The organism is Halomonas sp. ABH4_019 (assembly GCF_056159885.1).
This window is the reverse complement of sequence record NZ_JBSWWC010000001.1, coordinates 448781-505620: the sequence shown is the minus strand read 5'-3', so window position 1 is coordinate 505620 and position 56840 is coordinate 448781. Positions and strand designations below refer to the sequence as shown.

The following is a 56840-nucleotide window of genomic DNA, read 5'->3' as shown; positions in this document are numbered from 1 at the left end:
AGCATGTAAGGGTCGATCTTGAGCGAGGAGAAGGTGCCGGCATCGCCCATCACCTTCAGGCCGTCGAGGAAGGTATTGCTCACGCTGCCGTCGGTGAAGCCGCGCAGCACGATGTAGTCGTAACGGTTGGACGAGCCGATCTGATCGGTGAAGACACCGGGGGTTTAGTCCAGCGCCCGTTGAACCGTCTCGGCTCCCTTCTGCTCCCACTCGTCGCGCTCCACGCGGGAGGTGGCCTGGGGCGTCTCGTTGAATGGCGTCTCGGTCTTGGTGGCCGCCTGGCCGGTGACGGTCAGGGTGTCCAGCTGCTCCGATGGCTGGGCGAACGCGTTGAGGCTGGTACCGGCGGCGAGCGCTACCGCCAGCGCCAATGGGCGAGGGGTCGACATGGGGATGTTCCTTGGTGTGAATGGCTAACGCTGAGTAATGAGAATTATTGCTTTTCAAGGGGCGGGGCGAGGTATGCGCAGCGCTCACTCATCTATGCGCGGTGCTCAGCCGGCGTGGAGCAGGGAACTCGGCGCCACACCGTAGCGGCGGCGGAAGGCGGTGGCGAAGTTGGAGGCGTGGCGATAGCCGCAGAAGTGGGCGGCCTGCTGCACGCTGTAGCCGCGGCTCAGGTAGTCGTGGGCGAGGCGCAATCGGCAGTCGCGCAGGTAGTCGAAGACGCTGCGGCCGAAGGCGGCCTGGAACTTGCGCCGCAGGCTGGCGGGACTCATGGCGGCGAGCTTCGCCAGAGCCTCCAGGCGGTGCTCGGCGGCCGGTGTCTCCTCCAACGCGGCGCGGACCCGCTCCAGGCGTTGGTGTTCCCCGGGAGGCAGGGGGATCGCAGGGCCGGATGCCGGGGCCATCGTCGGCGGCAGGCCGTGGGCCAGCAGCTGCAGGCCGAGGCCTTCCAGCAGCAGGCCCTGGGCGCGGTCGGGCAGCGGCGAGGCCAGGGCCTGCTCGAGCCCCTGGCGCAGCGGGGTGGGCAGCCGCCAGGCATGCATGTGCGACCCCTCTTGGCCCGCAGGCGCCGCGCCCAGCTCGGCCAGGCGTGATGCCTCGAGCCCCAGGGTCAGGGCGCGGATGCGCTGCCCGGCGGGCTGGGTGGCCTGCAGGCCATGGCGGCGGTCGAGCCGCACGCTCAGCGCCGTGCCCGGCGTCAGGACCAGGCGGCGGTCCGCCAGGCGAACCTCGGCCCGGCCCTCCAGCATGACCACGATCGACAGCGGCGAGGGCGCCCGGGAGCGGGAGTCGTAGCGATGCAGCACCTCCACGTCGGAGGCCACCAGCTCCATGCCCTGGCCCAGGGCCATCTCGCGGACCTCGCCGCGCACCACCGGCTCCTCGGCCCTGGCGTGCAGCGCCGGCACCCGGTAATCGATGCCGTAACGCCGCCCGTAGGCCTGCAGGTCGCGGGCGGTATGCTGGCGTACCTGGGAAGCGATCGCGCTCAAGAGGCCGCCTTTGCCGCTCGGGCATCGCGTCGGCATTCGAGCGGGCAGTTGCCGCAGTAGCCGAGCTCGTCGATCAGGTAGCGGATGCAGCACAGCCGGCGCACCCGACGCGGCGCCTCGGCGTCGTCGGGTTCGACGTAGCGCACCGGACGATACAGCGGGTTGCGGCGCCCGTCGGCCAGTTGGCGGCTGGCCATCAGGCGATGGGCCTCGTCGGCGCCGTGGGGCGAGGCCATGGGGTGGCTCGGCAGGGCGCTGGCGAAGTACTCGAAGTAGTTGCCGGCGTTGCTCCAGAACACCTTGGGCGAGGCCCCGGTGAGGGAGGCCAGGGCCTCGATCAGCGGCGTGAGGTGGCCGTCGAGCAGGGTGGCGAAGCGGGACAGGCCGTCGAGCTCGCCGAGCGGCCGGCCGGCGTGCAGTAGATGAAGTCCGGTGGTCTGGCCTTCCGGCGACTGCGCGAGGTGCAGCTCGTCCAGCCCCAGCGGCAGGTCGCGCTCCAGCAGCAGGTTGGCGGCCAGGCCGTGGGCGCAGAGCGCGCTGAAATGCCACTTGGACCACAGCGAGGCCACTGCCCGGCGATCGCCGTTGCCGTACTGGACGCCGAAGCGCTCGAGCAGCGCGGCCAGATAGGCCGGGTCGAGCAGCCGGCGAGCGGGCACGCTGTCGGCCGCGGGCGTCGCCGCGACCTGCGGGGGTGGCAGGTGCTGCAGGGGGCCGATATAGAGCTGCGACAGCGCGAGAGTCATGGCACATCCACCGCCGAGGGAAACGTCGGCATCTTATATCAAATGGTAATCGTTATCAAAATGGCGGGCGACGGAACGACAGCGCCCACCGAGGGGGTGGGCGCGGGGTGGGGCAATCGCAGCAATGAAGCAGCGTTTCCCTAGGTTTTGTGCGAAAAGTCGGCGAGCGATGGCCAGACAAGGCAAAAATCGGCGAAAAGACGGAGTTTACGTGGTGTAAATGAGTACTTTAAGCCGATTTTTAACGCCGTATGGGCGAGCGCAGACAATTTTCGTACAGAACCTAATAGTCCATGGACCAGGTCAGGGTATAGGTCCGACCGCGGCCCTGATAGTCGTAGAGGTATTCCGGGCCGTAGTAGGGGGAGTAGAACATCGCGGCGCGCTGCCCCCAGACGGTGGAATACTGCTTGTCCAGCAGGTTGGCCACGCCGAGGCTGACTTCCCCGACCGGCAGGTCCTGGCGGAGGTTCAGGTCCAGGGTGGTGAAGCCGTCGATCTTGCGGTCGTTGTCGTCTTCCAGATCGAAGGCGTGGTTGGCCTGCAGGCGCGCCGAGCGCTCGCTCTGGAAATCCTGCCAGCCGAGGAAGGCGGTGGCGGAGGACAGCGAGGCGTAGCGGGCGTCGCGCTTCTCCCATTCGCCGTCGGCGTTTTCCTGCTCGGAGCGCACCAGATGCAGGGTCGCGCCGGCCTCGAGGCCGCTGTCGAAGTAGCGGGTCACGGCGCCCTCGAAGCCGTAGTCGCGTTTCTTCTCCTCGACCACGCTGACGCTGAGGTCCTCGGCATTCTCCACGGCCTTGTCGGACCAGGCGTAGTAGAGCGCCGCCTGGGTCATCCAGGCGCCGCTGTTGTAGCGCCAGCCCAGCTCGACCTGGTCGGTCTTGATGGCGGACAGCGGGTTCTGGTCGACGCTGACCTCGGCGCTCTTGCCATAGTACTTGGCCGGGTCGGGCAGCTCGAAGCCCTGGCTGAACTGCAGCCAGTTCTGGTGGCCGTTGCCGTAGTCGTAGAGGGCGCCGGCGTTGATCAGGGTGGCGTCATAGTCGTTCTCGCCGCCGGGGATGCCCTGGAAGTCCCCGACCTCGACGTCCATGTGCTGGCGACGCACGCCGGCGGAGAGCTGCAGCCCCTCGGTGGCCTGCCATTCCCCCTGGGCGAAGGCCGAGATGCCGTCGACCCGGTAGCTGGGGTAGCGCGGCGTCACGCCGGCCTCTTCCTGCACCAGGCCGCCGGTGGCATCCGAGACGGCCTTGTCGAAGGTCATCTGGCTGGCGTCGAAGGACTCGCGGTCCAGGTCCAGGCCGTAGGTCAGCGACAGGGAATCGGTGAGGTCGGCATCGAACAGCGCCTTGAGGCCCGAGAGGTCGGTGTTCTGCTTCGACGCCCGGAACTCCGAGCCGCCGGCCACCGGATAGGGGAAGGCCTGGAAGCTGGCTTCCTCCTCGCGGTGGAAGGCCTGCAGGTAGAAGTCCTGGCCGAGCAGGTCGGCATGGTGGTACTGCAGGTTGAGCATCTTGCGGTCGGTGGCCGGGTCGCGGTCGGAGGCATAGCCGTCGCGGATCTCGGCGTCGTTCAGGTCGGGGCTGGCGGCGTCCAGGTTCGGGAAGTAGACCCCGCGATCCCCTTCGTAGCCGGAGCGGTACAGCTGGGCGCCGAACTGCAGGCTCTGCTGCTCGGTCAGCTGCACGTCCAGGTTGCCCATGACGTCGATGCTGCGATTGTCCTGCAGGTCGGTCTGGGCGATGTCGGGGAAGATCTCGTTGCCGCCGGCATCGAAGTGGCGGCCGTTGTCCTGGTAGGCCACGGCGAGGCGGCCGCGGACGGTCTCGTTGCCGCCGCTCATCGACTGGGCGAGGCGGTAGTCCAGGTCGTCGGCGTCGTTGAAGCCGGAGGTCATGCCGGCCTCGGTGGCCAGGTGGATGCCCTCTCGATCTCCCTTCCTGGTGATGATGTTGATCAGGCCGCCGGTGGCGCCGCCGCCGTACAGGCTGCTGGCCCCCGAGAGCACCTCGACGCGCTCGATGTTGAAGGGGTCGATGCTATCGAACTGGCGCGACAGGCCTCGAGAGCTGTTCAGCGACACGCCATCGATCAGCACCTGCACGCTGCGCCCGCGCATGTTCTGGCCGTAGTTGGTGCGCCCCTGGGGCGCGAGGTCCAGGCCGGGCACCAGCTTACCCAGGGCCGACTTCAGGTCGGCACCGGTGCGCAGCTGCGTCTGCAGCTGCTGCTGGTCGACGACCCACACCGCCCCGGGAATGCGGCTGATCTCGGTGGGGGTGCGCGAGCCGACCACCACCATGGTGTCCTGAAGGTCGGTCTCATGGGTGGCTTGGGCAGCGGCCTGGGCGAAGGTCGGGCCGGCTAGGGCGCTGCTCAGGGCCGCGAGGCTGGCGGCCAGATGACGTGGGTTCATGGAGTCCCTGAATCGTTCTGATAATGGATGTCAATTGCATGAAGCGCGGGCGAGTATAGCCAAATTGGCAAATAATAAGAAAGGTTCTGATTCGTATCCTTTGGTGGCGGTGCCGCGTGGGGATGACGTCGCGCGATGACCGCCGGCTGTACTAGGCTGGGCGGGCTTCGCCATTTCCCCACGGAGGTTGCCCCATGGCCCACGCCCGGATCCTTCAGCAAGGCACCATCCACTGCTTCCCCGCCGGCCTGCGCGACGAGGCCGGCAAGATCGTCAACGCCGAGATCTCGGCCGTGCTCTACGACGGCGAGCGGCTGCTGCTGGCCAGCGACAAGCCGGTGCCCGGCGAGTCCCGCTCCGCGGTGTTCGCCCTGCCGCTGACGCCCGAGGGCCCCGACGATACGCGGCTGGAATATCTCATCGCCGCGCGCCTCAAGCAGGCGGTGAAGTACGAGGACTTCGCGCTGACCACCGACGGTCGCCACGTGCTGGCGGTGACCGGCTTCGACCGCATCGACGACCAGAGCCACGCGCTGAACGACTACAACCACCTGCTGATCTGGCCGCTGGGCGAGCCCGAGGGCGTGCAGGTGGTGGATCCCGATCCGCGCGACGGCGTGGAAGGCTCGCTGGAGCTGCGCCGCAAGCTCGACGCGGCCATCGGCTTTCCCTATTACAAGATCGAGGGGCTGGCCGCGGTGCCCGGCGACCGTGGCGACGGCCTGCTGCTGTTCGGGGTGCGCGAGCAGGGCAACGACCACGACGACTTCGACTATGTGAGCCGCGTGGTGGGGGCGCACTACCAGACCACCGACAACGGCAACATCGAGTTCATCGACGCCCTGCGCGAACACTTCCGCTTCGTGCCCCACGACCAGGCTGGCGTGCGCTTCGAGTGCGGGCTCTCCAGCCTGGAATACGACCCCTACCACGCCCGGCTGTACCTGCTGACCAGCTTCGAGGTCGAAGAGGGCGGCGAGGAACGTATCGGCGGCTACCTGTGGGAGATGAGCCTGGAAGAGTTCCGCGACGGCGAGATTCCGCGGCTGGTGACCACCCCCGAGGGCGCGCCGCTGGAGTTCGAGCACAAGGCCGAAGGCCTGGCGGTGCTCGACCGGGAGCGGCTGTTCGTGGCCTACGACAACGACCGCAACCTCAAGCTCGGCAGCGTCGACGAACGCGACGAGCGCCACGCCTGCGAAGCGCCCTACACCATTCTGGGGCTGGGCTGAGTTAGCCCGCATGCCGCTGGCCTCGGCCAGCGGCTTTCGCTATCATACGCAACCGCTGATACGGGCCTATAGCTCAGTTGGTTAGAGCAGGGGACTCATAATCCCTTGGTCGCTGGTTCGAGTCCAGCTGGGCCCACCAATTAAATCAATGTGTTACGAAGAGATTCTCCAATCTCGGCCCCATATGAGCCATCATGGATGTGGCCTGTAACTCGTTGATTTACGTTGTGGTACGTAGCACGACTCCCCCTGAACTCCCCCTCAACTGCTCATAAATACCTTCGAACCAAAGGAGGTTATGAATGAGTAGTCTCAATGCAACTCGTACTGTCTTCAGCAAGACCAAAAAGGCTGATCTGCGCGTGGGTAAAGAGCTGACCGACGGGCAGATCATATGGCGCAAGCTCAGCGACGGAAGTGGCAGTTGGCGGTACGACTTCCAACTGAACGGCAGACGTCACAAGGGAACCCTGGGCAAGGAAAAGGACGGCATGACACTCAGTCAGGCCCGTCGCGAGTACGAGAAGGTTCGTGGCAAAGCACTGATGCAGCCTTCTGGCACTGGCATGAGTCAGGGAGTCGACTATGGAAGGCTACCGTTCGAACAAGCTGCCGAGCGGTTTCTGAGCTGGAGCCAGGCTCACCATCTCGATTATTCCAGCAATGATGGGCGGATGAAGCTGCACTTGCTTCCCAGGTTCCAAGGCAAAGAAGTGGGAGCTATCACTGCTGGGCAAGTCGAAGAGATGCGCACCGAGTTGCGCTCGGCGGGCCTGTCCCCCAATACCATCAAGCGGATCGTCAGCCTGCTCTCGAACGTGTTCGAGCACCTTCGGCAACATGATGCGACGATTCGCAATCCCACCCGAGAGCTTCGTGGTCTGCGTGCGACGCCTCATGAGATCGAAGTCTTCTCGGAAGAGCAACTCGAGACCCTCCTGGATGAAGGCGTGAACCCGTGTCCCAGGAGCCGAGCCATGGTCGCGCTCGGCTGCTTTGCTGGCCTGCGTGCCTCCGAAGTCTTGGGGCTGACATGGCAGGACGTGGAGATGAGTCAGGGGATGCTCCACATCCATAGGTCGGCACTCGAGGGCAAGGTGAGAGCCACCACCAAGAGTGGGCGCGGGCGTCATGTGCCCATATCAGCCAGCTTGCGGCCTCATCTGGAGGAGCTGCAGGCGAGTGCTGTAGGGATCCCCTGGCTGTTTCCTGGCCGTGATGCCACGAAGCCCATCTATCAGTTGCAGCATGTCTTCAACCGTATGAAGCAACGGGCCGGGATAGGTGATGCTCCGGGGTTTCATGCCCTGCGGCATACGTTTGCCACACGTGCGCTGGAGAGCGGGGTGAGCCTCCACGCTCTCAAGGAGTGGCTGGGACACAGCACGATCCAGATGACGGAGCGCTATGTCCACGCCACGCGCAGTCATACTCATGACATGGCCAGCAGGCTTCCATGAGGCTGCTGATTTGACACCCTTCGAGGGTGCCGCTGCTTGCTCCTCCACAAAACTTCTCTTTTTGGGACGGATAAATACCGGAGAGAAAAGACGTGGAGGATGTGATGCAGAAGCATAATCAAGATGGTGAGCCCATTCGCTATTATCCGGATGACATGATCAGTGTGGAGCAGGCGGTCCCCCTGCTGGGGTTGTCCAAGCGGACGATTCAAGACATGGCGGCGAGACGAGAGCTGCCACTCTACAAGATTGGAAAGAGTGTCCGCTTTCGTGTCAGAGAACTCGAGGAATGGCTGAAGACGAAGAGGTGCCATGCAAGTTGAGGCGTCCGATGGTTATAAATTGGGTGAGTTGCTCGCTTCAGAAAATGGGGCCTACGATATCGCGCTTGTAAGCCCCTTCGATTCATATCGGCCAGTAGCCTTAGGGCTCAGCCACCGGAGTGCGTCTCAGTCACAAGAGCTGATCGACATTCTTCGGTGAGATCTGGCAGGCAGTGGTCCTGCTGCAGGAGCTGAAGGGCCTCGCAGACGACCACATACATGGCTTCCCGCTGGTCCTCCATGGTCTGGGTACCCCGCAACACTTCCAGCAATGGGGTTTCCAGATGGATAGGATGGTAGGCATTGAAGCGGGACTCCTCTCGCTGGTGATAAAACGTCCAGCGGGTGCTAGGAGCTCTCTCCCTTAGAGACTCCACCAGCGCCAGGTAACTTGGCTGGTGACTGTAGATTCGATGCAGGGCTTGCGAGAAATCTAGAATCACTCGCAGCATGACCTGATCGGGGTGGCGATGCTGTACCAGATGATCGCCCCCATCTAGGATCACTCCTACGAAGATCCCAGGCATCCACTTCACGGGGCCAACGGCTGGCACCAGCTCAAATCCAAGGCGTCCCCAGCGATACCCCTTCATTGCCCCCTCGTACTGTCCTTCAAGCGGCCAGTGCCGGCCGGCTAGAGGCGAGAGTGCCTGCGAAATCTGGGTCGGCAACTTTCCTGCAATGGGGTAGTAGCGAATGGCCTGATGGTCGATGGGGGCAGCGGGATGTAGGCCTTCATGGCGCAACAGGGCCAGGAAGCTGCCGATGTGAAATTGCTCGGTTGCGTCATCGCATTGGCCGAGATGCTCCTCCACGGCGGTGTAGATGTGATGCCAACAGAGGCATCCATCGGCTTCGGGGTGATGCTGAGCGGGGGTCGCACTGATTATGACAACCCTCGCCTCTTGGTCTATGAAGTGGCTATGAGCGAGTTCTTGGTAACGGAAGAGCTGCTCCCGATGCAGGGCAGCATGCACCTTGTGCTCGAATAGGATCGCCCCGCCGGCCCATTGCGCCAGCATGTCCAGACGCACCCCGGGATAGGACACCTGGGTATCCCAGGTCACGTCGCACTTGGGAACATCGATCCGGCGCTCCTCTCTCATGTGCATGACGGTGGTGGTGAGCACCTTCTCCGCCACGCCTCCAGCATTGCGAAGCAGCCAGGCAAAGACCTCGGTGATGAAATCCTCCAGGGAGTCCCGCCCTTCCCGGGGACGATACTGTCGGAGGCTGACCAAGAGAGAGTCATCCATACGGCATCCTTGTCGATGATGGGTAAACTTTCGGCTCATGGTCGGGTAGAGGCCAGACCAGGCCCTAATAGGGCCGACTACATTAACATGGCCTGCACCGTAGGGGCCTGACGCCTCTCATCATGGACGGTGACCGCGGTGGTAAGGATGGGCTGCACGTACTTCCCTGCTCCTCTCTGCCTGTCACTGTGTGTGATGTCCAGTAGTTTTTCTCATCAGAACCAAGCACACGGGGTAGCATTGTGAACACGGAGAGTCACTCCCAGACGGCGGCTTTCATCTGGGCGGCCGCCGACTTGCTGCGCGGCGATTTCAAGCAGTCCCAGTACGGGCGTATCATCCTGTCCTTCACCCTACTGCGGCGCCTGGAGTGCGTGCTGGAGCCGTCCAAGGGCGCTGTCCTGGCCGCTGCCCACGAGCACCAGGCCAAGCCCGACGCCGTCCGCGAGAAGCTGCTGCTGCGCGCTGCTGACCGGCCCTTCTTCCACGCCTCGCCGCTGACCCTCGGCATGCTCTACGACGATCAGCTGTCTGGCGAGCGCTTCGACTTCATGCTCTCCAACCCTCCGTTCGGGGTGGAGTGAAAGAAGGTAAAGAAGGCGATCACCGGCGAGCATAAGCACTGTGGCTACGACAGCTGCCTCGGTCCTGGTCTGCCGCGGGTCTCCGACGTCTCGCTGCTGTTCACCGGTGGGGCCGCCTGACATCGAAGACGTCTGATGCCAGGCATTAAACCTACCGTTTTCTACCTTTCTATCGTCACTGTCTCGAGTTTAATTGACTTGCTCGCTAATTGTTCGTCGAATGAAGTCTCTAACGGCGATAATATTGCGCGGAAGTTCATCTCTCTTCTTCCATACGCAGCCGATATCCATCGTCGGGAGGCTTTCATTTAGTTCGCGCCGAATGATGCGTCGTCCTTCTAGAGAGAATGGTCGATACACCAAGTCTGATAGGATCGTGACTCCTTTTCCGAGAGCCACGAGGCTGCGAACAGCCTCTAGCGAACTGCTTTTGAATGCGACCTTGGGGGCGAGGCCATGCTCCCCCCAGTAGTGGTTCACCGTTTCTACGTGTTCATCCATGTCCAGAAGAATGAAATCGCTCTCGGCAATCTCATCAAGAGTAAGACTTTCCGGATGCTGAAGAGGACTCTCGCTGTCGAGCCATAACCGCCTGGGAGACCGCAGCATTGTCTCGTGCTCTAGTTCGTCATGGACCTGCATGTTGGAGACAAGAATGAACGCTAGATCGAAGCAGTCTTCCAGAAGCCCCTTTTCGATACTGGCCCTGTCGCGCTCTTCCATTATGATATTCAGGTTAGGGAATTGCCCAGTAAGCGATACTAACAACAATGGGATCAAGTAAGCGGATATCGTCTCAGTGACACCGATCCGGATCTGTCCATGCAGGTCGTCAGGGGAGCGTTGGATTTCCTTTATGGCGTCTTCGACCCCCAACAGCGTGTCTTGCGCCCGGCGCGCGAATCGTTCCCCAGCTTGCGTCAGGCGGACGCCCTTGGCATGTCGCTGGAACAGTTGAGCTCCGAGGCTCTGCTCCAGGTTCTTTAGTGCAATTGTCATCGACGATTGAGAGACGTGACAGCGCAAGGCGGCGCGGGTCACCTGGCCCGTTTCCGCCAGTGCCACTAGGTACTCCAATTGTCGGAGGGTTATGCCCGTGTTCATATTGAAAAAATCAATATTGATGAATTCATAATCTATATTAGCAATGAGGTCATGCGGAGTCTAGGTTCGTTGATAAGAAGATCAACGTTGTGGCCGGAGATTTCCCCATGCCAGTCGAAGAGAAGCGAGGTTACTGCACCTTATGCCGATCGCGGTGCGGGACCATTAATCATGTAAATGGCGATAGCCTTATCAAGGTGGAGCCGGACACTGACCACCCCACTGGCGCAGCCATGTGTATGAAGGGCCGGGCTGCTCCCGAGCTGGTTCATAGCCCCAACCGCCTGCTCTACCCGATGCGTCGAACAAAGCCAAAGACCGCAGAAGACCCTGGCTGGGAAAGAATTTCCTGGTACGAAGCAATCACCACTATCGCGGCGAGACTATCGGAGATTAAAGACGAATCAGGGGCGGAATCAGTTGCGTTTGGTGTGACCACACCCAGTGGTACGCCCATATCGGATAGCATCGATTGGGTTGAGCGATTTGTCCGAGCCTTTCAAAGCCCCAATATTTGCTATGGCACTGAGGTCTGCAATTGGCACAAAGATTATGCCCATGCCTTTACATTCGGCTGCGGTATGCCTACGGCTGACTATGCTAACGCTGATCTCATTATGCTGTGGGGCCATAATCCTACGAGCACGTGGCTCAGCCAAGCAAATGCAATCGGCAAAGGGAGAGATAAAGGGGCACGGATGATAGTGGTCGATCCGCGTAAGACGCCACTGGCGGCCAGTGCGGATGTCTGGCTTCGAGTACGCCCCGGCACCGATATGGTGGTTGCGTTGGGCCTGGTGCGGCAGATGTTACTGCACCAAAGCTTTGATTATCATTTCGTTCGCAGCTGGACGAATGCTCCTTTTCTGGTCCGCTCTGATGATGGGACGCTGTTGCGGGCAGAAGACTGTGAGTTTGCGCGGACGCAAGGGGATGACCCAATTCCCGATAGCTTCGTCGTGTGGGACAGTGAGGTCAATGCACCGGTTTGTTATACCCCGCACAGCGGATCGTCACTTTCTCATGGAGTCCGTGCAGCACTGGCTGGGCGCTATCGTGTGTCGCTGGTCAATGGTGAAGTAGTCACATGCGAGCCTGTCTTAGCTTTGCTTGAGCGTACTTGTGCTCCTTATACGCCCGATGTCGTCGAGCGAATCTCTGGCGTTGACGCCGATTCGATGATCCAGGCTGCGGAATTGCTAAGCGCCAGTAAACGCGTTGCATATCATTCATGGACGGGCATCGGGCAGCATAGCAACGCGACACAGACCGAGCGTGCCGTTTCCATTCTCTACGCTCTGACGGGCAGCTTCGATGTTCTTGGTGGCAACCGCGTATACGCACAAGTTCCTGTTCGTCCCATCAAAGGATTGGAGCTTATTGAACCGGCGCAATTACACAAAGCTCTGGGCATTGGCCAACGCCCACTTGGACCTCCTGCCCAAGGTTGGGTTACTGCTCGGGACCTATATCGAGCCATCGTTTTCGGCCAGCCTTATCGTGTTCGAGCACTCATAGGGTTCGGCACTAACATGATGGCCAGCCAAGGAGATGTAGAGCTGGGAAAAGCAGCCTTGCAGCAGCTCGAATTCCATGTGCATTGCGACCTGTTTGAAACTCCATCTTCTCGCTTTGCCGACATTATATTGCCGGTTAATACGCCTTGGGAGAGAGAAGCACTGCGTGCCGGATTCGAGATCAACAACGTTGCGGTGGAGCATGTTCAGCTCCGTCAGCGGGCAGTCTCACCTCGGGGAGAATCAAAATCCGACATCGAGATTGTATTCGCTTTGGCAAAAGCGTTGGGAATGGACGAGCTCTTTTTTAACGGTAGTCTCGAGGCTGGCTGGAACTGGATGCTGGAACCGCTTGATTTGACCGTATCCCAGCTGCGCCAGAAGCCGGAAGGTGTGCGTTACAGTTTGACACAGGAGCCGAAGAAGTACAGCTGTATCGGCAATGGTAAGATCAAAGGCTTCGAAACACTCACCGGGAGGGTCGAGCTCTACTCAGAAATGCTGCTGCGTTATGGTTATGACCCGCTGCCCAAAGCCGAAGGCGTGCTCACGGACCACAAAGCTTCTTCAAAATACCCTTATACGCTCACTTCAATAAAAAACGGATTTTTCTGCCATAGCCAGCACCGTTCTATTGTGTCGCTGCGCAAGAGGTCGCCTTTGCCTGTTGCCCAACTCAGCCTTGAATTGGCGGCTAAAAAAGGTATAACGAAGGGTGATTGGGTGGTGATCAATACTACAGAAGGGCAGGCTCGTTTCTGCGCCAGCTTGAGCCCGGATTTAGATGCTGGAGTAATTGTCGCGGAATTCGGGTGGTGGCAAAGCTGTAACGAACTTGGGCGAGGCGGATATGCTGTCATAGGTGATGGTAATAGCAACTACAATGCTCTGATCAGCGCGCGTGATTCGGATCCAATCAGTGGCTCCGTGCCGATGCGTTCGTTCCACTGTGATATTCAGAGAGACCCTGCTCAAGATATCAGACGACGCACATGGGAAGGTTTTAGGCCATTCCGAGTTCGTACCATAAAGCGTGAGACGGCTGATGTCTTAGCTATCGAACTAGCGTCCTCAGATGGCTCCCTGCTTCCTGATTACCTGCCCGGCCAGCACATTACGATGCGCGTTGGCAAGGACGGCTCAAGCGAGCAACTCGTCCGTGCATACTCCCTGACCGGCTCTGCACAAGAACAAGACAGGACTAGCTACCGCATAGCTGTTCGCCACTTACGGGGAGCGGACGAGAAAGGTAATGCTTTTGAGGGCCGGATGTCAGGTTATCTTCACAGGCATCTTCTGACTGGGCAGGAAGTGCACCTTGGCTCGCCCGGTGGAAACTTTGTTTTGCCTACCACAATGCATCAACCCGTCGTTATCTTCGCCGGGGGAATCGGAATAACGCCTTTTATCAGTTACCTGGAGACTCTGGCACAGTCTGACGACATGCCTGAGGTATGGCTGCACTATGCGAACAGAAACAGTCAGAGCCATGCCTTTGCATCGCGTATCAACGAGTTGAAAACCCGTCTGGCCGGATTGACAGTGATCAACTATTACAACGATCCGCTAGCGACCGAGATCAAGGGGGTTGACTACGACTCCAATGAACTAGTGTCGGCTGACGTTGTCCCGAACTCTCTGATCAAACGTCGGGCACGGTTTTATCTGTGTGGTCCGAACCCGATGATGACAGCTATTACCAATCAGCTAGTTGAGAGGGGAGTTCCCAGATTCGATATTTTTAGTGAGGTGTTTCGGTCTCCTGCGACTCTCACTGTCGATAATGACAAGCAATACAGTGTCTCCTTCCGACGCTCAAATCCTCGAAGTTACAAGTGGAACTCAGCGGAAGGGGTGCTCCTTAATTTTGCGGAGGCTCAGGGTATAAACCTACCCAGCGGCTGTCGGGTAGGGCAGTGCGAAAGTTGCGCAGTTCGCATTATTTCCGGGCAAGTCTATCACCTGAATGGCCAGGAGCCGGAAGACCCGGCCATTTGCTTGACTTGCCAGGCTGTTCCTGTGAGCAATTTGGAACTTGATGTGTGAATTATTTAAGAAGGAGTTGAGTGTGAGAATCTATGCCAGTGAAGAGACGAGAGAGGCACTTCCGTTTTCCCGTTTAATCCCAGTGCTTGAAAGTATGTTCAAGCATGGCTGTACAACGCCCCGTAGGCACATTCACGACATCGGAACGCCGGAAACACCCTTGACAACACTGATAATGCCTGCCTGGAGTGATGTCGGGTTTATGGGAATTAAAACCGTCAACATTGCCCCTAACAATGCTAGCAAATCGCTACCCGGATTGTTCTCGACTTACACATTGTATAACCGTGATACGGGAGAACCCGTAGCTCAAGTCGACGGTAACGAGATCACTTCAAGGCGCACAGCTGCCGCTTCGGCACTAGCAGCCAAATTTCTGGCATCCCCTTCCTCCTCGCGCTTGACGCTACTGGGGGCAGGACGTGTGGGTAGCCTGATTCCCTACGCTTATCGGGAAGTATTGCCAATCGAAGAAGTCGCGGTCTGGGATATCAATCCCGTCGCATCGGAACGACTGGTGATGCAGCTTAATCAAGATGGTTTCAAGGCCCGCGCCGTCGAGGATCTTCAGATGGCAGTGAGCTGGGCAGATGCTATCACCTGCGCGACCTTGTCGACACAGTCATTAGTCAAAGGAGCCTGGCTGTCCCCTGGCAGTCATCTCGATCTGATCGGCAGCTTTACGCCGAGTATGCGCGAGGCGGATACCGATGCAGTGGTTGCTAATGCTCTCTTCATTGATACCGAAGAAGCTCTGGAAAAGTCAGGGGATCTGACTCAACCGATACATTCGGGTGCCCTGAGCCCCGATGCCGTCATCGGGACTTTGGAAGACCTCTGCCTACGTCGATGCCCTACGCGAAGCTCGCAACAGGAATGCACGGTATTCAAGGCAGTTGGTACCGCACTGGAGGACTTGGCAGCAGCAATACTTGTCCATCAAGGTTAAAATAATATTCAGGAGAACAATAATGTCAAACAATACTATAAATGCCAGTGAGAACAACAGGTTCTTCGGTGGAATCACCAATGGGTTGACACGTATTTTCGACCGATACCTTCCTGATCCATTAGTCATCGTGATCGTGCTTACAATTATGATTATGCTGGCTTGCGTGTCATTCAGGGGTGACGCTCCTGCCGATATTCTCGGCTATTGGATGGATGGGTTCTGGAGTCTGCATGGGTTTGCTATGCAGATGGTTCTCATCTTGGTTGCAGGTTTCGTAGTGGCCACTACGCCAATGTTCAAGTCTCTGACGTTACGCATCGCTAGTTCAGCCAGAACTCCTGGGCGTGCGGTTATCATCGTGACCGTGGTGTCACTTCTGGCTAGCTGGTTGAATTGGGGTATAGGGCTTGTGGTTGGGGCAGTACTAGCCAAAGAGTTGGCCAGGCGCGTACCATTCGTCGACTATCGGCTGCTGATTGCGAGTGCCTATTCTGGTTTCCTTGTCTGGCATGCTGGGTTGTCTGGATCGATACCTCTTAGCCTAGCGACTCCTGGTCACTTTCTAGAGGGTAGTGTTGGCCTGATTTCTACCAGCGAAACATTGTTCAGTCCTTTGAATATTGGTCTTGTCGTGGTAATTTTTGTCGCGCTTCCTCTCACCAATTACCTGATGCTGAAAAACAGCAAGTCGGTGTCTTTTACCGACTTTAAAGATGAGCCGAAACCATCGAATGATGACGTGTCACGTCCAGCAGAACGCCTCGAGCACTCAATCTGGCCTGCACTGCTCATCTCTTCGGCAGGTATAGCCGCGGTGGTTCTTTACGCAGTCAAAGGAGGAGGCCTCAACCTCAATGTCATTATCTTCTCGCTGATTTTTGTTGGTATCGGCTTGCACAAGAATCTCAGTCAGTTTCTGGCGCAAATCAATGAAGCGGTGAAAGGCGCCAGCGGCATCATCATTCAGTTCCCTTTCTATGCTGGCCTCATGGGTATCATGTCTCAATCTGGCTTGGCCGGTGACCTCGCACAAATGTTCGTTAACATCTCAACGGCAGACACACTACCCGTTTGGAGTTTTCTCTCTGCTGGCGTAATCAATATGTTTGTGCCATCGGGTGGTGGCCAGTGGGCAGTGCAGGGGCCGATTGTCATGGAGGCTGCCCAGGCACTGAATGCCGACATCTCAACTGTGGCAATGGCATTTGCCTGGGGAGATAGCTGGACCAACATGCTGCAGCCGTTCTGGGCTTTACCTGCCCTTGCGATTGCAGGTCTCAAGGCTAGAGATATCATGGGGTTCTGTGCAGTTGTGTTGGCGGTGAGCGGCATTATCATTAGTCTGGCACTGTTGCTGTTCTGAGAGTAAAAGTCGTCAATGCAATATCATCAACCTGACTTTTCTATATAAATAATGTCTGGTGTCCAAGTGCCACTCTTGATGAGTGGCACTTGTATCATATCTATATTTGATCTCAGAGGTGGTATCTAGCAACGATGTAGGAGCTGGAACCGGGATAACCCCATTTTCAGAAGCGGCGGGATTTTCCGATACTGGCTTCTAACATCATGGGAGCCATTGACCAGCGATAGCTCAGGCGGCCAATGGCCGCCTTTCAGCCAGGAGGAGGACATGGACGAACAGACACGCCGACAACGGCGGAAAGAGCTGGAAACCAAGACCGTCGAGCAGGTCGGCGAGACGCACCCAGAAGGCGGGGAGCCGGCGGTTCGGTGGCTGACTTCCGAGGAGATCGACGAATTGCGGCGGGATATGAAAGAAGCATCCGCTTGGGCGCGGGCTGAGTTGAAACGGCGAAAAGCAGATAGCTAAGGCTGGTCGCTGAATCCAGTGCGCAAGGACCCTGGCCCTCTCAGCCTTTTTGGCTCTGATGTGTGATGTTGCTTCCCCGAGCGTGCATAATTGTCGGATGCAACCGTGTGTAAATTCTATAAGCACATGAAATAAAAGGGAACTTTTTAGGGTATGCTGGTCTACAACGCCACCAAGCAGCAGTTCATCGACGATGTACGAGCCAACGTCATCACCGATGCCATCGAGAACGAGGTGGCACGCAAGCTGAACCGCAACTCTCCGCGCAGTGAGGTGACGTCCTGGGAGAACTCTCTGCGCTTCATGATGAGCGCGCTGCTGGACGAGGCGATTCCCGCGTCGGCCGGGGTGGCCATCGAGTACAATATCCCGCTGACCAATCGCCGCGTGGACTTCATCCTGACCGGCAAGAACCACCAGCGGGACGATGCGGCGGTCATCGTGGAACTGAAACAGTGGCAGTCCGTCGAGGTGACGAAGAAGGACGCCATCGTGCGCACCCAACTGGGCGGCGGTGTTCGCGAAACCAACCATCCGTCGTATCAGGCGTGGTCCTATGGCGCGCTGATCGAGGACTACAACGAGACGGTACGCTCCGAGTCGATCCGCCTGGTGCCCTGCGCCTACCTGCACAACATGAAGCAGGGGAACGCCATCAATGATCCCTTCTACGAGCACCACACGCGCCGTGCGCCGGTCTTCATCTCGCAGGATGCCTTGAAGCTATCGGCGTTTCTGAGCCAGCATATCAAGTACGGCGACAGCAACGACATCATGTATCGCATCGAGCACGGTGTGATCAAGCCGAGCAAGAACCTGGCGGATGCCCTGGCCTCGATGATGCAAGGCAACGCCGAGTTCCTGATGATCGACGACCAGAAGCTGGTCTATGAAACCGCGCTTGACCTCGCTCACCGTGCAGGTAGCGACAACAAGCAGTGCCTGATCGTCAAGGGCGGGCCGGGCACCGGCAAGTCGGTGGTGGCCATCAACCTGCTGGTGGAGCTGACTAAGCGCGAGATGATGACGCAGTACGTCTCGCGCAACTCGGCCCCTCGTGAGGTCTTCAAGAAGAAGCTGACCGGTACTCGAAAGAAGACCCACATCGACAACCTGTTCAAGGGCTCGGGCAGCTACGTCAACGCCGAGCCGGATACCTTCCATGCGCTGATCGTCGACGAGGCGCACCGCCTGAACGAAAAGTCGGGCATGTACCAGAACCTGGGCGAGAGCCAGATCAAGGAGGTGATCGCCGCGTCACGCTTCTCGATCTTCTTCATCGATGAAGCGCAGCGCGTGACGCTGAAAGACGTGGGCACGGTCGAGGAGATCCGGCGGCGGGCAGCCGAGTGCGGCGCCAATGTCCAGGAATTCGAGCTGGCATCGCAGTTTCGCTGCAACGGCTCGGATGGCTATCTGGCCTGGCTCGATCACGCCCTTCAGATTCGCACCACGGCCAATACTGACCTGGAGGACATCGACTACGACTTCCAAGTGTTCGATGACCCGAGTGCCATGCGCCTTGCGATTTTCGAAAAGAACCGCAAGGCCAACAAGGCCCGCATGGTGGCGGGCTACTGCTGGCCTTGGGCCAGCAAGAAGGACAAGCAGGCCATGGACATCGTGTTTCCCGAGTATGGCTTCGCGGCCCAGTGGAACCTCGATGACGACGGCATGCTGTGGGCCATCGCCGATGGATCAGCAGAGCAGGTCGGCTGCATCCACACCTGCCAGGGGCTCGAATTCGACTACGTCGGCGTCATCATCGGCGACGACTTCGTGATTCGTGACGGACGCGTGGTGACGGACGCGGCCAAGCGGGCGGGGCAGGATCGCTCCGTGCATGGCTACAAGAAGATGCTCAAGGAGCAGCCCGAGCATGCCCGTGCCCTGGCGGACCAGATCATCAAGAACACCTATCGCACGCTGATGACGCGGGGCCAGAAGGGTTGTTACGTCTATGCCACGGACCCCGAGACCCGTGAGTACTTCGCGGCCTTCGCTCGTGCGCAGGTAGCCACCGAGCATACCGGTCTGGCTGAAGAGGCCGAGACGCTGGATGGTTTGCACCTTCCCATCGTGGCGCGTGATCAGGCCGCGCCGTTCGAGCGCCATGTGCCCGTGTACGACCTGAGCATCGCCGCCGGTGAGTTCAGCGAGATGCAAATCGCCGACGCCGAGCACTGGGTCGAGCTGCCGGACTTCATGCGTGCGAGCCCCGACCTGTTCGTCAGCCGGGTAGTGGGGGAGTCGATGAACCGGCGCATCCCCAATGGCGCCTGGTGTCTGTTCCGTGCCAACCCCGGCGGCACGCGGCAGGGCAAGGTCGTCGTGGTGCAGCATCGCGCCATCGAGGACCCGGACCACGGCGGCAGCTTCACGGTGAAGCAGTATCAGAGCGAGAAGATCGAGGAATACGGCGAGTTCGTGAACCAGCGCATCGTGCTCAAGCCCCAGACCAATGCCTTCGGCTACAAGGACATCGTGCTCGAGGACGAGCTCGAGGACCTGAAGGTCATCGGTGAATTCCTCTCCGTGCTGTGAACGAGTGGGCGGCCGGATGGTCGCCTATGCTGGCTGGATAGCGAGCGGCAGAGCAGGCATGCTCACCGCTATCCGATACCGCAGAACCAGGTGAGCACTAGATGTCAGATCCGTTCAAGCAGCTTCGAGACGCCATGGACCAGTTTGCCACCGAGCGCGACTGGGACCAGTTCCACTCGCCCAAGAACCTGGCCATGGCGCTGACGGTGGAGGCTGCCGAGCTGCAGGAGTGTTTCCAGTGGCTGACCGAGGCGCAGTCCAGGGAGCTGGATGAGCAGCAACTGGCCGCCGTGCGCGACGAAATTGCCGATGTTCAGCTCTATCTGATCCGGCTGGCGGGCAAGCTGGACGTGGATATCGAAGCGGCATGCCGGGCGAAGATGGAGAAGAATGCGGAGAAATATCCCGCCGACCAAGTGAAGGGAAGCGCAAAAAAGTACACGCACTATCAGGATTGACGTGATGTGTGGCCGCTTTGTCCCCTGCAGCGGCCTTCTCAGCCTGGCTTCGTCCCTCAAGCTTCCTCCCGCTAAATTTGAACTCAAGCAGGGCAGAAGACTCAGCTTTTGGTTTAAATTCTATGCTAAAAGCGGCCTTGAATGGCGATTTTGTGCTTGAAGATAAACCAGCGTGGTTTATTCCTCACTCTGAGGACGGAATTTAAGACTGCTTTTTCACGTGAAAAATCAACCAGTTGCTACACAAGGCATACCATCACCCGGAAGCTGCTGGCGAGCTTGTCATAGCGCGTAGCGATTCGCCGTAGCTCCTTGAGCCAGCTAAAGGTACGCTCTACCAAATTGCGCTTCCGATACTTGGGCTTGTCGAACCCTCGAGGGAGTCCAGACGAGGCTTTCGGTACATCTTGCGCTGCGCGATGATCGGCTTCATCCGATGTCGATCGCAGTAGCGGCGTAAGTCATCGCTGTCGTAGCCCTTGTCGGCCACGATATAGCGGCAACGCTTTCGTGGCTGCCCCGTTTTCCTGGCAGATGGATGGCCTCCATCGTGGGCATGAAATGACGAGTGTCGGCGTCCTGACCCGGTGATAGCGTCAAGGTCAGAGGCCATCCATGTCGGTCGCAGACCAGATGGAGCTTGGTGCTTAAGCCGCCCCGGCTTCGCCCCAACGCATGGTCTACCGGTTCGTCCGGTCCCCTTTTTGCCGCCTCCCGAGGCGGCCCGTGTGGCACGAACGGCCGTGGAGTCGATCATCTAGGTATCCAGGTATCCAGGTATCCAGGTATCCAGGTATCCAGGTATCCAGGTATCCAGGTATCCAGGTATCCAGGTATCCAGGTATCCAGGTATCCAGGTCCATCAGGCCATCCTCGCGAAGCTGGAGCTGGAGGCGCGTCAGCACGGCGTCGAAGGTGCCATCATCACGCCACTGGCGGAATCGGTCATACACTGTGGACCAAGGACCGTAACGCTCGGGAAGATCGCGCCACTTGGCGCCCGAGCAAAGGATCCAGAAGATGCCGTTCAACACCTGGCGGTCATCGCGACGGGGACGCCCCATTGTCTTCGGCGGCGACACGATATCATCGATGAGGGACTAACCGTTGTCAGAGATCTCGTAGCGTCCTGCCATACTTCACCTATGCTATTGCGGCATAGGGGAAATTAGCAAAATCTACTTTTCGTACAAAGCCTAGATCAGTGGTTGATAGAAGTACACCTCATCGGGTGTTGCATCGTCTAGGCCCTGATGGGGCCGCTCCTTGTTGAACCACGTGAAGTAATGCTTCAGCTCCTCACGCAGGTGAGTGCCATCTTCGAAGGCCTTCAGGTAGACGCACTCGTACTTCACGCTGCGCCAGAGCCGCTCCACGAAGATGTTGTCCTGGTAACAGCCCTTGCCGTCCATGCTGATCCGAACATCATAGGCCTCCAGCACCTCGGTGAAGGCCTCGCTGGTGAACTGGCAGCCTTGATCGGAGTTGAAGAGCTGAGACGGTCCATGGCGCGCCAGGGCATCCTCTAGGGCGTTGATGCAGAAGTCCGCATCCAGGGTGTTCGATATTCGCCAGGCCAGCACACGACGGCTGCACCAGTCCATAATGGCCACCAAGTGCATGAACCCGCGTGCCAGGAGGATGTAGGTCACATAGATCGCCGACACCTGATTGGGGCGGTCGATGACATGCCCCCGCAGCAGGTAAAGATAGATCCGATGCCCCTCCCGGGGGCGACTGGTGCGCGGCTTGGGATACACCGCTTATAGCCCCATCTGGCGCATCAGTCGCTGGACGCGCTTGCGGTTCACCGAGTGGCCCAGACGGTTGAGATGGACCGTCATCCGCCGAGAACCATAGACCGGCGTGCGCAGGTGTTCCTCGTCGATAAGGCGCTTCAGCTGCAGATCGTAGCTCCCCATGGCCTTGCGCTGGTAGTACACCGAGGAGCGACTGATACCGAGTAACTGGCACTGGCGTAGGTGGCTGATGTCGGGCGCCTGCGGCTCAACCAGTGCCAGGCGCTGGCCCCGTCTCAACGATCGAGTCTGCGTGATAAAAAATCGCGCTCCACCGTCAGCTTGCCGATCTCACGGTAGAGCGTGTCGATCTCCTCCTGGGTCTTCTGGGCTGCTTTGCCGTCGCCCTTGCCCTCGAAGATTCCGGTGGCGTCGTCCAGCAACTCGCGCTTCCATTGGCTCACTATGATCGGTTGGGTCTCGAAGCGGGCAGGGATTTCCGACATGCTCTCTTCGCCTTTGAGGGCGGCGAGGGCCACTTAGGCCTTGAAGCCGGCGCTGTATTGCCTGCGTTTTCTGCTCATGATCAGGTTCTCCTGTCGGAATGATCAGAGCTTAGCGCCTGGTCCGAATTTCGGGGTCCACTTCAGAGAGGGTAGTTGCCTTGCACGACATGGAGATGCATTGCGCACTGTCTCTAGCCGTCCATGTCCAACGCACGTTGTAACGATGCAGGAAATATCGAGAGCGACTGGCTTTCACGGTCAAAAGTTAGGTAGCCTTAGGGTAGAAAACACTATTCACACAAGGAGGTAGTGTGGCGAGCCTGTATCCCCGCCTGAGCCATAGCGAGCTCGATGCGCTGCCTTCGAGCGGCGAGGCCAAGGTCTACCGCTGGCTGTGTGAGTTGGAGGGCCCGGGGCTTCGAGACATGCAAGGGCTGACTACCCAGTCCCGCAAAGACAATGGGACTTGGATCGGAGATATCGACTTACTGCTTTTTCATCCGCAGCACGGCATCCAGGTTTGGGAAGTGAAGGGCGGAGGTATCTGGTTTGATGGGGGGGGGCAGTGGTGGTTCGAAGGCAACCAAGGTACCTTCAAACTCTACAAAACGTCGCTGGATTCGCTCAAGAAGCAATCCAACAGTTCGCTGAAGGGCATTCAGAAGTTCTTGCCCAGCATTCGTCTGCCGATCGCCCCGGTACTAGTCTTTTCGGATACTTGCTACTGGAAGAGCGAGCTTCCCGAGCTGATCCTGAACAGTGATCACCTACTGCTTAAGGGGGAGCTGGAGCAGCAGGATGTTGACGCCACGACCCGACGCTTCGGCAACGCGGCGTGGGCTGGCCACAGGGAAGATAACTCCCAGCCACAGAACAAGCAGCCGGCGAACCTGATTCAACACCATCCTCTGCGCCCCGCATGCCCGCTGTCTGCCAACCCAGCTCAGAGCTCTACAGACGCCACTACCAGATCCCCAATGACGTTTTCAGCAACATGGTGCTGTACCCCTTCTCCCTGCACCACAGCCACCGAAACTCCTACGAGATCGCCGTATGGCTTTAGGAGCGCCGAAGTGCCGTCGCTGAATCCGGCGAGCACCTGCCCAGCATCGAAAATGCGGTGGAGATCTAACAGTGAAAGACCCAGCAAGAGCAACAGCAAAAGTTGATGCAGACGTTGAAGTGCTAGACGTGGCTATACAATCACCACATCCCGCAGAAAGCCTATATCACCAATCACCGATTGCAGCGATGAAAGAATGGAAGGTCAAGTGACCTGAGTTATTTACCAAGCTGGTGGACAATCATACGGGACCCAGCACCTAATCAATTAGGGAGAGTTAGTATGGAAGCAAAAGAGAAAGCATATCGGGATACGGTCGAACGATATCTGAGGCAACAGGCTGAGCCGGATCTTGAGGCGGCTGTCACTGAAACTCGGGAATATTTCGAAGCTCTTGGGGCCCTTGACGTCGCTTTGCTTAATAAGGTCAGGGAGTTACTCAAGACCGAATTACAGAAGCGTGTTCGCCAGATCAGAGATCCTTACATACTTTCTCAGGCACATGCGAACTGGTATGACGAAGAAAAGTTTTTTTTTGGTATTCATTGGCCAGCCCTGTCCACTTACTTAAATAAAACTAAAGGGTGGTCAACTGAAGCCGTCAGCTCTATCTCAAGGTCCTCGCATGATGTTGTGGCAGAGCTGGGGGATCCGGCAACAGATGAGTTTGACGTTCGTGGGTTGGTGGTAGGATACGTTCAGTCTGGCAAGACGGCGAACATGACTGGTGTTATTGCTCGTGCAGTAGATGCTGGTTACAACTTGGTCGTAGTGCTCGCAGGTACAACTGACAAGTTGCGCCACCAAACTCAGGTGCGGCTTGAGAGTGATCTGGTTTGGCGAAATCCTCACAATTGGCAGCAACTTACGAAACGAAATGACTACGCTGCAGATGGGTCGCTTGTTGAAAGTGGCGATTACAAAGGGGAAGCTTCAAAAAAACTTCCGAACATTGCCGCTAGCGTGACCATGCTTGCTGTTACAAAAAAGCACAGTGTCTTGCTGAAGCGGTTGATTGACGATATAAAAAATACGCCAGCGCCCTTGAGAAATAAGTTGAGGATGCTGGTTATTGATGATGAAGCAGATCAGGCGAGCCCTAATGCGGGCAAGTATGATGAAGACCCGACTATCACCAATCGACGTATTCGGAAGCTACTTAGCTCTCTGCCTGCGGTTAGCTATGTTGGGTATACCGCAACTCCGTTTGCTAATATCCTGATAAAACCGTTCCCGGAAAGCGTCCAAGACGAAGATGAAGATCACCTGGAAGATCTTTACCCTCGAAACTTCATCATTTCTTTGCCTAAACCTGTAGGTTACTTCGGGGCTGAACAGATCTTCGGACGTGACCCCGTTGATGCTGAAGACGAAGGTGGAGATGGCATAGATGTCATAAGGAAAATAAGCCCTGTAGAACTGGAGAAGTTGAATCTTGACAGGGGTGGCATGAGCTTGGAGGACGTGCCAACACTGCGAACTGCTATCAGATGGTTTCTGCTTGTGGTGGCGGCAAGGCTGGCGCGTGGCCAGTCGGACAAGCACTCCAGTATGTTGGTCCATACTTCGCATAAAATTGATGATCATGAGGATCTGAATCTGTTGATACAGGGTGAGGTTGACTCCCTGGAAAAAGATATTGGCCAAACACAATTGTTATCCGATTTGCGCGCTTTGTGGGATAGTGAAGGGAGAGAGGTATCGCCAGAAGAGTTTGGAAATGAGCCTGTTGTATTTGAACAGATTGCTGGTTTTCTCGATGAAGCAGTTAACCGTATTTCAATCGCTGTGGAGAACTCCCAAAGTGATGACCGGTTGTCTTATGAAAGTGTTCCACAGGCGGTGATTGCAATTGGAGGGAATATACTGGCTCGCGGTCTTACCCTAGAAGGGCTCGCGGTGACCTATTTTACTCGTAACTCTCGGCAGTACGACACCTTGCTCCAGATGGGAAGATGGTTTGGATATAGGGACGGGTACGAAGATTTCGTGAGGCTCTGGTTGCCAGAAAAAGTTAGTGACGCGTTTCGTCAGCTTGCTTTGGTTGAGCATGAGCTCCGACAGGAAATCGAAGAGTATTCTCTCAGGAAAGCGAGACCTATAGATTTTGCAGTTCGTATACGGACGCTACCTGGGCTACAGGTTACTGGCCGTAACAAGATGCGGCACGCAACAACTGCAAATATCGATTATCGCGGCCTGCACCTTCAAACCATACGTTTCTCCAGACTAGACCAAGGTATTCTTGAGCAAAATTGGAATGCAGGGGCGACGCTGGCTTCGAAGGCCGAGGTAGACCCCGGGACCTATGTTGGTGAAGTAAATGTTAACGCCATAGTTGAATTTTTCAGGGACTATGTCGTACACAGAAGCCACAGAGATCTTGCTTCAGAATGGCTAGAAGAGTACATCCGAATTAACAGAGACGCTTTGCCACACTGGTCAGTGGTGGTAGTTCAACCGTCAGACCAGAAGAGACCCCAGGCGAGCATCAATCTGGGTCCTGTTGCTCCACGGCTGGTAAGACGCTCTCGACTGGAAGGGACCGACGGGCAGGTTGCAGACATCAAGGCGTTGATGTCACGGTCCGACATTATGGCGGATGTAAACGAGGATCTTCGCCCCAAACCCAATGACTGGAAGAGCTGGGATTGGAGTAGTCTGAAAAATACGAGGGAACAGCTGGTGGGGCCACGCCCAATGCTTCTGTTATACCCGATCGATCAGCACTCGGCCCCTGTATCAAGTTCTAAAGAAAGTAAGAGAACCACCCTTGACGCCAGCCATCACGTTCTGGGGGTTGGCTTGGTTTTCCCCCAATTGGGTGTCCAGGCAAACAACAAGCCAACCAAGTATATTGAGGTGAACCTGAAACGTGGTGATTTCCACGAAAGTGAAGAAGACACGACAGAGGCTGAAGATGGGAACTGATGGCTTCGACGAGCAGGACAGATGGATAACAGGCTCCCCTTGGGGCGACCTACGTGCACATGCTCGTCTCGGGTCTGACACGAAAGAACGCATAATTGATGTTGCAGGCCTGCAAGTGATGGGTCTAAGCCCAGAGTGGGGACTGACTGCTGATGGTCACGCCGAATTTCGGGTTCCCTGTTCTAGAAACGAGCTAAAGCAGGTCCCAGTGACTTCGGCGCAGATTGTAGTTAATTTCTACTTTAGATCCGGGCAGCCTTGGATACGACTTATTTGTAATACGCGGGAGCTGGAGGGGGTCTTCTTTCGCTTCTGTGAATCGCTGATTCGGGAGTTATCTGAAGGAAGCGGGGCAACAGATGCTCTGACCTTGGTGTTGGACCGGTTCCGGAAGCTCTTTCAGCAGCAGGAAGGACAGGTTTCGCCAGAAAGAGTGGTCGGTTTGTTTGCCGAACTTGTCGTTCTGGACAGATTGCTGGAGGCCGGTGTAGATGCTGTTTCCGGCTGGCTTGGACCGACTGGTGAAACCCACGACTTTGTCTTCGATGACACCCACCTTGAAGTAAAAGCATTGAGAGCCTCCGGAGCAAGGTCGTTCCGGGTGTCGAATATTCATCAGCTGGAGTCACCGAACGATACAAGGTTGTTTCTTATCGGTGTACGGATAGCTCCAGGAAATCATACGGTTGGAGGAATGGTAGAAGAAATTAGGTCTAAGATTTCTCCAAAACGTGCAGAGGAGTTGGAAGTTGGACTAAAGGCAGTCGGATGCCAGTATCCAGTGAGTCATGAGTGGAACGAGAATGAATTTTCGGCCCAAGAGCCAGAAGTATGGCTGGTAGATGAAGAGTTTCCGAAGCTGGTTAGCAATATGTTGCCTAATGGAGTGCTTCCTTCGGGAGTTTCAGCTGTTCAGTACACAGTCTCTCTGGAGCATGCCGCGCCGGGGGCGCTGGATGTTCTGTCGGTAGCTGGCGATATTTTGAGTTCAAAAGGGGGGTAGCTTGAGTATGCTGCTTAGTCGACGTTCAGAGCCCTTCAGTGCTGATGGAAACTTGTCTGCGGAAGGTTTTGAGAACCTTCTGGGCACTCCATCGCTAGAGTTGCTTGCAGTTCTGATGCGAGAGGCTGTTCAGAATTCCTGTGATGCAACATGCCCTGTGACTGGTCAGGCGAACGTTTATGTCCGCGTCAGAGACCTTACAGAAGAGCAAAGAAGGATTTGTTTACGGGTTATTTTTGGTAGCTTGCCTGAAGAATCCAGTGCCGCTAGAAACCTGAAAAATGCTCTGAACAGATCGCGAGTTCAGGTTCTTGAAATTGCGGATTTCGGGACGACAGGGTTGGGTGGTCCTGCGCGAGCCAATCAACAGCCAGCTCCTGAAGAGAACGCAGATTTTGTAAATTTCTTCCGAAACGTTGGTGCCGCTCGGGATGTTGAGGGTGGGGGAGGTACTTACGGATATGGAAAAGCAACACTCTATCGGGCTAGTCAGGCGCATTGCATAATTGCTGACACTTTAACTAAAAATCACGGAGTTCCGGTCAGGCGCTTTATGGCCGCGCAAATGGGCAAAGCTGTACCGGGAAAGTATACCGGCAGGCACTGGTGGGGGCAAAGTAGTGGAGAGACCGACGAAACGGTCGATCCTGTGACTGGACACATGGCGGAGTGGCTCTCTCAGGCCATCGGTATGCCCCAACGGGGGGAGGGGGCTGATGAGCGGGGGACAACCCTGATGATACTTGCGCCTCATTTACCCGACGAGTCCCGTGACGTGGTCAACGCTTTGACAGAGTATCTCTTGTGGTATTTCTGGCCAAGGATGATGAAAACCACGCCAAAAGGTAAGCGGTTAAACGCGTTCATTGCATGGGGGGAGGATGAGTGGAGCAAGGTCCCTGACCCTGAGACTTTTGCGCCTCTAGATCTTCTTTGCAACGCGATGAATGCATTGAGGGAGGAGACTGTTGACGATAGCAGCTTACTTGAATCGGATACAGTGAAATGTCAGAGTCCGAAAAGAGACCTTGGTCGGCTGGTCCTTGCTAGGGGGCGGCCTAGACCTCGCCGCTGGCTCTTGCCGCCTCGTCCTCTGGATGGTTCTGATAATAGTCTCACGAGCATTATTCCTGAACGCCTCCATCATGTTGCTTTAATGCGACCCGCTCAGCTTGTGGTTAGATATGAAAAAGGAACTGATCAACAGGATTCTTTCGAAGAGTGGGGAGGGGTTTTTGTTTGCTCAGAGAAATCTGATATTGAGAATGCATTCGCGAAATCTGAACCACCTGCGCACGATGACTGGCAGCCGGAGTCTCTACCGAAACGTTCAAATGAGAAACGTTATGTGAACGTGGCGCTGAGAAGGATTCGGGAAAAAATTAATGTAAAGGCTGAAAACCCGACCACTGACGCGGTTGAAGAAGTGCCTTTGGCAAGGCCTTCAACGGCCATGGGAAGTTTGCTCCCGGGTTCTAGGAGTGGAGGTGCTGGTATGTCAAAAGGTGGGTCAGGAGGTGGTGGAAAAAACTCGCCCTTCACTCAGCCAGCTGCTCTTGGCCTAACAATGGATAATTTGGGTAACCCAATAGCTGAATTCGAGTTTACGGTAAGCAAAGAGTTCCTCGGTCAGTCACTTCAGGCTATACCTGCAGTAATGATTGATGGAAATATGAAAGATCCTGACGAGGCCACTGGATATCCTGAGTTTTTGGAGTGGATTTCTCCTGATGGTTCCCGTATGACTGCATCAGCGAGGCTTTCGCCAGATGCCTCCGGAAGGTGGATTGCCAGAGTGCTGGTTCCCGATGATGTGGCGGTGGGCCTACGTCTTCGGAAATGGGGGGGTAATCAATGAAAAAGGCTGTCCTTCCATTCCTTACGATTCCTGACGAGGCTATATCCACATCGCTATGGAGCGTCCAGCTTGCCACAGGCAGCCTGTATGTTGATCCGGATTATGTGGACGAGTGGGATAACGGGACTGATTTGAGGTTGTGCCGAGATATCGAAATTAATCTCGATAAGTGCTACGAGGCTCTGCGTACTCCGCCGGAAGAAACAGAGCTTCAAATGCTTGTCACAGTTGGAACTGGAGCTGGTTCTATCCCGGCTGGTCGTTGGATGCACCGATATTCAATAGACCCTGAAAGCCCCGTGGTTTATATTGACCTGAATCAGGATGGTGAGCCCCTTGCTGACGTTCTGCACTTGGAAGTGATTATCATACTCTCTAGGTCAGTCACGACTCCCTGTTCGCCAATATCTCCAGTACATGAAGGTAGTATCGTTTGGCAGGATAATAAACGAATAAGGCTTGAAGGGGATGTATCCCGTTTCCCTGTGAGTGAGACAGACCTTGGGTGTTTGCTCGGTCAGGAATGGAGGGGTGCGCTCTGGTACTTGCAGGTTGACTGGGATCCTAGGGCTGCATTCGATTCTTCAGTCAGGCTCCATGTCAACTCTCTACAGAAGGAGTTCGCAAGCCGTTTTCGCCAAGGTGACCCGGAGACAGTGCATTCGGTAATGGCTGATGTAATCAGCCAGATAACAACTGGATGTTTGGGGCTGGGGGACGAGTGGGAGTTTGAGGCAATTGATGAGTTTGGCGCAGTTTCCCTAGGGCAGGTCGCTGGGCACTGGCTAGAAAGTGCTTTCGGCACTATTGAAGCTGCACGGCAGGTTCAAAGACATGCTCCAGGCCAGTTTCACGCGTACCTGAACGCGCTCGCGGCACAGCAAGGAGTACAAAAATGATACTGCTGCCTAGACTCGACAAAGGCGAGGTGGATCTGGTGGCTGCTCAACTAAACCAGGGTCTTGTGGGACCTGAAGAGGCATCTTATATCATTGAGAAGCTTGAGTTGAGGCCTCACTGGAATCTTTCTGGAGGCTATGAGGTTCCTAGTGTGGATCGAGGACGTTTCATTCGAGACGTTGAGAATCTTGCGCGTGAGCAAGGGTATCCCGAATATCCGAGTGTTACCCGTCAGCAGGCGTTTGACAGAGGAGTTTGCCGTCTCCTCGAACGGACCGTTTTTTTTCGCAAAGCCGGGGGCGACACCCTGCGTGCGGCAGCTTGGGCTGGCTTAACGTGCCTTGATCTGCTCAATATTGCGGTATGGCGCCATTCTGCGGAAGGCAAGGGAATCAGCCGTGACCGTCTTCACGGTGGGCCTCGTAACTTTCTTCGTCGGCTTTGGCTGCGCAACAATGCCTTATTACTTGAGATGTCTGAGTATGAGAACCCTTGGGTACTGATTGACGAGATGAGTGAAGACGCAGTGGTTCAGATAATTGAACGGCCTTCACTAGCATCAGATAAAAGGGTTGCGTGTTTTATTGGGCTGGAGTGGAGAAATCGCCGTCAGAAAAACATCAATATGGAGCCGGTCATGCGTCTTGTGACAAGAAGGGTAAGAGCAACCAGTCAGACAAGAATGCTCGGGCTGCTTGATGATAAAAAGCTTGAAGAGGTTGTTGTCCAAGCTTTTGATTACGCAGTTAATCAGTTGGAAGTGCCTTCTTCTTGAGACAGTAATGATAATGAGGATATGTATTGGCTTGTCTTGCGATACTGTTTAGTACAAGTGCCTACGTGAGAGGTCCCGGATGACCAGGTTGCATATTGAAATTACCCATGATTGCGGTTGGCCGATGCTTCAGAAATTTATCCAGAAGTACTTGCATGGATATCAAACTGCACAAGAAAGTGACAATACGTGCCAATACGCAGTCAGTGCTCTCCAGCATCACGGATAGCGAGCTGGCTCGTCAGGATGGCGTTGCCACTGGGATCATCTGGGGGAGGCGGTGTCTATGGTTGACCGCATAAGCGCTCCTACATCTTGGCCTGAGAATGCCTCCACCTCTGTTTAGATGACCTGTCGTCGTGGGGCGTTAATTTTGCAAACCCACTAGGTGGTTTACGGAATACCCCAGCCGGCTAATGACAGGTTTGTAGTCCTGGTTGGCATGGAGCAGATGCAAGTTGTACTGTTGGAGCCAAGTGAACAGATTCTTGTCTTTTTGTTCTTAGTTCTCGTAAGACTTAGCATAGGTACAATCGCGCAGCGCGGTTTGAATGAACAGACTCTGCCTTGCCAGGATGGCGACTCCTTCGATTTAGCCCCTTGCGCTTGAGCATCCGCGCCATCGTGCCGACACCGATGTCCAGCGCCTAGGCGATCTGGCGATAGGTTGATGCTGCCGACGACGTTAGATGACCTGCTCCATGGCGGCGGCGCCGGTCGCACAAGGGCTTCACCAAGGCTCAACGAACGGTCTTGAAGCCCCGGTGGTCTTCTTCGCGGAACTGAGGGACGCACTTGTAGATCGTTCTCAGACTGTCACCTTGGGCTTGAGCCACCTCCCTTGGCTGTATTCCTTCGTCGATGACACGATGTGCCATTAGGGCCCGACTATGTGGAGTGAGACGGCCATTTTTGGTAGTGTTCATCCGGGCCTCTTGAAGCGGTTGGCTGGTTCACATCTCCAGTCTTCCGGGCTGGCTCAGAATGAACAACCTATCTAGAGATCACAGTTAGTTGTTGAATCCCCTGTTTTCCCCACCCAGCCTGCGTAGCGTGCTCAAGCCGCGTGAGGCTTTGACACTGCGGGTGTCTTGGTTCAGGCCTCTAGTGCTGGTGAATGAGGCTGGTTGAGCTTTTCTTGCTGAGCTCTATCCAGTACTTCCATCACCTTGATCGCAATGCGTTGTGCGAGCAGCGGAGGGACAGCATTGCCGACCTGTACGTACTGCTCGGTGCGGTTTCCCTCGAAGTAGTAGTCATCCGGAAAGGTCTGCAACCTGGCCGCTTCGCGAACCGTCAGGCTGCGGCACTGATATGGATCGTAATGAATGAAGTAATGCCCATCTTTTGAGATGTGGCTGGTAATAGTCTTCGACGGTTGATCTTCCAGCACTACCTTGAAACGGTCAGCAAACTTTCCAGATTTCCAGTTCACGTGCTTTGGTGCTAGATACTCTAGGTGAATGTCCTTGGTACCTATCGGGGATCGCTTCATGACCTTGGCGAAGACCGCGCAGTAGAGGTAACGAGCAAGGTCTTCTTCCATGTGGCTTCTGGCTTCGTGGTTGTACCAGAGGCCCCAATTATCTTTGGGCATGGCGCCTTCAAGCCAAATCTCAAGCTCCGAACCGCGCAGTTTTGGCTCTGGTTTTGCTTTTGGCTCATGTCTCCGCTCAAGTCTTTCAGAGATGGGGGTCGCAACCTTGCGCAAAAGTAGGTCCATGCGCTTCAAGTCAGACTTTTCAATATGATCACTTGGGTGTGAGCGGAGTTCACTTGCAACTCTTTCAGCAACTCGCTTTATGGTTGCATACCAGGCTTCTTTACTATCACCGCGACTTAAGCCGCTGCGGAGGTCTGCCAGTTCGCCAATTGCGTCCTTGACTGTTGGTCGTTTATCTTTATCGATTCTGCGCATGCGAAGCAGCTTTGCAAGATCGGGTGCTCCGATTCGGCTGACGAGGTCGTTTCTTACGCCAACAAGGATTACACGGTGACGTGCTTGAGGTATCCCGTAATCTTCTGCCTTTACCACAAACGATAGGTATTCTTCCTCACTGAGTGGTTCTGGATCTTTGGATAAAAGATCTCCAGAAGACCGGGGGTAGTACACACCATCATCAGCGAGTGAGAAAATCGTATATTGCTCTTCCGGATCAGTAGCCTCCGCAGCGGCCTTCCTGTTGGTGGCGGTAATCGGGTCATGCAAGTCTTGGAGAATCTGGCCGAAAATGCGTTGTTTGCCGACCCTAGAGGTCAAGATTCCTTTGACATTCTCCATGACAAACACGGCTGGGGAGTGCTTGGCGATGACATCCAAGTACTCGCGATAGAGGAAGTGCCTCTTGTCTTCTTCTGGACGGTAGTCCTTGTTCCCGCGATTGCGGACACGCCCGACAACGGAGTAGGCCTGGCAGGGCGGCCCACCGATGAGGACCCAGTCCTGGGTATGGTCTAGGCCTTGTTGCAGCCGCTCGTCTAGGGCATGATTTCCGGCCTCACCGCCGAGCTCTAGGCGTAGCGTTTCCTGTTCAGCTTCCAGCCACAGATCGCTGACATCTTCCCTGTTGAGCGGGTGTTCTCCACCCTGCAGGTATTCGAAGTAGGCATCCATGCCCTTGCCGCTGTCGAGCAGGAGGCGGTAGAAAGCACGCAAGGTCAGGGTGCGATGGGCCGATGCTTCCTTCTCGACCGACACCAGCGTCTTGAACTGACGGCTGCGATCCGGTCTCCTGATGGAGCTGAAGCCTTCGCCGAGGCCCCCGGGGCCCGCGAACAGATCTACTATTTGAACCGGCTTCGTCATTGTTGAAAACCTGCAATGTGTTCATGATCAGGAGGTTGGCGTGAACGACGTCGTTGACAGCACGACCCGCTCACGCATGATGCAAAGCATCAGGGGACGTGATACCAAGCCAGAGCTGTTCCTGCGCAGGTACCTCCATTCCCTCGGGTACCGATTCCGCCTTCATCGCAAGGGCCTTCCTGGCTCTCCGGACCTGGTACTTCCACGCCACAGGCTGGTCATATTCGTGCATGGCTGCTTCTGGCACCGCCATGCAGGCTGCTTCTACACGACGACTCCGAAGACGCGGCAGGCGTTCTGGGAGGAGAAGTTCCTTGGCAACGTCCGCCGAGACAACAGAGCCTACCTGGAGCTCCAGCACCTGGGCTGGCGTGTTCTGGTGATCTGGGAGTGTGGCATCAAGCACTGCAGGGATTCCTTATCTGACATCCCCAGAATGATCGAAGCAGTCAACCAGTACCAGGAGTGGCCAGCCATGCCCCCAAGGAGGCGATCTTGCTGCTCATGAAATTGACTTTTTTCGGAAGATGGTTTAAGGCCTCCTCCAGCCGCCATCCAGGCCATGATACCAGGTTGTGCACCCCGATGCAGGTTTGCATCTTTGTTCCATCTTTCTTGCTGTGCAGGCGTGATCCTGATCTCCGCTTCGCTAGAATCTTTCGATCAGGGTCTCATCATTTAGGTGCTTAACTGCACTTCCTTCCATGCCGCAGCGAAGCCATGAGTCCAGTGCATCGATGAGCGTCTGCCAGTAGTTGATCCAGTCTTCCGTCTCAAAACTTTTCTGGAGGTCTTTCTCCATGGAAGAGGCAGGCTCGCCGTCATCACTGACATAACAGTTCGGATCAGTCACTTCATGGAGCCTTTCAAATGAATCGGCATCTTCTACGGTAAATACACCATTCTCCATGTCTTCGTTGATGAGCCGTTCTGCCAGCTTGAGTCTCTCTGAAAGAAGCTGCTTGATCTCTTCCAGTGAAGGCTTTCTGCCGCTGTCTTGAGCTTGCATGTCGACACCTTGAGAATGTGTTTTTATACAGTATAGCAGGATGGAAGAGCCTGTCGGAGTTATCGTCAAATCTGGTGGATGGCGGTCAGGCCGCAGTCCTGTCTGATTGATCGGCTATCTGCTCCCCGTCTTGGAGCTTGATGTTGCTGACGACCAGTTCCAGCTTCTGGAAGTGCTTGATCCGCCTCCAGCGTTTCTGGGCGGACTGGAGCAGCTTGAAGACCATCACCAGGGTCGTGTCCCGGGAGCTGCAGTTCCGGCTTCGCTTCGTCCTCAGGCGGATCGTGGCGAAGGTCAACTCGATCGGGTTGGTGGTGCGGATGCGCACCCAATGCTCTGCCGGGAAGTCATAGAACACCAGCAGTTCGTCCCGATCCTTGGCCAGGCAGTCCATCGCCTGGGGGTACATGGCGCCGAAGCGCTTCAGCGTGCGGTCGAAGGCCTGATGGGCTGTTTCGCGCGTCTCCGCCATCCAGATCTCGTGAAGGTCGGCCTTGACCTTGGGCTGCACCGACTTGGGCAGCTTGTTCAGCACATTGGCCGTCTTGTGGACCCAGCAACGCTGGTGCGCCGTGGTCGGATAGACCTTGCTCAGCGCCTTCCAGAAACCCAGCGCGCCATCGCCGATCGCCAGCCTGGGGGCCTCGGTCAGGCCACGCTCTCGCAGGCCCGTGAGCAGCTCTTTCCAATTGGCTTCCGATTCGCGATGGCCATCCTCGACGGCGACCAGCTCCTTGCGGCCATGCGCCGTGACGCCAACGATCACCAGCAAACACAGCCGATCATCCAATCGCACATTGCTGTAGACGCCATCGGCCCACCAGTACACATAGCGGCGGTCCGACAGGTCCCGCTGACACCAAGCCTGGTGCTCGTCGAGCCACTGGGCTTTCAGTCGCGAGACCGTGTTGGGCGACAGGCCCTTGGCCTGGTCACCCAGCAGGGCCGACAGGGCCTCCTGATAGTCGCCGGTGGAGACACCCTTGAGATAGAGCCATGGAATCAGCTCCTCGACGCTGCGGGCCCGTTTCAAATAGGGCGGCAACAGGGTACTGTTGAAGCAGGCCTGGACGCCACTCCGGTCCCTCACCTTGGGCACCTTGACAGTGACGTCACCGATGCCGGTCTGCACGGTGCGCTCCGGCAGATAGCCGTTGCGTACCACCGACTGCCGACCGTCTTCCAGGATTGTGTCGGCATACTGTGCCAGGAAGGTGGCCAACTCGGCCTTGGCGATCAGGTCTCTTGCCCCTTGGCGCAGCAGCTCGTGCAACGGGTCCGAAGTCTCGGATTCTGGCTGCGACAGGGCTCGGAGGGTAGAATCGATCATGGCATATCCGCTCTTGTTGATTGAGATCTTGGTCGTGATCAATCAACAAGATACGCCACCCTTCCTACCTCCTCCCGTACACCAGAAACCACCATAGCTCTTCGCTTACCCTTCAGCGGGGATTTGCTAATATGTTAAGTACGTGAATCCATCACATAGCTAGGAGTGTTCATGGAATTCTGTCCACGGTGCCAGGGTGGCGCCATTGATGCTCCTAATTGCCCACTTTGTGGTGGTTGCGGCTGGGTTTCCGACGAGCCCGCTCCGGAGGTGCCAGTTAAAACAGAGTGCCATCCCGCGCCGCCCATGCGCCACCCCGCTGACCGCCCCCATTCCAAACGACACAAGCGTAAGCTACACCCGCCTGCCTTCACCCCCGAAACGCCGGCAGGCGACACGGATTACGCAATTATTCAGCAGCGCCGACAGAAAGAGAGAGAACGACAGGCGTTGCTAACGAAGCGTCGCCGGGAGGCCCGTCGAGCTGAGCGCAAGAAAGCCAAGGCACAGGCCAAGGTACAGGCCAAGGCACAGGCCAGAGCGCAGCCCAAGGCTGAAGCCCAGGCCCGACATGCAGCGAAGCAACATGGGTGGGGTTATACCGAACGCCGTTGCTGGGACGTGCGGGCGCGTGAACTCAAGCCTGATAGTAAGGAGGGGACTATCGTCGGGGGGCCGCAGCAGCCCAAAAGGAAAGCGTCAGGTAAATCTGCCACGCAGAGCCAGCGTCGTAGCTCGCGCCGGCAACTCTCTCGAGAAGAACAGTCTGCCAGGCAGGTGCGCAACACTCAGTTGGGTGATTCCCTGAAAGAGATAAGAGATCTTTTCACTAGTGTCGTGCCCGGCCCAGGACAGGAAGAGGATGGGGGGCGGGATATGGGGCATAGTTTCCGTGACGAGGGTGGGCAGTTCGGATCTATGCCCCTCTATGACGACTACGACAACTAGTCATCAAGCTATGAGGCTTATCGGGGTGTCCGCTCCAGGTGGGCCACTTCAGCTAACAGTCACAGCATCCTTCTGAGGACAGGGAGAGGGGACGTGAAGCGACTATTCATAGCTCGTATCAAGAATCGAAGGTGACACCTTCATGCCCCAGTGGGCATATTGAATTGATCTTCTGTTTTTCAGTGAGGGTTGCTCGTTCAAAGTTCTTGGTCAGGTAGTGCTCAAGTTTGTTGGAGCCATCATCGTTCGAGTACTCTTGTAACAGGTACCTGTTGATTCTGTTGTCTGGAGCAACCTTCTGGTTTGAATTGGCTATCCTCTTCTGGATGATCTCCTCCATCCTCTCTGGCTCAGGCAGCATGTTGCTTTCATCAGATATGATCATGTGGAAATGGATGTTGTCCATGCTTGGTGTCGCCTCTTTCACGACGAAGCCCCTGAGATGATCTCTTCCCTTGTTGTATCGGTTCTTAAGGATTGCTCTGTTCAAGTAGAGCAGAAAGGTGTTGAGTAGGGATGTCGCTGATTTTTCATTCACGCCATACTTGAATGTCAAGGTGAGATGGTACCGTGTAGGCTGTCTGGCGAGCATCTCAATGTGTGCTTTCCTCGTAGGGTCTTGAACTCTATCGTCATTGGTGATTATCGGCTTCTTGATGGTTGGGTTAAGCATCTTAATACTCTCCTTCATTTCCTTTAGACAATAATGTACTCAATGCGCCGCCTTTGCTTGATGGGCGCTGCAGCTACTCATATCAGTTGTGATCCTCAAGTGCGTATCCCGCTATAGAAGCGTAGAGTCACAGGTGAAGAACGAGATCCTCACACACCCGGCCGCACACCGGTCCGCATTCTGGATCTCAGAGTCTATTTAGTGCACCGTCGTTAAAGCCCGTAGAGGTCCTGTGGTGTGAGATTTCGATGCCTAAATTACGTAGGAATACGTCAGCGGCGACAGACGCAGCAGCCTTGGCCAAGCAAGCCCGGCGCAAGCGTCTCCAGGAACTGATTGCCACCACGGTCATCCCAGATTTCTGTGGCGTTGATGGTTGCCCAGGAGCGATCGAGTGTGGGAGAGACGTATTCAAGGAGTGCGCTAGCTATACCGACCTTGCTCACACCTTGAACACTCTGAAAGAGGAGACGCTGTCTGGGATGAAGGGCAATTGGAAGCCGCAAATGGTGAAGAATCTGTTTAAGGACTTCGATGAGAACCATAGGCGATAGGCAAGGCCGTTCTGATCCTGTCGGCTGATCGCTCAGCGGCAGATGCATGGAGAGTGGTTCGATGACGAGGGGGCACTCAAGCTTCCTTGCCCACGACCCTTGAGGCCGCTCTTCTAACCACCCGTGAGCGGCCCTGAGCGATCTACGAGACTGGCTTAACCGGCAGGAGACACCTTGCAGCTGACCCTTGCGGTATCATCGGGGATGCTTCCCGGGAGGCGATCAGCTGGGCCTCCGTGAACGCCACGGGCGGGCTCTGACTCGGCATTGATTCCCGGTAGTGAAGCAATGACGATGACAGGCGAGCAGGGGAATTCAACCAGGGAGGGAGCATGTACGACCTGATCGGAGACATCCACGGTCATGCCGAGCCACTCAAGCAGCTGCTCGACAAACTCGGCTATCGTGAGCAGGGAGGCGTGTGGTGTCATCCGCGACGCCAGGTGATCTTCCTTGGCGACTTCATCGACCGAGGACCTGAGCAGGTCGAGGTCGTGCGTATCGCCCGTGGCATGGTCGAGGCTGGCCAGGCCCTCGCCGTGATGGGCAATCACGAATACAACGCCGTGGCCTGGGCCAGCGAGGATCCTGAGCGTCCCGGTATGCCGCTTCGCCCCCACAGCGACAAGAACCGCCGTCAGCATCGGGCCTACCTGGAGCAGGTGGGGGAGGGCACCTCCATGCATCACGAGCACATCGCCTGGTTCAAGACGTTGCCGCTCTACCTGGATCTGAACGGCCTGCGCGTCATCCATGCCTGTTGGCATCGTCCCTCCCAGGAGATCCTGGCGGACTACCTCGACGAGCAGCAGCGTCTCCTCTCCGGCGCCTGGCCAGCCGTGGCACGCGAGGGGAGTGCCGCCTACGACGCTTTGGAGACCGTGCTCAAGGGGCTGGAGCTCCCGCTGCCCCGGGGCCATGCCTTCCATGACAAGGACGGGAATCCCCGCAAGCACATACGTACCCGTTGGTGGCGAGAGGAGGCCTTGACCTATCGGGATCTGGCGATGGTGCCGGAGGAGGCCATCGCGCAGATTCCACATGACCCCGTCCCTGAAGACGTGCTCCCGGGCTACGACGGCGATAAGCCGCTGTTCGTCGGTCACTACTGGCTGACCGGCACTCCCGAACCGCTCAGCCCCCACATCGCCTGTCTCGACTACAGCATCGCTGCTAGCCAGACCCCCAGCGGGGTCGAGGGCAAACTGTGCGCCTACCGATGGGATGGAGAGGCCACATTGAATCCGTGCCGTTTCGAATGGGTGGAGCATAGCGCCAACTCATGACGGGGCAGAAGTGAAGGAGTCTTCGATGAAGGATCCGAAACGGCTTCAAGGCGGTTTCACCTGGCAGCCGGTATGGGAGAGCAGACGTCCCCGCTTCTGGCTGGCGCTGCAGGGTGGTCGAAGATCCGGAGAACTCTATTTCATCAATGACTCGGATGAGCCTCTGGCGACCGTTATGGTGGCGCCGTCAGGATTCATGACGGCGGATGAGGACACGCTGACCCTGCAGGCCGCCGACTACACCTATCACGACGTGGTGCCCGGTGAGGCGGTGAAGGTGGCCGAGTTCGATGGATATTACGACCTCGACCTCGTGTTCAAGCTCGGCATCGAGGTGACGAGCCTGCGATACGGGAAGGTGCAGATGACGACTCCGCCAAAGAAGTGGTACGTGCCGGGGCAGGTGTTGCTCTGGGACGACGATGAGCCCGGGAGGAATGTCACGGTGCAACGCCAAGTTTAGCGTGTCCAACGACGGAGCTATGCTGCATCCGTGGGGCCCCTGATCTATTCTCTCGAGAGTCGGCTGCTCGGGCAGGGCTGCTACGCGATCGACCTGCGTGGTTATCGGTGCGCATGAGGACGCTATCATGCCGGGAAAGACGCGACGCAAGCGCCAAGACACCTTCGATTTCCTTTCGATGTGGCTGACGGGGTACGACTTCCGGGTCGAGCTGGGAGTGAATACCAACCTGAGGATGAGCCCGGTGTGGGTGAGGCTGGAGGATCGGATCCTCGAGTCCCGCAACTGGCTGGAGATCAGTGGCAAGTGCTTCGATCCCGAGGAACGTGCAGGGGAGAAGTTCGTGATCACGCTCTCCGCCGAGCCAAGTCCGAAAGGTTTCAGTGAGACGGTGCGGGACGTTCAGCAGCGTGATCGCAACGGTGTGCCCCAATTCCGTCCGTACCGTGGCGTTCAGGTCCCGGTCTTCGAGTGCCCCTTAGGCGTGGCGGTACTGTCCCGAGAGCGGAGGGACGGCCCATGGCATGCCTGGATGTCTGTCCCTGAACGCTATGTCAGCGACTGCCTGACCGTGTTGAGTAGCAAGACAGTCCGGTACATGTTCATCCACGAGCACATCGTCGGGAGGCAGCGCTGGATCAACGGCTTCTCGATCCAGTCGGGCAATCCCATCGAGTGAATCCTGTGAGCGCCTACCTGACAGGCCTTGCCTCCAGGTTTCGATGCCCTAGAGGTCTTGCTGTTATCATTCTCCGGGGCTACCGCTACCAGAATGCGGAGTGATGCTGCTTGACCTCACCGCCGACGTTCGCCTCCAGCTCTCGCTGAGGATGCCCAGTAGAGCCAGGCTGAATGCAACCGCAGCCAACGACTGCTGGCCACCGTCGACTTTCACATCCGGGAGCTGGGTAAGGAAATCGTCAGGCTAGGTTTACCGAGACAAGACGATCCTTGGGCGCTAAGGTGGGAGCGTAGGACACCGGAATACACGCCGCGGTAAGAGGCGCCGGTTAGGGTGAAACCCTAAGGGAAGATTACAGCAACCTGGTCAATGAAGAAGCCCATCTAGCATTCGCCCAAGAGATGGCGCTGTAGCGTGCGATCCAATACAGGTGCCGACCGAGGCTGGGTGTCCTCATGCTCATTCTGAGGAAATTGCATGGCAAGATCACTTCAGGTTTGGCGTACAATCGCCATCTTCATGGTGGTCCAGAAGTCTGTACACAGCTTAAATTAAAAGCCGGCTTTCTGGACAAGTCATCAAGGACACTTATCGGTGTTTGAGAGGCTATGATTGAAATTGAGGGTTATCTGTTACAGAAGAAGCTGGAAGGCGCTCTCCGCCAAATCGTTGGGGAGAACGCCTGGCGAGGGCGCGAGTTGAAAGTTCCTGGCAGTCGTCGACGATGGGACATGGCGTACGAGATAGACGGTATAACCACGGTCGTGGAGTTTGATGGAGATGCTCATTACTGGAATAGCCTCAAAATCAAGGTGGATGCGGAGAAGGATGCCATAGCAGAAAAGCTCGGATACAACGTTGTACGTGTTCCGTATTGGGTGCAGCTGACTACTGAGACCCTTTTTTACTACTTTGGCTTTGAGGGAGCAATTAAGCAGAAATTTCCACATGGATTCATCGCCACCAAGATTTTTCCAGCCTCATACTCTGAGCTTGGTGTTGAACGGTTTACGAATGAGCTTGTGGATCTACCGAAGGATATTCGTAAGGAAGTAGAGGAATCATTGCGTGATAGAGCAAAAGAGCATGGTGAAGAGTATGTCCTTCCGACAAACCTGCGACATTTGCTCTAGCAAGTGCGCCAGCGCAGATCGGCGCTCCAAAGCCGGCCAGTTATGCTAAACGCCATATTGGAAAGGTGGAGTTGAGTATTGCTGATCAGATAGTTCAGAATATACGGTCGGATCAATCCAATAGGTCTGCTGCGCAGGTATGGAGGAAAATGATCCCCCCTACACCGAGAATTACCTTGGAGAAGATATCCTGTAGGTGTCTCGATTGCCGAATCAGTACCGAATGATGACTCAGAGACTGGTGTAGGGGATGGTAGCGTGAGGCGTTATGGGTAAATCCGTTTGCCGTCTGGACGGTACTGATCGAACTGGATGACACAGCGGTTTCCCTTGATAATTTCCTTGGTGATATAGCGAACAGCACCTTCAGAGTCTGTCACCGGCTTGAACCATGAGCTGCCATCGGGACAAGACTTCATCACGCTAGCGCATTTCCGATCAGTGGATTCCCAGCATTCCCTGATAGCCTCTTTGAGGTCAAATTCCTCTCTACGGGCCTCGTTACCAATATACTGGGTTGGGTCCTTGATTAGCAGATGGATATGATAGATCCCGGATTGGCAGATTTCCAACGCAGGGATGAGAGTTACAGACTTCTTCGAACGCTTTCCAAAGGTCTTGATGTTGAGGTCCTTGATAAACCTGTCTAGATGTGTAAACCCACCAGGTTGTTCACGGAAAGCCCCAACCGACTGACCGGAGGTCGGTAGTCGAGACTGGCATGGGGCCGGTGCCAGTTGTACTGGTGCAGCCAGGCCGGCAAGTGCTGGCCTCGCTGCTCCGAACTCTCGTAGGACCACGCATACGCCCACTCGCGCAGTGCGGTTTGAATGAACCGCTCTGCCTTGCCATTGGTTCGAGGCGTATAGGGTCGGGTGCGCTTGTGCTTTAGCCTCAGGCGCCGGCACAGACGGTGAAATGCCCGGGATCGGTAGCAGGCACCGTTATCGGTGAGCACCCGCGTGAAACGGACCCCCAGCCTTCGGTAGTAGCGCATGGCGTCCAGCAGCGCGTAACACGCACTCCAGCCGGTTTCATCCGGGTAGCGGGTGCCGAAGGCGACCCGCGAGTGGTCGTCGATGGCGACATGGACATACTCCCACCCGGCGCCACGGGTATTCTGCTGGCGATCACCGGTGACCCGATGCCCCGGTTGCTCGAAGCGGCCGAGCTTCTTGATATCCAGGTGCAGCATCGCTCCCGGAGCGTCATGTTCGTAGCGGTTGACGGGCCGGGCAGGCTCGAGAGCGGCCAACCGGTTCAGTCCCTCGCGCGCGAGGAGTCGCGCGACCGTGCTGTGCCCGATGCCCAGCCGTTCGGCGATCTGGCGATAGGTCTGGCGCTGTCGGCGTCGCTCGATAAGTTGCCCGCGGAGCTCGCCTGAGACCGCATGAGGGCAGCGATAGGGCCGCGACGAGCGGTTCTGCAGCCCGGCCTCGCCCTCTTGCCGGTAGCGGCGTACCCACTTGTAGACGGTCCGTACGCTGACACCCTGCGCTTGGGCGGCCTCCTCGGGCCGGAGTCCATGGTCAACGACGCGGCGGACCAGCAGGGCTCGACCATGCGGAGTGAGACGGGCATTCTTGTGGGTGTTCATCCGGGCCTCCTGGAGAGGTTGGTTGGTTCGCATCTCCAGTCTTTCGGGTAGGCTCCGGATGAACAACCTATCGAGAGATCACATCTAGAAGAAGCTGAGCGTCAGCTTCATTGATCTTTCCTATGAAATTCAATGTCACCATGTGTTCCCAAGAGTGCTTGGAAAGTGATTTGACAACTGCATCGTAGTATTTCTCGTTCTCTGCCTCCTCTTTGATGCTATGAGTTAGTGACACTTCTAGATTGAGATTCCTATGCATTGCGTTGGTCCTCCTTATGATGCTGAATCTGTATAACTATCTATAGGCATGCCTTAACCAAGGCGACCGTTTGGCACCTATGGTCATCCAATGGCTGCACCTAGACGTCGTCCGCGGAAAGTCGCCTGTAGCGTAAAGCCCGCTGGATGCTGCCATTGACCTTGCTGTTACCTCTATTTACTCTCCTTGCGGTATGGTCTGTCTCTAATCTCTCGGAAAAAATATGGAAGATGCGAAGCGATGCCGTGCCTTCGATGAAAAGGCCAAAAAAAGAAACGCTGAGGAGGTCGAGAGGCTTGTCAAGCGGGAAAAGATGACAGTGCGTGATGCTTGTGAGCACTTGCTCATCCATCGAAGCGTCTATTACCGGTGGAGAAAGCAGCTGAGGGCGTATCGAAATGGAGATTTCGAGGCGCTGAAGAGCAAGTCCAAGAGGCCGCATCGGTTAGCCCGCAAGCTGTCAATGGATGTGAGACGTCAGATCATCGATATGGCTGAGTCTGGGGGTTATCGATCGGCCAACGCGATTGCCACACAGATCCGAGATTACGGGAGGGCTATCTCGACCAATACGGTCATCAAGATCCTTCGAGAAGAGGGGCTCTATGGCGAAATCGAGGTCAAGGATGCCCAAGGACGCGTAGTCAGCCGCAAGTCAGGGCTGAATCCACGAGCAAAGTGAAATAGTTGATATTGGAATCGACCGGACCGGCACCTCCTCATCGTCATGGCATCGACTTGTCAACGAGTTCGGGCTTGATGATTGGAGGCAACATATGGACCGACGGTCTCAATAGTGATGTCCGTGCCCACTCAGAGTGGTCATCCTCTATCATGCTCAGTCATCTTCGACTCGCCTTGTCCTGCTGTGTTTCTCTTGCAGCTCGGAGAAAGATAGTGCCTGACCAGAGAGGCGCTTAGAAAAGAGAATTACCGAATCCTTCATTTGAAACTCTATGAGGATGCACGACGGGGCACCCTCGCTCTGTCAACGTCAATGGAGATTGCCCAAATGAGTGTCCTCAGAATCTCGTCGCCTTCGGAGGAATGAGCATCACTGTCGAGGGGGCGAAGCCCCTCTAACTTGGCAGATGTGTCTACATGGCTCTGAGAGCGCATACAGCTGACGATCTTGTGAAGGGTTGGAGATCACCCTTCTAAGGCTGTGAAAAGCCTCCACAGGCCTTCACCTCGCCGATATGAGGCACTGCCATGATCAGGCGTGGGTGTCAGAGATGTGGTTCAGTCAACGGGTTGTTCAAGGCCGAAGTGAAATGCCAACGCGGGCCATGGCGGTACTTGGAAGCCGTTGAGCTCGCCACCCTGGAGTAGGTCGATCGGTTCAATCACCTGCGGCTACTGGAGGCTGCAGGCGATATGCCACCGGCTGAGCGAGAGGCCCTGTACTATTAGTAACAGCGTCAGGTCAAGAAGGCGGCCTGATGCTAACCAACGAGTTTCAGAGAAAGCCGTTACGGTTCACAGAAGGCTGGTGTGAGCTTCTGGACGATCTGGTGGTACCCAGGCTCATAGGGCGCGTTCTTGTCCTCCAGATCGCCCTTCACGAAGCCTTGCTGGCGGGCTTCGACGGCGGAACGAATGAGGATGATCTTGTCGTGCGGAGTGCTTTCGTCGAGGACGAGTTGGAGGGCTGCTACATTGCGAGGAAGGTCTTGCCTGTGCCGGCTGGGCCTGTGGCGGTGATCAAGGGCACCTCATCGAAGACCAAGCGGAGGAAGGCTTCCTGATTGAGGTTCGAGGGCTGGAGGGAGCATAGGTCATGCGGGGTGAACTTTTTGCGCTTACCGAGGGATTCGGATGCTTCAGGGCTTTCGTGCTTGGTGTCGAGTTTGGGCTTGCGTTTTGCCATGGATGTCATTCCTTTTCGTTTGAGCCTTAGGAGGCTGTCCCTATTTACCCTCGTCAATCCCCTTTCAGCGCTCCCGATGGCATCCTCACTCGCCCCCTCTTGGTAACAAGATATATCTATATTCACAGTACGCTCAGACGGTTTAGGACAGATGAGGGAGGGGAGGAGGCCCCTGAACATGACGATTGGTAACAAGATATATCTATATTCACAGTACGCTCAGGGATAAATATAGGCACAGACAAACGAAAGGAGACCAATTCAAATGATCGAGGCAAGTGACCTGAGGACCATCATTCGCGACACGCTGGGTGCCAATAACACAGGAAGGCATATCGGTCAAGAAGCCATTGACCTGATTCAGATGATCTTCTGGATGGAGACCGGTGGGGAGTTCGTATTCGGTTCTGGGTATCCTGAGCGCCATGGCTTCATGCAGATGACCCGTCAGAACGTCGATGACGTCATTATGGAGACGATCCGTCCCTGTGACAGGTTCGCGGAAGGGCTGGGGGATGCGTGCCTTGTAGACGCTCGTAAGGACGATATCGAGGACATCTTCATCGGAATCTCTTACAGCTGGCATTACCATCCGCACTGGATCTTGAGGGGAAAGTCACGCACAGCAATCCAGTTGCGAGTTCACCCCTGCGGAGAACTCCTTGAGCACATCGCGCACCCGCGCCGACATGTCGCCGTAGAGCCCGTAGTTGGACGAGAGCAGGCGGATGCGGCCCTGGTTGACCCACTGCTGTAGCTCGAAGGCTGGGGTGCCCATCTCGACGCCCAGGGCCTTGAGCTCGTTGGAGCGGGCGATCACGCATCCGTCGTTTTTGGACATCACGCCCACCGGCACGCCCTCGAGCCGCGGCTGGAAGACGCGCTCGCAGCTCACGTAGAAGTTGTTGCAGTCAACCAGCCCAATCATACGGCGTACTCGTGGATGACCGAGCGCACCACGCCCCACACCTGGCAGTCCAGGTCTGCCACCGGGATCGGCGCATAGCGACTGTTGCCAGAGCACAGGTAGGGCCGCTTACCGATCGTCTCGTAGCGCTTCACGATCACCTCGCCGTCGAGCAGGGCGACAACGATATGCCCGGGGCGAGAGTCGATGGAGCGGTCCACCACTAGGGTGTCGCCGTCCTGGATGCCGAAGTCGACCATGCTGTCGCCGGTGACGGTCATGAAGAACGTGGCGGCAGGGCGCTTTACCAGCCGCTCGTTGAGGTCGAGCGTGCGGCCGACGTAGTCCTCTGCCGGTGAGGGAAAGCCGGAGATGCCGGCGCGGATGGTGGCCAGCGGATGGGGCAGGGCGCGGTATGGCGGTGCCGAATGCGGATGGTGGATCTCGGGATCGCACATGGCGGTGCCTCTCGTCAAAGACTGTTCGTTTGTACAGCATTCGACACCGGCGCACCCTTAGGCAAACGCTAATATGAGCACAGGCTAGGGGACGCAGGCGGCCGGGCCCGGCTTGGCGCGGCTGGTGGCAGGATCACGAATTGGCAGTGACGACATGCGAGTGAGCTACCTGGGCCCGGCGTGTCTGGGCATCGACCACCCCACGCTGAAAGGCTATGATCTGACGCGCTTCAAGCCCACCTGCCACCTGGTGGAGATGAGCGATGACGCCGGCGTGGGCGGCCCGCTGATGGAAGGTGACTTGCTGGTGGTCGACGAGCAAAAGCCCGCTCAGCATGCCGACATGGTGGTGGAGCTTGACGGCAAGCAGCGATTGTAAACAGGCCATCGGATTGCTGATGCTCACCTCTGGACGGCAGGAGTCGATCTGGGCGAGGCATTCGGAGCTGCGTGGTGTGGCGCGTCGATCCCCTCGGACGGATATCCTCCAGCGCCCTTGGTGGGTACTGGTTGACGAGGACGAGCAGCTGGTGAAAGAGATCCTCGAACGGTATCAGCTTGAACCGTCCCGGAATTCCCGGAGGCTATCGCTTTGAGAATCGAGCAGGTGGTGCGCCAGCGGAGTGGGGAGCTCCTCTTGCAGGAGGGAGTCGGTGTTGGCGCTTCAAGTGCTCCCCCTGAATTCCCCCAGAGGTGATATGTAAGTCGGCAATTCATTGAAATATATGGATAATAATCTACGCGATGAGCCGTTGAAGGGGACAGGACTTCCCTGGCTTCAACTTGGTGGTGCTCACATGCTTGCCGCTGCTCTCACCGCACAGTCTGCTCTCCCGCATAGCGCCTGCTGCCGGGATGTCTGTTCGGTGCTGACGTCAGCCCTCGCGGATCCCGTATACACAGAGAAAGATTCCTCCCAGCCGTGCGTACCTCGAGTTGCCGGCAGAGGTCACGTCGCAGGCGCCTCGGGCCGCACCGGTGACCCTCTCTGTTCGGCTGAGCACTGCTGCGATCATACCACTCCTCTCCTGCCTCGGATGGACTAGGCTGGGGGCCAAAGAGATGGCGTCCCGTTAAAGTGGGCGAACGGCCGGCACACGCTGAACACTTCAGACCAACGCCAGGAGGTTGACGATGGAGCTTGAAGGCAAGCTAGTGGTGAAGGTGGCTACGGAGGCCGGTGTGAGGCGCTTCGAGATGCCGGGGCACGCCTGGAGCCATGAGGAAGGGGACTTGGACGAAGGGTGCCTGATGCGTCACCTGGACTTCCCTGAAGCTGGGGTGGTGGTAGCCCTTGAGGACGGCGGGGCGGCCTTCTATCCCATACGCTTCGATGATCCCGAGCTTGAGGTCCAGATTGTCTCAAACACGCTGCGCGTCCCGCGCCGTTTTCTGTCCTTGGATCCGGAAATGGACGTCTAAGCGTCCCATTGAAGTCCTGCCACCATAGTTTCGTGATCGAGCCAACCGCGGAGCTTTTGCGTTCCCCGCGGTGGCTGCTACCTGGCTGATGGTACGTTCACTTGCTAGCCCTCGAGGTGTTCGTACCAGCCGCGATCAGTACCGCGGTGACTCTTCCTGGAATGTGCCCTGGCCTGAGTCCTCGCCGCGCCGCTTCGGCTCGGTTCATCGACTCGGGGCCACCGGTGCGGTATCAGCCGGCTAAGCTTGCTCCAATAGCGTCGAGTGGTGATCTGCCTTGACCTGCCCTGATCTGCCTCTTCTGAGTAGGCTCAGGCAGCATCTGGTACTCGGAGGCGTGGCCGCAGCGATGGCAGGTGAGTTGATAGCGGTTCCGACTCATCGGCCTCACGTCGAACTCCCTCCACGCATTCCCAGCCGCCGGTCGGATCTCGATGCATCCGCAAGGGCACATCATCACCCAACCGCCACATGGATCGGGAATCAGGTTGATCTTGTGCATGCCGGCATCTCCTCGCCCTTCCTGGATGACAGCAGGATAGGTAGCCGCGAGCAGAAACGGTGTAAGCGATCGCCAACTCTGGTTGTGCGTAGATCCGGCACCGTGCTGCGTGAAGATCCTGACTGACGAGGGCCGTCGTCGATCTCCTACGGCCGGTGCCCTTGAGGCCCGCTAGAGTTATGAGCGACGTTACGCTCCTAGTGTCAGGCCAGGGACGGCCGCCCCATCGAGGCTATCCTCCCTGTATATGTGGACGCTTCGCGCTCTTCAGTCCCTACCCGAAGCTCTCAGCGGCCCTTCGAATGCCGCTAGAGCCCAGTGATATTCGGCCCCGCTACAACGTCGCGCCCGGTACTTGGATTGCCGCTATACGGCATCCGGAGCAGGGCGCGCCACTTGTTTTAGACGAGGTGTGGTGGGGCTACCGGCCTCACTGGGCCAATGAGGGTGCGCCGGAGCCGATCAACGCTAAGAGCGAGCGTGTCGCCGTCTCCAATTACTTCCGCGCGGCGTTCGCCCATCACCGCTGCCTGGTGCCGGCGGACGGCTGGTACGAGTGGGCTTGGAAGCCCGGCGGCAAGCAGCCCTACTACCTCAACCGCCGGGATAACGAGCCGCTGTGGCTCGCCGCCATCTGGACCGAGCGCCCGTACGGCGCTCCGGGCTGTGCCATTCTCACCGAGCCCGCCCGCGGCGTGGCCAAGAAGATCCACCCACGCATGCCCGTGGCCCTCGCCGACGATAGCCTCGAGCCTTGGCTCGATCCCCGCCTAACCGACCGCGAGATCCTACGGCACACGATTCACCATCTCGACGATGGCCTGCTGACCGACTGGCCCGTGAGCCGAGACGTCAATCGCCCCGACAATGACGACCCCAGCCTGATCGAGCCTGCTGACAATCAGGATCAGTGATCACCTACGGAACTGTGCTGTCCCGGGCGCTAGGGTAGGGGTGTGACGTCAGGCGTCCGCGATCCCGGCCACGGGACCGCCGCCAGGGAGGCAGGCCGGCGTCACCCCTTTCCTCGAGCCGCATCCGGCCAAGGACGGCCATCCCTCATACCGACATCCGCCGCACCACCTGCCCGGCTGGCGTCGCCTAGTCCTTGGCCTCCCGCATACCCCCTCCAGTCCGACCTGGAGGGAGCGTAGGCACCAGCCACAGCAGCGACGGCACCAGGACCCTACAGCTCCCCGGCGGCGGAACGCTTCGCGCCAGGGGCAGGGTGTGGCCGTGGGGCTCAAGGCATTCGTGCAGGCGGGGAAGTGAAGGGCGAAGCCCCGGCGCTGACGGATGTGACGGTGGAGGTGTGACAGGCATACGAAAAAAGGGGCCCGTAGGCCCCTTCGCTTCTGTGGCAGGTTTACAGGTCCAGCTTAAGCTGCCCTGTCGGGACAAGAATCGGCCAGGCCTTCTTCCCATAGTGGCGAGCATGCTGCACTTCGCCGGTCTTCGGGTCTGTCCGAGTAGCCCGGAAGATCAAGGTGTAGCCCTCGGGCACATCGATCCTGTTGGCCATCGTCACGGTACTCCGTGCAATCACAGCTTCCGACACGGAACTGCCGCCACGTCTGGTTACAAATTTTTTTTGCAACCTCGGTGATCGATACGCTAGGCTTCGAATGCCACTTCAAAGGTAGCGTACAGCTACGACAGAGCAACAAGGCTGTGGTGGTCATGTTGCTTTTCTCAGGGCCACATGGTGCGCCAACACCGTGTGGCTCATCTATTTGCGTCCAGAATTTTCTTTCTGATCCTGGCTGAGGACAGAGAGACGCCGAATCTCGATACAAGTTCATGTTCTGTGAGTCCCCTAGCGTGATGTGCCGGCATGAGAAATTCCGCCGCGAACGTATCTGCTTGCCATTCTGAATCACAGTACGGTTTATGGGGCTTGCCCGGTGAATGGGCGCGTGACATTCCCTGGACGTCACTGCCGTGTAAGAGAAGGTGCCCAACTTCATGAGCTAGCGTGAAGCGAGCTCGTGGATCGCCGTCACATATTCCTTCATACGTTCTTTGCGTGAGAACTATCCGATTGTCATCGGGGAAAGCGCACGCATCTTCATCCCGCTGAAGGTATGGCATTTCGGGATCATCGACATGGAAGTGAACTCCGTATTTGTACAGAGTGCCTTCAAGAAACTCCCCCATGTCGATGTTGTCCTCGTGAATTTCGAGGATGTCTCGGAAGCCAAGTGCTAACCTTCTGATTTTTTTGGTGCTTTGGGGTTTGACTGGTACCCCTCGGCGACGGTAGTTTGATCCCGAGCTCATACTCACTCCTGTGATAGAAGGTCTTCAAGCTTTTTCAGCATATCAGCCCTTTTGTTGGAGTCGGCATCGGGTATTCTTCGCGCAAAGGCAGCGAGGACACCGCGCTCATCCATATTAAGCTGATCTACATTAAGTGTGCTCCGAGATTTGTCGGCAGCACGCGTGATTTGATCGTTTTCATTGAGGCCCTCATTTTCAAAGAATCTGCATGTTTTCTGAATTATGTCATCTGTAATTGGTCGCTTACCTACCTCTATTGCAGAGAGGTAGGCAGAAGAGCAACCGATGTAATCGGCCATGTCTTTCATTCGGCAACCAACTTCAAGGCGAAGCTTTCTAACGCAGAGCCCGAAAGGTGTTAGTTGCATACATCGTCCTCCGTTGCGCTCGACCAGTGTTGGCGAGCAGGGCGCCTTTGGTGACGCATGTTAAGTTGTAGCGCAAGGAGGTGCATACTGTCAACAAATTTGTGAAATCCCTGCTCAGCTCAGGTGATATCATAGTGCTGTCTCATAGTCTCATGTCACGAGCTACCTGCCCTGGTGCCGCACTTTGATCGGGGGCTACCCTCCAAATCCCTTCAACCACGTCTTGGCCGCGCTCTAGCAGATATACGAGCCCGCCGGCGTTCCAATACTTGGCATGCTCGTCGAGCGCATCAAGCCGAATCCTCTCGCTGACCAGCCGCCCCTGCCAGATCACGTGATATTCCACCACCCGGCCGCGGAGTGGATGTGCCCGCCGAATGCTGATCCAGCCCTTCGCCTCGAGTCTCTTCCGCCACTTAGTCAGCCGGTACCGCAGCGTGTCGTCCATCGCCGGAATCTCACACCGCCTCGTTCGGGTTCCGGCTGACCATCACCTCGCCGCTATCCAGGCGCGTGAGGTCGACGTTGCCTTGGGTCTCGAACTCCTCGAGCAGCCGCTCCCAATCCTCGGGCTCGTCATCGGGCTGCGGGGTCAGGGTCACCTGGTACTGCTGCCGGTACGTCGCCGCCTCGCGCTGCTGCTGGATCCGCCGGCCGAGCTGCTCGTAGCTGGTGGGAGTGTGCTGATCCATGGCGCCTCTCCCTGTCTTTACTGGATGGGTATCCAGTATCGGCAGGGCGGAGCGGGGGGCAAGGGGAAGGGCCAACGCCCTGTGAGGGCAGGGCGTGGGGCATAAATGGGGCAGACTGGACGCCATTCCATGCCATCCGGTGGGGTAGGGCGGTGGTGGCAGATGGTTGATCAGGCCGGCAACGGTGCGGGTTCCCGGTTGCTGGCGCTGGATGCCCGTCCATATGCGGCCATCATCGGCGTATTGTGCAATGAGGTCGCGTCAATGCCTTCTTCCCTACCTCAGCCTCTCAAGAACCGTGCACTCGCAGTTCTCTTGGCCTATCTGGTCAATACGTATGCGATACCTGGCGACTTGGGAAACCCCGTTCTCCGTTGATACTCGCTCTCGCATATCAACGAGGTCGCATGTGTTTCCGATGGCAAGATCGTCCTCGTGCAGAGCGATCATCTCGCGGGACACCGTGACCCTGTCTCCAATCTCCATACGGCACGCCTCCTGTCCATGCCACAAGTTCTTGGCAGCGCCAGGGCCGCCGTTATCCACGGCCTGAAGATAGCAGGAGGGGAGCTGGATCTCTCAACGGCTGTCGCCGGAGGCGTGATACAGACTCCGATTTTTGAGCCAGGGGTTTCGTGCAACATACCGATTCAGAAAGACAATCCAGAGGGCAGGAGTACCATGTGTGAGCTACGTCTACGCCGATCCGCCTCAGCGCTGCCGAGTGATGTGAATCAGCTTGGAGTAATGTGAATCGAGGAGCTGTTTTTCAGCCTGGGTTAGCGCACGAAGCACGGGATATGTATCTGAAACAGGATCAAGGACTGATTCCCGAACCTCAAGGTACCTGATTCTCTCCACCTCGCTGGCGTGACGAGCATATCGCGCCCACTCGCACTTGCTCACCTTTGACTTGTAGAGGGCTACAGCTTCGATCCCGGTGTTCGCTGGGGAGTCTGGTATGCCTGACCTCTGATCGTAATCTCTTAGGGCGCGCCAAATAGGGTAACGGGCTTCGTTTCTCTCTCGTCGCTTGTCTCTACCGATCGCAAGTCGATTGCCAATCAGCCCACCGAACAGAATGCCGAGGATTGTGTATGCCAGCTCGCTCCACCACATGGTTTTCTCCTCCGTGAGTCACCCAGTTAGAGTGCCGCAAAACCCAGCCGTCACGCCAGCAAGCATGCGGATCGCATCTGCTGGATATGCCCACCCAGCTGGGTGAAATCTCAGGCAGGAGGGTAGGTTAGGGAGGGTAGGGGGTAACATTGGCAGAGTCCCGCGCCCACCTCGAACCGGTGACCGACGCCAACGGCGTGACCTGGAACGGTGGCTTCGACTCTGCCCTCAAGATCAAGGGTGCAGTGGACATGGCCGAGTTCGCCGGACAGTCCGAGATCGCCCTCTACGACCTGGAGACCGCCGAGCACGTCTTCACTCTGGTCGAAGGGAAGCAGGTGGCCGCCGCCATTGGCGCTGTGTTCCAGGAGAAGATCGCCCCCAAGCAAGCGGCGTATCGCCCTGGTCGCCATCGACCTCGAGGCGGCTGACGCCCGCGACCACAGCTCCGCGGTCACGTCGGCGGTGAGGGTGAAGCGGTACACGCCCCCCGGCGGCTGTGGACCTCGACCACCAGCACCGCCCGTTCGTCCTTGAGGAGCTCGAGCCAGTACCGGAAGCGGGGGATGTCGGAGATCTCCATGGGCGAATGCCGAGCTTAGCGCCTTTCACCGAACAGGAGCGCTCGACGCTTGAAGTCGACCAGCATGGCGCCTCTGAGGTTGTCCCTCGCGACTTCATGGACGAGGCCAGCATCGTACAAGGCCTGTGCGTACCCATGCCCATAGTGCCGCGCCCGGTCGTAGGTCAGCTCGTCGGTTGCTGCCTCCATCCTGGAGGCAATACTCCGCCAGCGTTGCAGCGTCTCGGGGCAGTTGGGCAGGAACTCTTCCAGCTCTTGGAGGGTATACATGGGGCTACTCCGCTTTCGTATCGGCCAGGGACAGTTCCAGGGTAGCCAGGGTGGTCAACTTCCCCTAGGAAACAGGCTGATCAGAGTGAAAGGAGAGACTAGGGTGGTAAGGCCAAGCCACCGAATGAGCAATCTCATAGCATCAAGTTTTTCGGTCACACGCATCTCGGACGCCGAGCTCGGCACGGTGAAGGTCTCGGACTACCACATCATCGGCGCCATCGGCCGTGACCAGGAGCTGCAGGCGGTAGGCGATGACCCTCGCTCGGGAAACTACGTGGTCGTGAAGCCGGACAGGAGGATGCCGCCGCTGGTCTCCCGCGACCAACCTGGCACCGACATCACCCCGGAGATCCTGCTGATCGAGGTCGACGACCCGGACGACCAAGCCACGATTGACCAGCTCAAGGAGAAGTTGGGGGCGTAAAGCTGAGAACATGGTGACAGAGGAGCGACCGCCCGAGGTGGGGGAACACCCAGGGCGGCCGCCGAACCCGCAGAGCATGCCTGCAAGCCATCGGCGCATCACGACCTCCAGAAACGAGAACACCCCAACGAGGTGCCGGAGCAAGGGGAAGACTGAGTCAGCCCAGCCCGGCGTGGGCCTGGTGGATCTCGGCTTTCAAGTCGCTAGAGCGCTTGTGAAACTCGTTGAGCTTTCCGGCGGCATAATCGAGTGCCTGGTCTTCCTTCTCCTGCTCGTCGTCGAGATCACGCACGAACCGGTCGAACAGGAACTGGACGACCGTCAGCTCGTAGACCTGCTGATCAGCCTCGGAAAGGTAGAACTTGACCAGCGTTGCGAGCCGGTTCGCGGCCGGAAGATGGTCATGGATGCCTAGCTGCTGCTGCGCCTACCGGCGCACCTCCGTGGCGTTGAGGTGCTTGAGCATATCCCGCACAGTGACCATCTGCCCGGTGCGAGTGGTTATGACCTCATCCAGCGCGGAGTAGGCCTCCTCCAGCTTGCTGCGTCGGAGGGCATTGTTGTTTGCCTTCACGGTGGCTTGGTAGGCGCCCCAGGCACCAATCCCAGCACCGCCAGCAGCTCCCACCAGGGTGGCCAATGCGGTCAACCCGTCGCCAGCGTCAAGCCCGCCGGCGGTCAGTCGTGCCTGGCACTGGTGAAGTAGGAAGAGCAGTGTTTCCATAGTGTCGCGTCCTTGCGGTGGGGATACCACGCTAGCGCGCCGACACAGGAAACGAAAGCGCCCCTGCGGGTGACGTGGCGCGGGTAAAGTGGCTGCTCCGGCAGTCGGCTCCGCGAGGTGCTGATCTTCAACTGGGACGTAGAAGCCGAGCCGGCGGGGCTGTTCTGAGAGTGAGCATCATAGGGAAGGATGATCGGATGGTTCAGGAAGTACCTTTCGAGACAGCGGGGGAGCTGATCGACTATATTTCGCCCCTGCATCAAGACCGTTGGCCCCGAGGGTGCTATGTGTTCCGGGGGCAGCCTTGTGCTAGCTATGTGTTAGCACCTGCCGCATATCGGACCCACGGCCCCCTTGCGGTTGGCAAAGTACTCGACTGGCTTGATCCTGTTGCTGCGACGCAGGTCTACTACGAGCTCTCCCTTCTGGAGAAGTTCATCGCAGCCTGTGATGCCTCCGGAACCGCTTTGACAGGTGACTCGCTTGCGGTGCGAGATGTGCTCAAGGACGGGAACCGTTACCTCTATGAGCCCAGCCTGTGGCCCCCTCGAGAGCTATATCCCCTTCTAGCTACCGCTCAGCACCATGGAGCCCCTACCTGCTTGCTCGACTGGACCTGGCGCTCCTATGTAGCAGCTTATTTTGCCGCCTCTGGGGCTCTCCAGCTCAATATGGAAGAGCGCTTTGCCATCTGGGGCTTGAATATCAAGCACAAGGAGAAGTGGGAAGACCTCTCGTTCATTGAGATGCCCGGCAGTACTAGTGCGAACCTGGCTGCCCAATCTGGGGTCTTCACGGTCTCCACGATCCGCGCGACAGGTGGCGAACGGTATGAATCAACTTCCCTTGAAAATCAGAGAGATATATATCGTCATCAGACCGCTGACCAACCTGGGTTAGTCAAGATGACACTACCAGCTCACCAGGCGTCTCAGGTCCTACTGCTGTGCTCTGACCTGGGCGTCAAAGGATCGGTACTGTTCCCAGGCTATGAAGGGGCAGCCAGGGAAGTGAAGGACTATGCCTACTGCCTTCGCCAGTAGCGACTGGTCGCATGAACCCGCTGTGCCAAAGAATCTGCCAACCTGGGCTCAGCGGCTCTAGCGGGGCAGTGCCAAGGATGACGCGCGATTACATATAAGTGTCTGTTTTTTTTATTTTTGATTGTCGAGGTGACTGGATTCGAACCCGCGACCATTGCAACCCTATGGCACCGCGCTACGCTTGCGCGACCCTCTTCTTGAATGCCAATCGGTCTAGGTCCGTGAAACCTCGCTCCAGAGCGTCCAGGTAGTCGCAGTACCACTGTATCTTCTCGGCCCGGTGTTACAGCTATTCGGCCTGGTTGGAGATTCTCTCAAGCCCCTTCTGCGTGTGGGCCAACATCGCCTCCGTCAGTCCGCCGGCCAGCCGTGTTCGGGAAGCGCAGCTTCCTAGAGGTGTGATGCGACCCGTTGACACGTCTACCTGACCACCATTTCAAGCCGTGGCTGCGGGGGGGGGGCATAGGGGGGCATAGGGGGGCATGCTACACTTGTTGGTCAATGGCCCGGTGAGAGGAACGCGGTCCAGTGCCTCAGGGAGCCGGAGACGTATCGTCTTGAGAATCGAGCAGGCTGTGCGCAAGCGGAGTGGGATCGCGCGTCCTGGTGGAGGGAGTTGGTGTCGGTTCTTCAAATGCTCCCCCTGAATTCCCCCTGAGGTGAAGATGCTTTATGCAAACCATTGAAATATATAGATTATAATCCAGTCGATGAGCCGTTGAAGGGGACTCATAATCCCTTGGTCGCTG

General features: G+C 57.2%; 51 protein-coding genes, 1 tRNA gene and 7 pseudogenes (1 of these 59 cut by a window edge). 34 read left to right on the top strand and 25 right to left on the bottom strand.

Going from position 1 to position 56840, the window contains the following annotated elements:
* The 5 genes and pseudogenes from ACXAFN_RS02345 to ACXAFN_RS02325 form a co-directional block, all read right to left on the bottom strand.
* Positions 1-152 (bottom strand): annotated as a pseudogene (locus ACXAFN_RS02345) (TonB-dependent siderophore receptor) (its annotated part extends 1696 nt beyond the left edge of the window); the annotation flags it as partial.
* A 12-nt stretch (positions 153-164) separates the two neighbouring features.
* Positions 165-389: a hypothetical protein gene (locus tag ACXAFN_RS02340; RefSeq protein WP_474985837.1), complete on the bottom strand. Its 225-nt coding sequence runs from the start codon at positions 387-389 to the stop codon at positions 165-167.
* A 105-nt stretch (positions 390-494) separates the two neighbouring features.
* The gene (locus tag ACXAFN_RS02335; RefSeq protein ID WP_474985836.1) at positions 495-1439 is read right to left on the bottom strand and encodes a helix-turn-helix transcriptional regulator; all 945 of its coding nucleotides are present in this window, start codon (positions 1437-1439) and stop codon (positions 495-497) included.
* Positions 1436-2185 carry a siderophore-iron reductase FhuF gene (gene fhuF, locus ACXAFN_RS02330; protein ID WP_474985834.1) on the bottom strand — a complete coding sequence of 250 codons (750 nt, stop codon included), beginning with the start codon at positions 2183-2185 and terminating at the stop codon, positions 1436-1438. Before fhuF ends, ACXAFN_RS02335 begins: the two co-directional genes overlap by 4 nt.
* Before the next feature lie 283 nt (positions 2186-2468).
* The gene (locus ACXAFN_RS02325) at positions 2469-4601 is read right to left on the bottom strand and encodes a TonB-dependent receptor (protein ID WP_474985832.1); all 2133 of its coding nucleotides are present in this window, start codon (positions 4599-4601) and stop codon (positions 2469-2471) included.
* 194 nt (positions 4602-4795) lie between these two features.
* Between ACXAFN_RS02325 and ACXAFN_RS02320 the strand changes: the two genes are divergently transcribed.
* The 4 genes from ACXAFN_RS02320 to ACXAFN_RS02305 all read left to right on the top strand — a co-directional run bounded on the left by ACXAFN_RS02320 (position 4796) and on the right by ACXAFN_RS02305 (position 7616).
* Positions 4796-5833, top strand: a complete 1038-nt coding sequence (locus ACXAFN_RS02320; protein WP_474985831.1) for a hypothetical protein — start codon at positions 4796-4798, stop codon at positions 5831-5833.
* A gap of 62 nt (positions 5834-5895) precedes the next feature.
* Positions 5896-5972 (top strand) — tRNA-Ile (locus tag ACXAFN_RS02315).
* Positions 5973-6135: 163 nt separating this feature from the next.
* Positions 6136-7293 (top strand): tyrosine-type recombinase/integrase, encoded by a 1158-nt coding sequence (locus ACXAFN_RS02310; RefSeq protein ID WP_474985829.1) that lies wholly within the window; start codon positions 6136-6138, stop codon positions 7291-7293.
* A gap of 104 nt (positions 7294-7397) precedes the next feature.
* On the top strand, positions 7398-7616 hold the full coding sequence (locus ACXAFN_RS02305) for a helix-turn-helix domain-containing protein (protein WP_474985828.1): 219 nt from the start codon (positions 7398-7400) through the stop codon (positions 7614-7616).
* A 107-nt stretch (positions 7617-7723) separates the two neighbouring features.
* Here the strand turns inward: ACXAFN_RS02305 and ACXAFN_RS02300 are convergent, their stop codons facing one another.
* Positions 7724-8872, bottom strand: a complete 1149-nt coding sequence (locus tag ACXAFN_RS02300) for a hypothetical protein (protein ID WP_474985827.1) — start codon at positions 8870-8872, stop codon at positions 7724-7726.
* 242 nt (positions 8873-9114) lie between these two features.
* Between ACXAFN_RS02300 and ACXAFN_RS02295 the strand changes: the two genes are divergently transcribed.
* Positions 9115-9456, top strand: a complete 342-nt coding sequence (locus tag ACXAFN_RS02295; RefSeq protein WP_474985825.1) for a type I restriction-modification system subunit M N-terminal domain-containing protein — start codon at positions 9115-9117, stop codon at positions 9454-9456.
* A gap of 189 nt (positions 9457-9645) precedes the next feature.
* On the opposite strand, the gene ACXAFN_RS02290 is transcribed toward ACXAFN_RS02295, so the two are convergent.
* A complete protein-coding gene (locus ACXAFN_RS02290; RefSeq protein WP_474985823.1) occupies positions 9646-10560 on the bottom strand; it encodes a LysR family transcriptional regulator in 915 nt (304 codons plus the stop codon).
* 107 nt (positions 10561-10667) lie between these two features.
* Here ACXAFN_RS02290 and ACXAFN_RS02285 point away from each other — a divergent pair, with 107 nt between their 5' ends.
* The 6 genes from ACXAFN_RS02285 (at position 10668) to ACXAFN_RS02260 (ending at position 19911) form a co-directional block, all read left to right on the top strand.
* Entirely contained in the window at positions 10668-14123 is a 3456-nt protein-coding gene (locus ACXAFN_RS02285; protein WP_474985822.1) for a molybdopterin-dependent oxidoreductase, read from the top strand.
* 22 nt (positions 14124-14145) lie between these two features.
* Positions 14146-15072 (top strand): bifunctional Delta(1)-pyrroline-2-carboxylate/Delta(1)-piperideine-2-carboxylate reductase, encoded by a 927-nt coding sequence (gene lhpI / locus ACXAFN_RS02280; protein WP_474985820.1) that lies wholly within the window; start codon positions 14146-14148, stop codon positions 15070-15072.
* 22 nt (positions 15073-15094) lie between these two features.
* The gene (locus tag ACXAFN_RS02275) at positions 15095-16438 is read left to right on the top strand and encodes a short-chain fatty acid transporter (protein ID WP_474985818.1); all 1344 of its coding nucleotides are present in this window, start codon (positions 15095-15097) and stop codon (positions 16436-16438) included.
* A gap of 270 nt (positions 16439-16708) precedes the next feature.
* On the top strand, positions 16709-16909 hold the full coding sequence (locus tag ACXAFN_RS02270; RefSeq protein WP_474985817.1) for a hypothetical protein: 201 nt from the start codon (positions 16709-16711) through the stop codon (positions 16907-16909).
* Between the two features lie 153 nt (positions 16910-17062).
* Positions 17063-19453: a DNA/RNA helicase domain-containing protein gene (locus ACXAFN_RS02265; protein ID WP_474985815.1), complete on the top strand. Its 2391-nt coding sequence runs from the start codon at positions 17063-17065 to the stop codon at positions 19451-19453.
* 101 nt (positions 19454-19554) lie between these two features.
* Positions 19555-19911: a nucleotide pyrophosphohydrolase gene (locus tag ACXAFN_RS02260; RefSeq protein ID WP_043527825.1), complete on the top strand. Its 357-nt coding sequence runs from the start codon at positions 19555-19557 to the stop codon at positions 19909-19911.
* A gap of 239 nt (positions 19912-20150) precedes the next feature.
* Here the strand turns inward: ACXAFN_RS02260 and ACXAFN_RS02255 are convergent, their stop codons facing one another.
* The 4 genes and pseudogenes from ACXAFN_RS02255 to ACXAFN_RS02240 all read right to left on the bottom strand — a co-directional run bounded on the left by ACXAFN_RS02255 (position 20151) and on the right by ACXAFN_RS02240 (position 22189).
* Positions 20151-20360, bottom strand: coding sequence for a transposase (locus tag ACXAFN_RS02255; protein WP_474987449.1), 210 nt, complete (start codon positions 20358-20360; stop codon positions 20151-20153).
* A gap of 17 nt (positions 20361-20377) precedes the next feature.
* Positions 20378-20668 (bottom strand): annotated as a pseudogene (locus ACXAFN_RS02250) (IS5/IS1182 family transposase); the annotation flags it as partial.
* Between the two features lie 88 nt (positions 20669-20756).
* Positions 20757-21005 (bottom strand): annotated as a pseudogene (locus ACXAFN_RS02245) (transposase); the annotation flags it as partial.
* A 102-nt stretch (positions 21006-21107) separates the two neighbouring features.
* Positions 21108-22189 (bottom strand): annotated as a pseudogene (locus ACXAFN_RS02240) (IS3 family transposase).
* Between the two features lie 278 nt (positions 22190-22467).
* Here ACXAFN_RS02240 and ACXAFN_RS02235 point away from each other — a divergent pair.
* The 7 genes and pseudogenes from ACXAFN_RS02235 to ACXAFN_RS02205 form a co-directional block, all read left to right on the top strand.
* Entirely contained in the window at positions 22468-23325 is an 858-nt protein-coding gene (locus tag ACXAFN_RS02235) for a hypothetical protein (protein WP_474985813.1), read from the top strand.
* 176 nt (positions 23326-23501) lie between these two features.
* Positions 23502-26150, top strand: a complete 2649-nt coding sequence (locus tag ACXAFN_RS02230; protein ID WP_474985812.1) for a Z1 domain-containing protein — start codon at positions 23502-23504, stop codon at positions 26148-26150.
* Positions 26140-27153 carry a PD-(D/E)XK motif protein gene (locus tag ACXAFN_RS02225; RefSeq protein ID WP_474985810.1) on the top strand — a complete coding sequence of 338 codons (1014 nt, stop codon included), beginning with the start codon at positions 26140-26142 and terminating at the stop codon, positions 27151-27153. Before ACXAFN_RS02230 ends, ACXAFN_RS02225 begins: the two co-directional genes overlap by 11 nt.
* 1 nt (position 27154) lies before the next feature.
* Positions 27155-29011, top strand: coding sequence for a hypothetical protein (locus ACXAFN_RS02220; protein ID WP_474985808.1), 1857 nt, complete (start codon positions 27155-27157; stop codon positions 29009-29011).
* Positions 29008-29910 carry a hypothetical protein gene (locus tag ACXAFN_RS02215; protein ID WP_474985806.1) on the top strand — a complete coding sequence of 301 codons (903 nt, stop codon included), beginning with the start codon at positions 29008-29010 and terminating at the stop codon, positions 29908-29910. Before ACXAFN_RS02220 ends, ACXAFN_RS02215 begins: the two co-directional genes overlap by 4 nt.
* A complete protein-coding gene (locus ACXAFN_RS02210) occupies positions 29907-30686 on the top strand; it encodes a DUF6339 family protein (RefSeq protein ID WP_474985805.1) in 780 nt (259 codons plus the stop codon). Before ACXAFN_RS02215 ends, ACXAFN_RS02210 begins: the two co-directional genes overlap by 4 nt.
* Positions 30687-30841: 155 nt before the next feature.
* A pseudogene (locus tag ACXAFN_RS02205) lies at positions 30842-30955 on the top strand (IS481 family transposase); the annotation flags it as partial.
* A gap of 471 nt (positions 30956-31426) precedes the next feature.
* Here the strand turns inward: ACXAFN_RS02205 and ACXAFN_RS02200 are convergent.
* Both ACXAFN_RS02200 and ACXAFN_RS02195 read right to left on the bottom strand, forming a co-directional pair.
* Positions 31427-31612, bottom strand: coding sequence for a leucine zipper domain-containing protein (locus ACXAFN_RS02200; protein ID WP_474985803.1), 186 nt, complete (start codon positions 31610-31612; stop codon positions 31427-31429).
* 170 nt (positions 31613-31782) lie between these two features.
* Entirely contained in the window at positions 31783-33492 is a 1710-nt protein-coding gene (locus ACXAFN_RS02195) for a DNA cytosine methyltransferase (protein WP_474985801.1), read from the bottom strand.
* Positions 33493-33532: 40 nt separating this feature from the next.
* Here ACXAFN_RS02195 and ACXAFN_RS02190 point away from each other — a divergent pair, with 40 nt between their 5' ends.
* Positions 33533-34000, top strand: a complete 468-nt coding sequence (locus ACXAFN_RS02190; protein ID WP_474985799.1) for a very short patch repair endonuclease — start codon at positions 33533-33535, stop codon at positions 33998-34000.
* Between the two features lie 141 nt (positions 34001-34141).
* Here the strand turns inward: ACXAFN_RS02190 and ACXAFN_RS02185 are convergent, their stop codons facing one another.
* Entirely contained in the window at positions 34142-34501 is a 360-nt protein-coding gene (locus tag ACXAFN_RS02185; protein ID WP_474985797.1) for a hypothetical protein, read from the bottom strand.
* Between the two features lie 85 nt (positions 34502-34586).
* On the bottom strand, positions 34587-35831 hold the full coding sequence (locus ACXAFN_RS02180; RefSeq protein ID WP_474985795.1) for an IS256 family transposase: 1245 nt from the start codon (positions 35829-35831) through the stop codon (positions 34587-34589).
* Between the two features lie 171 nt (positions 35832-36002).
* Between ACXAFN_RS02180 and ACXAFN_RS02175 the strand changes: the two genes are divergently transcribed.
* The gene (locus tag ACXAFN_RS02175; protein ID WP_474985793.1) at positions 36003-36779 is read left to right on the top strand and encodes a hypothetical protein; all 777 of its coding nucleotides are present in this window, start codon (positions 36003-36005) and stop codon (positions 36777-36779) included.
* A gap of 118 nt (positions 36780-36897) precedes the next feature.
* Here the strand turns inward: ACXAFN_RS02175 and ACXAFN_RS02170 are convergent, their stop codons facing one another.
* Positions 36898-37452: a hypothetical protein gene (locus tag ACXAFN_RS02170; RefSeq protein WP_474985791.1), complete on the bottom strand. Its 555-nt coding sequence runs from the start codon at positions 37450-37452 to the stop codon at positions 36898-36900.
* Between the two features lie 886 nt (positions 37453-38338).
* On the opposite strand from ACXAFN_RS02170, the gene ACXAFN_RS02165 reads away from it, so the two are divergent.
* The 4 genes from ACXAFN_RS02165 to ACXAFN_RS02150 all read left to right on the top strand — a co-directional run bounded on the left by ACXAFN_RS02165 (position 38339) and on the right by ACXAFN_RS02150 (position 41570).
* Positions 38339-39292 carry a metallophosphoesterase gene (locus ACXAFN_RS02165; RefSeq protein ID WP_474985790.1) on the top strand — a complete coding sequence of 318 codons (954 nt, stop codon included), beginning with the start codon at positions 38339-38341 and terminating at the stop codon, positions 39290-39292.
* A gap of 25 nt (positions 39293-39317) precedes the next feature.
* Positions 39318-39755 (top strand): hypothetical protein, encoded by a 438-nt coding sequence (locus ACXAFN_RS02160; RefSeq protein WP_474985788.1) that lies wholly within the window; start codon positions 39318-39320, stop codon positions 39753-39755.
* Between the two features lie 127 nt (positions 39756-39882).
* Complete coding sequence (locus tag ACXAFN_RS02155; RefSeq protein ID WP_474985786.1) at positions 39883-40434, top strand: hypothetical protein; 552 nt, start codon at positions 39883-39885, stop codon at positions 40432-40434.
* Between the two features lie 611 nt (positions 40435-41045).
* Positions 41046-41570 carry a PDDEXK family nuclease gene (locus ACXAFN_RS02150; protein ID WP_474985785.1) on the top strand — a complete coding sequence of 175 codons (525 nt, stop codon included), beginning with the start codon at positions 41046-41048 and terminating at the stop codon, positions 41568-41570.
* A 646-nt stretch (positions 41571-42216) separates the two neighbouring features.
* Here the strand turns inward: ACXAFN_RS02150 and ACXAFN_RS02145 are convergent.
* Positions 42217-43167 (bottom strand): IS481 family transposase, encoded by a 951-nt coding sequence (locus tag ACXAFN_RS02145; RefSeq protein ID WP_474985783.1) that lies wholly within the window; start codon positions 43165-43167, stop codon positions 42217-42219.
* Positions 43168-43649: 482 nt separating this feature from the next.
* Here ACXAFN_RS02145 and ACXAFN_RS02140 point away from each other — a divergent pair, with 482 nt between their 5' ends.
* The 3 genes and pseudogenes from ACXAFN_RS02140 to ACXAFN_RS02130 all read left to right on the top strand — a co-directional run bounded on the left by ACXAFN_RS02140 (position 43650) and on the right by ACXAFN_RS02130 (position 45174).
* Positions 43650-44108 (top strand): transposase family protein, encoded by a 459-nt coding sequence (locus ACXAFN_RS02140; RefSeq protein WP_474985781.1) that lies wholly within the window; start codon positions 43650-43652, stop codon positions 44106-44108.
* 560 nt (positions 44109-44668) lie between these two features.
* Positions 44669-44839: pseudogene (locus ACXAFN_RS02135) on the top strand (IS3 family transposase); the annotation flags it as partial.
* A 29-nt stretch (positions 44840-44868) separates the two neighbouring features.
* Positions 44869-45174, top strand: coding sequence for a hypothetical protein (locus ACXAFN_RS02130; RefSeq protein ID WP_474985779.1), 306 nt, complete (start codon positions 44869-44871; stop codon positions 45172-45174).
* A 780-nt stretch (positions 45175-45954) separates the two neighbouring features.
* On the opposite strand, the pseudogene ACXAFN_RS02125 reads toward ACXAFN_RS02130, so the two are convergent.
* Positions 45955-46224 (bottom strand): annotated as a pseudogene (locus tag ACXAFN_RS02125) (Y-family DNA polymerase); the annotation flags it as partial.
* Positions 46221-46661: a LexA family protein gene (locus ACXAFN_RS02120; protein ID WP_474985777.1), complete on the bottom strand. Its 441-nt coding sequence runs from the start codon at positions 46659-46661 to the stop codon at positions 46221-46223. The gene ACXAFN_RS02120 and the pseudogene ACXAFN_RS02125, both read right to left, overlap by 4 nt.
* 160 nt (positions 46662-46821) lie before the next feature.
* Here ACXAFN_RS02120 and ACXAFN_RS02115 point away from each other — a divergent pair, with 160 nt between their 5' ends.
* From ACXAFN_RS02115 to ACXAFN_RS02105, 3 genes are all read left to right on the top strand, one after another.
* On the top strand, positions 46822-47040 hold the full coding sequence (locus tag ACXAFN_RS02115) for a hypothetical protein (RefSeq protein WP_474985776.1): 219 nt from the start codon (positions 46822-46824) through the stop codon (positions 47038-47040).
* Positions 47041-47795: 755 nt separating this feature from the next.
* Positions 47796-48083: a hypothetical protein gene (locus ACXAFN_RS02110; RefSeq protein ID WP_474985775.1), complete on the top strand. Its 288-nt coding sequence runs from the start codon at positions 47796-47798 to the stop codon at positions 48081-48083.
* A gap of 702 nt (positions 48084-48785) precedes the next feature.
* Entirely contained in the window at positions 48786-49499 is a 714-nt protein-coding gene (locus ACXAFN_RS02105) for an SOS response-associated peptidase (protein ID WP_474987448.1), read from the top strand.
* A gap of 811 nt (positions 49500-50310) precedes the next feature.
* Here the strand turns inward: ACXAFN_RS02105 and ACXAFN_RS02100 are convergent.
* The 4 genes from ACXAFN_RS02100 to ACXAFN_RS02085 form a co-directional block, all read right to left on the bottom strand.
* On the bottom strand, positions 50311-50676 hold the full coding sequence (locus tag ACXAFN_RS02100) for an ImmA/IrrE family metallo-endopeptidase (protein ID WP_474987446.1): 366 nt from the start codon (positions 50674-50676) through the stop codon (positions 50311-50313).
* Positions 50677-50867: 191 nt separating this feature from the next.
* A complete protein-coding gene (locus ACXAFN_RS02095; protein ID WP_474985773.1) occupies positions 50868-51233 on the bottom strand; it encodes a helix-turn-helix domain-containing protein in 366 nt (121 codons plus the stop codon).
* Between the two features lie 458 nt (positions 51234-51691).
* The gene (locus tag ACXAFN_RS02090) at positions 51692-51925 is read right to left on the bottom strand and encodes a DUF1654 domain-containing protein (RefSeq protein ID WP_474985771.1); all 234 of its coding nucleotides are present in this window, start codon (positions 51923-51925) and stop codon (positions 51692-51694) included.
* A gap of 711 nt (positions 51926-52636) precedes the next feature.
* Positions 52637-53044, bottom strand: coding sequence for a hypothetical protein (locus ACXAFN_RS02085; protein ID WP_474985770.1), 408 nt, complete (start codon positions 53042-53044; stop codon positions 52637-52639).
* A gap of 149 nt (positions 53045-53193) precedes the next feature.
* On the opposite strand from ACXAFN_RS02085, the gene ACXAFN_RS02080 reads away from it, so the two are divergent.
* Positions 53194-53475: a hypothetical protein gene (locus tag ACXAFN_RS02080; protein ID WP_474985768.1), complete on the top strand. Its 282-nt coding sequence runs from the start codon at positions 53194-53196 to the stop codon at positions 53473-53475.
* 167 nt (positions 53476-53642) lie between these two features.
* On the opposite strand, the gene ACXAFN_RS02075 is transcribed toward ACXAFN_RS02080, so the two are convergent.
* Positions 53643-53897 (bottom strand): hypothetical protein, encoded by a 255-nt coding sequence (locus ACXAFN_RS02075; protein ID WP_474985766.1) that lies wholly within the window; start codon positions 53895-53897, stop codon positions 53643-53645.
* Positions 53898-54021: 124 nt separating this feature from the next.
* Between ACXAFN_RS02075 and ACXAFN_RS02070 the strand changes: the two genes are divergently transcribed.
* Together ACXAFN_RS02070 and ACXAFN_RS02065 are read left to right on the top strand one after the other, a co-directional pair.
* Positions 54022-54324, top strand: a complete 303-nt coding sequence (locus ACXAFN_RS02070) for a hypothetical protein (RefSeq protein WP_474985764.1) — start codon at positions 54022-54024, stop codon at positions 54322-54324.
* 10 nt (positions 54325-54334) lie between these two features.
* Entirely contained in the window at positions 54335-54739 is a 405-nt protein-coding gene (locus tag ACXAFN_RS02065; RefSeq protein ID WP_474985763.1) for a hypothetical protein, read from the top strand.
* 12 nt (positions 54740-54751) lie between these two features.
* Here ACXAFN_RS02065 and ACXAFN_RS02060 read toward each other — a convergent pair whose 3' ends face one another.
* Entirely contained in the window at positions 54752-55048 is a 297-nt protein-coding gene (locus ACXAFN_RS02060) for a hypothetical protein (protein WP_474985761.1), read from the bottom strand.
* 197 nt (positions 55049-55245) lie between these two features.
* Between ACXAFN_RS02060 and ACXAFN_RS02055 the strand changes: the two genes are divergently transcribed.
* Positions 55246-56091, top strand: coding sequence for an FRG domain-containing protein (locus ACXAFN_RS02055; RefSeq protein WP_474985759.1), 846 nt, complete (start codon positions 55246-55248; stop codon positions 56089-56091).
* The last annotated feature ends 749 nt before the right edge of the window (positions 56092-56840 follow it).

Coding starts and splice junctions, on each gene's coding strand:
- ACXAFN_RS02210 (WP_474985805.1), top strand. CDS start 29,907: ATGATACTGCTGCCTAGACTCGACAAAGGCGAGGTGGATCTGGTGGCT.
- ACXAFN_RS02140 (WP_474985781.1), top strand. CDS start 43,650: ATGGAAGATGCGAAGCGATGCCGTGCCTTCGATGAAAAGGCCAAAAAA.
- ACXAFN_RS02180 (WP_474985795.1), bottom strand. CDS start 35,831: ATGATCGATTCTACCCTCCGAGCCCTGTCGCAGCCAGAATCCGAGACT.
- ACXAFN_RS02185 (WP_474985797.1), bottom strand. CDS start 34,501: ATGCAAGCTCAAGACAGCGGCAGAAAGCCTTCACTGGAAGAGATCAAG.
- ACXAFN_RS02305 (WP_474985828.1), top strand. CDS start 7,398: ATGCAGAAGCATAATCAAGATGGTGAGCCCATTCGCTATTATCCGGAT.
- ACXAFN_RS02310 (WP_474985829.1), top strand. CDS start 6,136: ATGAGTAGTCTCAATGCAACTCGTACTGTCTTCAGCAAGACCAAAAAG.
- ACXAFN_RS02060 (WP_474985761.1), bottom strand. CDS start 55,048: ATGGAAACACTGCTCTTCCTACTTCACCAGTGCCAGGCACGACTGACC.
- fhuF (WP_474985834.1), bottom strand. CDS start 2,185: ATGACTCTCGCGCTGTCGCAGCTCTATATCGGCCCCCTGCAGCACCTG.
- ACXAFN_RS02160 (WP_474985788.1), top strand. CDS start 39,318: ATGAAGGATCCGAAACGGCTTCAAGGCGGTTTCACCTGGCAGCCGGTA.
- ACXAFN_RS02300 (WP_474985827.1), bottom strand. CDS start 8,872: ATGGATGACTCTCTCTTGGTCAGCCTCCGACAGTATCGTCCCCGGGAA.
- ACXAFN_RS02055 (WP_474985759.1), top strand. CDS start 55,246: ATGGTTCAGGAAGTACCTTTCGAGACAGCGGGGGAGCTGATCGACTAT.
- ACXAFN_RS02130 (WP_474985779.1), top strand. CDS start 44,869: ATGCTAACCAACGAGTTTCAGAGAAAGCCGTTACGGTTCACAGAAGGC.
- ACXAFN_RS02175 (WP_474985793.1), top strand. CDS start 36,003: ATGGAATTCTGTCCACGGTGCCAGGGTGGCGCCATTGATGCTCCTAAT.
- ACXAFN_RS02165 (WP_474985790.1), top strand. CDS start 38,339: ATGTACGACCTGATCGGAGACATCCACGGTCATGCCGAGCCACTCAAG.
- ACXAFN_RS02155 (WP_474985786.1), top strand. CDS start 39,883: ATGCCGGGAAAGACGCGACGCAAGCGCCAAGACACCTTCGATTTCCTT.
- ACXAFN_RS02265 (WP_474985815.1), top strand. CDS start 17,063: ATGCTGGTCTACAACGCCACCAAGCAGCAGTTCATCGACGATGTACGA.
- ACXAFN_RS02110 (WP_474985775.1), top strand. CDS start 47,796: ATGGAGCTTGAAGGCAAGCTAGTGGTGAAGGTGGCTACGGAGGCCGGT.
- ACXAFN_RS02150 (WP_474985785.1), top strand. CDS start 41,046: ATGATTGAAATTGAGGGTTATCTGTTACAGAAGAAGCTGGAAGGCGCT.
- ACXAFN_RS02320 (WP_474985831.1), top strand. CDS start 4,796: ATGGCCCACGCCCGGATCCTTCAGCAAGGCACCATCCACTGCTTCCCC.
- ACXAFN_RS02290 (WP_474985823.1), bottom strand. CDS start 10,560: ATGAACACGGGCATAACCCTCCGACAATTGGAGTACCTAGTGGCACTG.
- ACXAFN_RS02225 (WP_474985810.1), top strand. CDS start 26,140: ATGGGAACTGATGGCTTCGACGAGCAGGACAGATGGATAACAGGCTCC.
- ACXAFN_RS02065 (WP_474985763.1), top strand. CDS start 54,335: ATGGTGACAGAGGAGCGACCGCCCGAGGTGGGGGAACACCCAGGGCGG.
- ACXAFN_RS02285 (WP_474985822.1), top strand. CDS start 10,668: ATGCCAGTCGAAGAGAAGCGAGGTTACTGCACCTTATGCCGATCGCGG.
- ACXAFN_RS02230 (WP_474985812.1), top strand. CDS start 23,502: ATGGAAGCAAAAGAGAAAGCATATCGGGATACGGTCGAACGATATCTG.
- ACXAFN_RS02325 (WP_474985832.1), bottom strand. CDS start 4,601: ATGAACCCACGTCATCTGGCCGCCAGCCTCGCGGCCCTGAGCAGCGCC.
- ACXAFN_RS02145 (WP_474985783.1), bottom strand. CDS start 43,167: ATGAACACCCACAAGAATGCCCGTCTCACTCCGCATGGTCGAGCCCTG.
- ACXAFN_RS02085 (WP_474985770.1), bottom strand. CDS start 53,044: ATGTGGTGGAGCGAGCTGGCATACACAATCCTCGGCATTCTGTTCGGT.
- ACXAFN_RS02200 (WP_474985803.1), bottom strand. CDS start 31,612: ATGAACACTACCAAAAATGGCCGTCTCACTCCACATAGTCGGGCCCTA.
- ACXAFN_RS02075 (WP_474985766.1), bottom strand. CDS start 53,897: ATGTATACCCTCCAAGAGCTGGAAGAGTTCCTGCCCAACTGCCCCGAG.
- ACXAFN_RS02340 (WP_474985837.1), bottom strand. CDS start 389: ATGTCGACCCCTCGCCCATTGGCGCTGGCGGTAGCGCTCGCCGCCGGT.
- ACXAFN_RS02270 (WP_474985817.1), top strand. CDS start 16,709: ATGGACGAACAGACACGCCGACAACGGCGGAAAGAGCTGGAAACCAAG.
- ACXAFN_RS02090 (WP_474985771.1), bottom strand. CDS start 51,925: ATGGATCAGCACACTCCCACCAGCTACGAGCAGCTCGGCCGGCGGATC.
- ACXAFN_RS02260 (WP_043527825.1), top strand. CDS start 19,555: ATGTCAGATCCGTTCAAGCAGCTTCGAGACGCCATGGACCAGTTTGCC.
- ACXAFN_RS02100 (WP_474987446.1), bottom strand. CDS start 50,676: ATGCCATACCTTCAGCGGGATGAAGATGCGTGCGCTTTCCCCGATGAC.
- ACXAFN_RS02195 (WP_474985801.1), bottom strand. CDS start 33,492: ATGACGAAGCCGGTTCAAATAGTAGATCTGTTCGCGGGCCCCGGGGGC.
- ACXAFN_RS02120 (WP_474985777.1), bottom strand. CDS start 46,661: ATGTGCGATCCCGAGATCCACCATCCGCATTCGGCACCGCCATACCGC.
- ACXAFN_RS02275 (WP_474985818.1), top strand. CDS start 15,095: ATGTCAAACAATACTATAAATGCCAGTGAGAACAACAGGTTCTTCGGT.
- ACXAFN_RS02095 (WP_474985773.1), bottom strand. CDS start 51,233: ATGCAACTAACACCTTTCGGGCTCTGCGTTAGAAAGCTTCGCCTTGAA.
- ACXAFN_RS02170 (WP_474985791.1), bottom strand. CDS start 37,452: ATGCTTAACCCAACCATCAAGAAGCCGATAATCACCAATGACGATAGA.
- ACXAFN_RS02215 (WP_474985806.1), top strand. CDS start 29,008: ATGAAAAAGGCTGTCCTTCCATTCCTTACGATTCCTGACGAGGCTATA.
- ACXAFN_RS02070 (WP_474985764.1), top strand. CDS start 54,022: ATGAGCAATCTCATAGCATCAAGTTTTTCGGTCACACGCATCTCGGAC.